Genomic DNA, 54062 nt, shown 5'->3' with positions numbered 1-54062 from the left:
GGCGCGGCGTCGATCACGATCTCGCCCTCGCGGCTGGCGCGCGCCGCGGTCCGCAGCAGGGCCAGGCAGGTCTCGGCCTGGGACTGCGTGACTTCGGCGGGCAGCACGAGCAAGGTCATGGCGGTGCTCAGCTGGCGCTGTTGGTCTTGTTGCGCTCGCTCAGCGTCTGCAGCAGCTTGTCGATGCCCCCGGCGTTGATCTGCTGGGCGAACTGCGGTCGGTAGGTGTCGACCAGCCAGATGCCGAGCACGTTCAGGTCGTAGATCTTCCAGCCGGTGCCCTGGCCGGGCGTTTTGTGCAGACGGTAGTCGAGCTGCACCGGATCGCCGCGGCCCTTGACCAGGGTGCGCACCACCACGTCCTCGTCGCCGGGGGCGGAGCGCATGGGTTGCACCTCGACGGTCTGGTCGCTCACCTGGCGCAGCGCGCCGGCGTAGGTGCGCACCAGCAGGGTCTTGAACTCGTCCTGCAATTGCTTCTGTTGCTCGGGGGTGGCCTGGCGCCAGTAGCGCCCCACCGCAGAGGCGGTCATGCGCGAGAAATTCACGTTGGGCATGATCTTGCTGTCCACCAGCGCGATGATGCGGTTCATGTCACCAGCCTGAATGGCCGGGTCGGCCTTGATGGTAGCCAGCACCTCGGTGGACAGGCGCTTGACCATGGCGTCCGGCGCCTCGTCCTGGGCAAGCGAAGGAAGAGAGGTTAAACCCGCGGCGGCAGACATGAACAGGGCGGCGAGCCAGGAGCGGCGTTTCATCATGTGTTCCTTTCGAGGCCAGGCGGCCTTGCTGCAGACATTGCAGCGTAGTTCATCGGGGCGCCCGGATTGTGAAGGGCGTCCCTATCAATCGTTGCGATTCGTATCTGTGTCGGCGCCGTCGTTACCCAGACCGATGCCCTTGTCGATCAAGTCATCAATCTGGTTTTGCCGGCGGTTCAGGTAGAAATCGCGTGTGAAGCTGTATTTATCCAGCGCGGCGTCCTCCAGCAGGTTGGTGGCCCGCAGCAGTCCGGCGCGGGTGTCGACCACGCGCAGCGCCAGCACGGAATTGCGCGAAGGCACGTGATTCATGCTCGACACAGGATCCCCGGTGGCATCCACCACCAGGCCGGTACCGTCCCGCACCGATGAGGGGCCGAGCAATGGCAACACGAGATAAGGCCCCGAGGGCGCGCCCCAGCGCCCCATGGTCTGGCCAAAATCGAGGCGAGTGCGGGGAATGCCCATCTCACTGGCAATGTCGAGCACGCCGGCGATACCGAACACCGTATTCACGCTGAAACGCATGAGGTTCTCGGTCGCCTCGCGCGGGCGCAGTTGCAGGCCGGCATTGACCGACGACCAGAGGTCACCCAGGTTGCCGAAGAAATTGCTCACACCGGTGCGCACCGGGCTGGGTGTGACCTTCTGGTAGGCAGTGGCCACGGGCTTGAGCACGGCGGTGTCCACCGCATCGTTGAACTGGTACACGCCGCGGTTGAAAGGTTCGAGCGGGTCGCGTGGGTTGGCGTCCGGGCCTGTGGCGCAGCCGGCCATCCATGCGAGCGTCAATGCCAGCGCCGTGCCTTTGCAGACTGCCGCGATGGGGCTGTGGTGGTGTGTCATGTTGTGGTTTCCCCTGGGTTGTGCACCCGGCTGTTGTTTTTGCGAACAGCCTGCATTTTCGGTGCGCCCGGAGTGCCTTCGTGAGGGGCGTTGCAAAGCCCCCACAACGCTATTTCGCCGTTTCGGCGTCCTTGTTGCTGCCATCGGCGGCACGGCTGAAGAGGAACTGGCTGATCAGATTCTCCAGGACGATGGCCGATTGTGTCTGGGTCACCACGTCGCCATCGGCGAAGTTGCGCTCGTCGCCACCTGGTTCGATGCCAATGTACTGCTCCCCAAGCAAGCCGCTGGTCAGGATCTTGAGCGAGCTGTCCTTGGGGAAGGCGTAGCGAGATTGCAGCTCCAGCCGGATGCTGGCCTGGAAGGTCTTGTCGTCGAAGGTGATGGACTCGACTCGACCGACCACCACGCCAGCGCTGCGCACGGCCGCCTTGGGCTTGAGGCCACCGATGTTGTCGAAGCGGCCGACCAGGTGGTAGGTCTTCTCGAAATTCAGGCTGAGCAAGTTGGCCGACTGCAGCGCAAGGAAGAGGATGGCGGCCGCGCCAATCAGCACGAACAGGCCTACCCAGAAATCATTTTTGGAAGTTTGCATGTCCATCCACTCCAATCAGATGCTGAACATCATGGCGGTAAGGACGAAGTCCAGCGCCAGCACGCTCAGCGAAGCCACCACCACGGTGCGGGTGGTGGCGCGAGAAACCCCTTCGGGCGTCGGATGTGCGTCGAAACCCTGCAGCAGGGCCACAAAAGTGACGGCAAAGCCGAACACCACGCTCTTGATGATGCCGTTGCCCACGTCGGCCCACACATCCACCCCACCCTGCATCTGGCTCCAGAAGGCACCACCGTCCAGGCCGATGAGCAGCACGCCGACCACCCAGCCACCGACGATACCGACGGCGCTGAACACCGCGGCAAGCAAAGGCATGGTGATGACCCCGGCCACGAAGCGCGGCGCCAGCACGCGTCGCACCGGATCCACCGCCATCATTTCCATGGCGCTGAGCTGTTCGCCAGCCTTCATGAGACCGATCTCGGCCGTGAGCGACGTGCCGGCACGGCCCGCGAACAGCAACGCAGTGACCACCGGACCAAGCTCGCGCATGAGCGAGAGCGCCACCAGCAGGCCCAGCGCCTCGGTGGCGCCGTAGCGCTGCAGCGTGTAGTAACCCTGCAGGCTGAGCACGAAGCCGACGAAAAGGCCAGAGACGCTGATGATGGCCAGCGAGTGGTTGCCCAGGAAATGGATCTGGTCGCGCACCAGCGAGGGCCGGCGCAGCGCCGCCCCCATGAGCCACACCAAGCGGCCAAACAGGCGGGTGCCATGGCCGATGCCAGCGAGCTGCAGGCGCACCGCACGGCCCACGCGGGCGGGATGCAGGGCGTTCATGGGCGTGCTCCCCGGCGGAGGGGGCCGAAATCCTCGAGGAGTTCCGGGCCCGGGTGGTGGAAACGCACCGGCCCATCGGGCAAGGCGTTGACGAACTGGTGCACCAGCGGGTCCTGGCTGTGCCGCACCTCTTCGGGCGTGCCTTGAGCGGCGATCTTGCCGTTGGCCAGCACGATCACCTGATCGGCGATGTGAAAGGTCTCGTCCAAATCGTGCGACACCACGATGCTGGTCAAGCCCATGGCGTCGTTGAGCTGGCGGATCAGACGAGCGGCGGTGCCCAGCGAAATCGGGTCCAGGCCTGCGAAGGGCTCGTCGTACATCACGAGCTCGGGGTCCAGCGCGATCGCGCGCGCCAGCGCCACGCGCCGGGCCATGCCGCCCGAGAGCTCGCTGGGCATGAGGTCGCGCGCGCCGCGCAAGCCCACCGCGTTGAGCTTCATCAGCACGATGTCGCGCACCAGGGCTTCAGGCAACCGGGTGTGCTCTCGCAGTGGAAAGGCCACGTTGTCGAACACGCTCATGTCGGTGAACAGCGCACCAAACTGGAACAGCATGCCCATGCGTCGGCGCGCCTCGTACAGCGCTTTGGGGCCCATGGTGGTGACATCCTGCCCGTCGAACAGCGTTTGGCCCGATTGGCCCCGGATCTGCCCACCGATCAGCCGCAGGACCGTTGTCTTGCCGCCGCCGGACGCACCCATGAGCGCCGTGACCTTGCCGCGCGGCACGGTCAGCGAAATGTTGTCGAGGATGGCGCGCTCGCCATAACCGAAGGTCAGGTTGCGCAGTTCGACCAGAGAGGAGGAGGAGGAGGAATCGATGGGCATCAAACAAAAACCGGGCAGTTCAGCGCCCGGTTTTTGAATGATACGGGATTCACGGCTGAACCCCTGGCACCGTTATGTTTCCGTCAATGTCAGCGCGGCAAGTCGGAAAAACCCATCAGGAACTCGTCCACTGCACGTGCGGCCTGGCGGCCTTCGCGGATCGCCCATACCACCAGGCTCTGGCCACGGCGCATGTCGCCCGCGGCAAACACCTTGGGCACGTTGGTCGCGTAGCCACCCGTGAAGTCGGTGCTGGCCTTGGCATTGCCGCGCGCATCCTTCTCGACGCCGAAGCCGTCCAGGATGGTGGCAACAGGGTTCACGAACCCCATGGCAAGCAGCACCAAATCGGCCTTGTAGGTTTTCTCCGTCCCGGGAATCTCGACGAGTTTGCCGTCCTTCATCTCGACGTGCACGGTGGTAAGTCCCGTCACCTTGCCCTTTTCGCCGATGAACTCCTTCGTGGAGATGGCGAACTCGCGCACGCAGCCTTCCTCGTGACTGGAGCTGGTGCGCAACTTCAGTGGCCAGTAGGGCCACACCAGGGGCTTGTTTTCCTGTTCCGGCGGCTGCGGCATGACCTCGAACTGCGTGACGCTCAAGGCACCGTGGCGGTTGCTGGTACCCACACAGTCGCTGCCGGTATCGCCGCCGCCGATCACGATGACGTGCTTGCCATCGGCTCGCAGCTGCCCCTTGAGCTTGTCGCCAGCGTTGACCTTGTTCTGTTGCGGCAGGAACTCCATCGCAAAATGGATGCCGTCCAGGTCGCGGCCAGGGACGGGTAGATCGCGGCTCTGCTCGGAGCCACCGGTCAGCAGCACGGCGTCGAAGTCCTTCTGCAACTGCTCAGGAGAAATGGTCTCTTCGGCCCAGTTGGTGACCTTGCTGCCCTTGGGCAGGGCTCCGACCATGACACCGGTGCGAAACACAACGCCTTCCGCCTCCATCTGCTTGACGCGCAAGTCGATGTGGCTCTTCTCCATCTTGAAATCGGGAATGCCGTAGCGCAGAAGGCCGCCGATTCGGTCGTTCTTCTCGAACAAGGTCACATCGTGACCGGCGCGCGCGAGTTGCTGTGCTGCAGCCATGCCGGCCGGGCCCGAACCGACCACAGCGATCTTCTTGCCGGTCTTGTGGCGCGCAGGCTGCGGCTGCACCCAGCCTTCGGCCCAGGCGCGGTCGATGATGGCATGCTCGATCGACTTGATGCCCACAGCGTCGTCGTTCACGTTCAGCGTGCAGGCGGCTTCGCAGGGGGCGGGACAGATGCGTCCGGTGAATTCGGGGAAGTTGTTGGTGCTGTGCAGCACGGTGATGGCGTTTTGCCAATCGCCTTGGTACACGAGGTCGTTGAAGTCAGGAATGATGTTGTTGACCGGGCAGCCGCTGTTGCAGAACGGCGTGCCGCAGTCCATGCAACGCGCGGCCTGGACCTTGGATTGCGCCTCATCGAGGCCAACGACGAATTCCTTGTAGTGCTTCAGACGCTCGGGCACGGGCTTATAGCCCTCTTCGAGACGCTCGTATTCCATGAAGCCGGTGACTTTTCCCATGATGCGATTCCTTCGTGTTCGTGCGTGCGGCGGGCTTACTTGGCAGGCGCCGTGGCCTTCTTCGCCGTGGTCTGGGCCTTGGTGGTGACCACAGCCGCGGCCTTGCGGGCATGGATTTCGCCCAGCGCACGCTTGTATTCGTTCGGGAAGACCTTCACGAACTTGCCGCGCGCCTGCGCCCAGGTGTCGAGCAACTCGCGAGCGCGCTTGCTGCCAGTCCAGCGGTTGTGCTCCTCCAGCAGTTTCTTCAACTGCGCTTCATCGCTCATATCGCGGTGCCAGACGGCGCGGTCCAGCGTGGCCTCCTGCTCGGCGGTGGACAACACCTTTTCCAGGCTGACCATTGCCGTGTTGCAGCGCTTGGCGAAGTCGCCATCTTCGTCGTACACGTAGGCAATGCCGCCGCTCATGCCAGCGGCGAAGTTGCGGCCGGTCTTGCCCAGCACGACCACGGTGCCACCGGTCATGTACTCGCAACCGTGGTCACCCGTTCCTTCCACCACCGCAGTGGCACCCGACAAGCGCACCGCGAAGCGCTCGCCAGCCACGCCGCTGAAGAAGGCTTCGCCGGTGGTGGCACCGTACATCACGGTGTTGCCCACGATGATGTTGCGAGTGGCTTCACCCCGGAAGTCGATGCTGGGACGCACCACCACACGGCCGCCGGAGAGGCCCTTGCCGGTGTAATCGTTGGCATCGCCGATGAGGTAGAGCGTGATCCCGCGTGTAAGGAAGGCGCCAAACGATTGACCGCCTGTGCCTTCGAGCTGGATGCGGATGGTGTCGTCAGGCAGACCTTCGGGGTGCACCTTCGTCACGGCGCCCGAGAGCATGGCGCCCACCGAACGGTTGACGTTGCGCGCCACCTCGATGAACTGCACTCGCTCGCCCTTGTCAATCGCTGCACGCGACTTCTGGATCAGGATGTTGTCGAGCGACTTCTCCAGCCCATGCTCCTGCTCCTGGGTGTGGAAGCGTGGCACGTCGGCAGGCACCACCGGCTGAGCCAGCAGGCGACCGAAGTCCAGACCGCGCGCCTTCCAGTGCTCGATGCCCTGCTTCATATCGAGCAAGTCGGCACGGCCGATCAGGTCGTCGAACTTGCGGATGCCCAGCTGGGCCATGATCTGGCGCGCTTCTTCGGCGATGAAGAAGAAGTAGTTCACCACGTGCTCGGGCTTGCCGCTGAACTTCTTGCGAAGCACCGGATCTTGCGTGGCCACGCCCACCGGGCAGGTATTGAGGTGGCACTTGCGCATCATGATGCAGCCCTCGACCACCAGGGGCGCCGTGGCAAAGCCAAACTCATCGGCACCGAGCAGGGCACCGATCACCACATCGCGGCCGGTCTTCATCTGGCCGTCGGCCTGCACGCGAATGCGGCTGCGCAGGCGGTTGAGCACCAGTGTCTGCTGCGTTTCGGCCAGGCCGATTTCCCAGGGACTGCCGGCATGCTTGATGGACGACCAGGGCGAAGCGCCCGTACCGCCGTCATGGCCGGCGATCACCACGTGATCGGCCTTGCACTTGGCCACGCCTGCGGCGATGGTGCCCACGCCGATCTCGGACACCAGCTTGACGCTGATGCTGGAGTGCGGCGCGACATTCTTCAGGTCGTGGATCAGCTGCGCCAGGTCCTCGATGGAGTAGATGTCGTGGTGCGGCGGTGGGGAGATCAGGCCCACGCCCGGCACGCTGTGGCGCAGCTTGCCGATGTAGTCGCTCACCTTGCCACCGGGCAGTTGCCCGCCCTCGCCAGGCTTGGCACCCTGTGCCATCTTGATCTGGATCTGGTCGGCGCTGTTGAGGTACTCGGCCGTGACACCGAAGCGACCAGAGGCCACCTGCTTGATCTTCGAGCGCATCGAGTCACCCGCCTGCAGCTCGTAATCCACTTCGAAGGTGTCCTTGCCCAGCAAGTCCGACATGGTCTGGCCTTGCTTGATCGGGATGCCCTTGAGCTCGTTGCGGTAACGCAGCGCGTCCTCTCCACCTTCACCGGTGTTGCTCTTGCCACCGATGCGGTTCATGGCGACGGCCAGCGTGGCGTGAGCCTCGGTCGAGATGGAGCCCAGCGACATGGCGCCAGTGGCAAAGCGTTTGACGATTTCGGCCGCTGGCTCGACCTCGTCGATCGAGATCGCGGTACTGGGGTTGATCTTGAACTCGAACAGGCCGCGCAACGTCATGTGGCGGCGGCTCTGATCGTTGATGATCTGGGCGTACTCCTTGTACGTGTTCCAGTTGTTCGCGCGCGTGCTGTGCTGCAGCTTGGCAATGGCGTCGGGCGTCCACATATGCTCTTCGCCCCGGGCGCGCCAGGCGTACTCACCGCCGGTTTCAAGCATCGAGGCCAGCACCGGGTCGTCGCCGAAGGCGGCCTTGTGCATGCGAATGCCTTCTTCGGCGATCTCGAACACCCCGATGCCGCCCACGCGACTGGCGGTGCCGGTGAAGTACTTGTCCACCGTTTCGCTGTTGAGGCCGATCGCTTCGAACAGCTGCGCACCGCAATACGACATGTAGGTCGACACGCCCATCTTGGACATGATCTTGGACAGGCCTTTGCCGATCGCCTTGACGTAGTTGTAAATCGCCTTGTCGGCGCTCAGGTCACCGGGCAGCCCCTGGCTGATCGCGGCCAGGGTTTCCATGGCGAGGTAGGGGTGCACAGCCTCGGCGCCGTAGCCGGCGAGCACGGCAAAGTGGTGCACTTCGCGCGCCGTGCCGGTCTCGACCACCAGGCCAGCGGTGGTCCGAAGGCCTTCGCGCACGAGGTGCTGGTGAATCGCCGACAGCGCCAGCAGCGCGGGAATGGCGATCTGCGTGGCGCTGACAGCGCGGTCGCTGATGATCAGGATGTTCTTGCCACCCTTGATGGCGTCCACCGCGCTTGCGCACAGCGAGGCCAGCTTGGCCTCCACACCTTCCCGGCCCCAGGCCGCAGGGTAGGTGATGTCCAGCGTGTGGCTGCGGAACTTGCCCTGGGTCACGGCGTCGATGTCGCGCAGCTTGGCCATGTCGGCGAAGTCGAGCACCGGCTGGCTCACTTCGAGGCGCATCGGCGGATTGACCTGATTGATGTCCAGCAAGTTGGGCTTGGGACCGATGAAAGACACCAGCGACATCACGATCGCCTCCCGGATCGGGTCGATCGGCGGATTCGTCACTTGCGCGAACAGCTGCTTGAAGTAGTTGTAGAGCGGCTTGTTCTTGTCGGACAGCACGGCCAGCGGGCTGTCGTTGCCCATCGAGCCGATGCCTTCCTCGCCATTGGCGGCCATCGGGCTCATCAGGAACTTGATGTCTTCCTGCGTGTAGCCGAACGCCTGCTGACGGTCCAGCAGTTCGGGCGCCACGCGCTCGACACCTGCGGCCTGGGGTTCGGTGGCGGTGATGCGCTGCTCCTGTGCGGACTCGCCGGCCACGGGCGTTTCCACATCATCAAGCCGGATGCGCAGGTTGTCGATCCACTGCTTGTAAGGCTTGCTGTTTGCAAGATTGGCCTTGAGCTCCTCGTCATCGATCATGCGGCCCTGTTCCAGGTCGATCAGGAACATCTTGCCGGGCTGCAGGCGCCACTTGCGCACAATCTTGTTTTCAGGCACGGGCAGCACGCCCGACTCGGAACCCATGATGACGAAGTCGTCGTCGGTGATGCAGTAGCGCGATGGGCGCAGGCCGTTGCGGTCCAGCGTGGCGCCGATCTGGCGACCGTCGGTGAACACAATGGAAGCCGGGCCGTCCCAGGGCTCCATCATCGCGGCATGGTATTCATAGAAGGCCTTGCGGCGGCTGTCCATGGTGGTGTGCTGCTCCCAGGGCTCTGGAATCATCATCATGACCGCCTGGGCCAGCGGGTAGCCGGCCATCGTGAGCAATTCAAGGCAGTTGTCGAAGGTGGCCGTGTCGGACTGGCTGGCGAAGCTGATCGGATAGAGCTTCTGCAGGTCGGCCCCGAGCACCGGCGAGGACATCACACCCTCGCGCGCCTTCATCCAGTTGTAGTTGCCCTTGACGGTGTTGATCTCGCCGTTGTGGGCCACGTAGCGGTAGGGATGGGCCAACGGCCACTCTGGAAAGGTGTTGGTCGAGAAGCGCTGGTGCACCAGGCCCAGGGCGGAGACGCAGCGCTCATCTTCAAGGTCGCGGAAATAGGTGCCCACCTGGTCGGCCAGCAGCAGGCCTTTGTAGACCACGGTGCGGCTGCTCATGCTGACCACGTAATACTCTTTGCTGTGCGTCAGCTTGAGGCGCTGGATGTTGGCGCTGGCGGTCTTGCGGATCACATAGAGCTTGCGTTCGAGCGCGTCCTGCACGATCACGTCGTTGCCGCGACCGATGAACACCTGGCGGATGATCGGCTCCTTCTCCCGCACGGTGGGCGACATCGGCATGTCGCGGTTGACAGGCACATCGCGCCAGCCCAGCAGCACTTGTCCTTCTGCGGCGATGGCACGCTCCATTTCCTGTTCACAAGCCAGGCGGCTGGCATGCTCCTTGGGCATGAAGATCATGCCCACGCCGTACTCGCCTGCCGGTGGCAGGACCACGCCTTGAGCTGCCATTTCCTCGCGGTACAGCGCGTCCGGCAATTGGATCAGCAGCCCTGCCCCGTCGCCCATGAGTTTGTCGGCGCCGACGGCGCCCCGATGGTCGAGGTTCTCCAGGATCTTCAGGCCCTGCTTCACGATGGCGTGGCTCTTTTCGCCCTTGATATGGGCCACAAAGCCCACGCCACACGCGTCGTGCTCGTGCGAAGGGTCGTACAGACCGTATTGCTGGAGGTGCTGCTGCTCGGCTGCCGTGGTCATGGCGCTTCCTTCTCGGTTCGTGGGGGGCTAAAGCAAAAATCGGGAACGCGAGCATATTGCATTGCAACAACAATGCCAAGGAAATTAAATGGGGTCAGATTCCAATTAAACAGCAATCATCACCGGTAAGATATTAATGGGGACAGATTAAAAATGAGTCAAAAGGCTGTGGAGCCTGGCGGGACGCCTTGGCTCATGGGTCTTCGGGGGGGCGGGACGCGGGACGACCCGGGCGCCCACGAGCGATCCGTCGCGGGGTGCGCTTTTGCAACTCGGCTGCGAATGCCGCATCCCCGAGCGCCCACCCGTGCAGCGTGGCGTCCGTAATGGCACCTTGCTCGGCCGCCGTCTGCCCTGAATGCACCAAGTCGGTGTAGGCAGCTTCACGAGCAAACGGCGTGTTGCCCAGTCCCCAGTACACGGGAGGCGTCGTGATCCGCCGGTCCGATGCCTGGCCGATGTAGTGGCGGTGGCTGGACCAGAGATGGTTCTTGGGGTCGGCCACCAGGCCGGCGCGCACGGGATTGAGGTCCAGGTAGACCATGCAGGCGAGCAGATAGCGTTCGGTCTGAACCAGCGTGGACTTGTAACGCCCTTCCCAGAGCGTACCGCTGCGGTGATAGCGGTCGTTGAAGTAACGCACGTAGCGCCGTCCGACGGCCTGCATCATCAGCGGCACGCCTTGGACCGTTTCCGGTGTGAGCAGCAGGTGGAAATGGTTGTCCATCAACACATAACCGTTGAGCGCGACCTGATGCTGGCGCGCGCTTTCACCCACCAGCTCCAGCAGAAATTCACGATCGGCGTCACTGCGCACAATGTCCTGGCGGTTGTTGCCGCGCTGGATGACGTGGTGCGGGTAGCCGGCGACAGTCAGGCGGGGAAGTCGGGCCATGGTGCGGTCAGGTGGGCGTCACCGCGAAGCGGCGACGGAGAGTCCGGCTTCGATTATGGTCGGGTGCGCCACACTGCCTGCAATCGGCTGGCGAGCAACACCCCCAGCAACGAGGATGCACCGGTCACCGTCCAGGTCCATTGCCAACCGCCGACCAGGGTGGCCACCCAGGCCACCAGCGGCGGCCCGAGAAATTGCCCCAGTGCCGAAAACTGTTGCATCCAGCCCACCGTGGTGGATACCGTCTCGTTGTCGGGAGCGAGTTTGACCGCCAGCCCGAACAGCGTCCCGGGAATCAGCCCGCCTACTCCGGAGAAGATCAGCACGGCAAGGTACTGCGCCACCGCGTGACCCTCTGCGCCAAAGGCCACCCAGGCGCCTGCGCCCATGGCCATGTAGGCCAGCGCGAGCACCGCGCCTGGCCGCGCGCCCCTGGCGAGCCACCACCCCCCGCCGATGTTGCCGACCATGTTGATGCCCGCCGCCAGGGCGCTGAGCATGGCCACCGTGGCCCCCGTGTAGCCGGCCTGGTGGTAGATCGTCGGCAGGAAGCCGACCACGGCCAACCATTGCCCCGAATACAGGAAGAACGCCAGAGCCATCAGCCACGGCCCGGGGGCCTTCAACGTGCGCCGCAGTCGCGGGCCCAGGGCGGTCGCCACCGGCGCCGCACCCGCCTGTGCATCGGGGGGCACCCACTTGGCCAATCCCGCCGCTGCCAGCAAGGAAAGCAGCGCCAGCAGCAACCAGGCCCAGCGCCACCCGACGGCAGACAACAAAGGCACGCCGAGCAACAGGGCCATCGAGGTGCCCAGTGGCATGTAAGCGCCCCACCACCCCAGCGAACGGGACAGCGTGGGAGCATGGTGCACACGCTGCCGCAGCAAGCCGGGTGCCGGCAGAACCGCCGACAGGAATCCCATGCCCTCGATCACGCGCGTGGCAAGCAACACGTGAACGTTGGGGGAAAGGGCACCCAAAGCGCTCCCCACCGCGAGCAGCAACAGCCCCGCCAGCATCACACGGCGCGGTCCCAAGCGATCGGCCATCAGCCCGACCACGAGGCCCAACGTCATGCCGGCGAGTTGCACCAGCGACAGCAGGAAACCAGCCTGGACCAGGCTGAGACCCAGGCTTTCACGCAGCACGGGTATGGCGACCGGCAGCTTGCCCACATGCAAGGCGCAGGTCACGCCCACGCCAACCACCAGGACCGCAAGGGGTCTGGGAGCGAGACCAGTCGGCGCCGTCATGGGAACAGCACCGCGCCATACAGACGCTCGTGTTCGCGGATGGCGAATCGGTCCGTCATGCCTGCAATGTAGTCCGCCACCGCGCGTGCCAGGTGCTGCTTGCGCCCATGCGCTTCGGGCAACTCACCCGGCGCGTTCATGTAGCGATCAAACAGGTCACTGACCACGCGGCGCGCCCTGTCGGTGGTCTCCATCACCTGCGGATGCCGATAGAGGTTGCGGAAGAGAAAACGCTTGAGCACCTGTGAGCGCTCTTTCATCCCATCGGAGAAGGCCACCAGCGGTGCGCCCATGCGCACCGCTTCCACGCTGTCGACCGCAGCCGACGCGAGCCGCTCACGCGTGGTGTCGATGACGTCATAGACTTGGTCGCTGAGCATGAGACGAATGGATTCGAACAACAGACGGCGCCCTTGAAGCTTCGGATGCGCCACCAGGGCCGTGCGACGGTAGTGTTCAAACAGCTCCACGTCGGCCATTTGGTCCAGGGTCAGCAAGCCCGAGCGCACACCGTCGTCGATGTCGTGCGCGTTGTAGGCAATCTCGTCGGCCAGGTTGCACAACTGCGCCTCCAGCGACGGCGACCCTCCCTGGAGAAAGCGCGCTGCCACGCCCCCCGGCTCCTGCTGCTCCAACCGCTGGGCATTGGCCTTCGAACAGTGTTTGAGAATACCTTCACGCGTCTCGAAACAGAGGTTGAGCCCGTCGAATGCGGGGTAACGCTCTTCCAGTTCATCGACCACGCGCAAGCTCTGAAGATTGTGCTCGAACCCCCAGCTGTCCGTGTCACCGGGGGCGGCCTGCGCAGACGCGGCCTTCAGGCAGGCGTTGAGGGCATCCTGTCCGGCGTGGCCGAACGGTGTGTGCCCCAGGTCATGCGCCAGGGCGATCGCTTCAACAAGGTCTTCGTTGAGGCGAAGCGAACGCGCGATGCTGCGGCCCAGTTGAGCGACCTCGAGCGAATGGGTCAGACGGGTGCGGAACAGGTCGCCCTCATGGTTCAGAAACACCTGGGTCTTGTAGACCAGTCGCCTGAACGCGGTTGAGTGGATCACGCGGTCCCGGTCACGCTGGAAAGCCGTGCGGGTCGGCGCCTCGGGTTCGGGATGGCGGCGGCCCCGGCTGCGCGCCGGGTCGCAGGCGAAGTCCGCCAGTCCGGCTGGCAAAGCAGCGTTGGACACGGCCATCAGGCCCGGCAACTGGCTTCGATCACCCGCGCCACCATTGCATCGGGAGCCCCACGCACAACGGCCCTCCCCGGACCATCGATCACCACGAACTTGATCGCCCCACCTTCGGACTTTTTGTCCACCCGCATCAGTTCCAGATAGCGACCTACGTTGTCCCGGGCGTCCAGCACTGGCGCCACTGCAGGCAAGCCCGCGCGAAGCACAAGGGCCGTGAGGCGCTCGACAAAGGCATCGTCTACCAGACCCAGGGCGGCGGACAGGCGCGCAGCCATGACCATGCCGCAACCCACCGCCTCGCCATGCAGCCAGGCGCCATAGCCCATGCCCGCCTCGATGGCGTGCCCGAAAGTGTGGCCAAAATTGAGGATTGCGCGCATGCCCGACTCGCGTTCATCCTGCCCCACCACACCGGCCTTGATCTCACAGCTGCGGCGCACGGCGAAGGCAAGCGCGCCTGGGTCTCGTGCCATGAGGGCGTCCATATTGGCCTCTGTCCAGTCGAGGAACGCCATGTCGGCGATCGGTCCGTACTTGATGACCTCAGCCAGCCCCGCGCTGAGTTCCCGGACCGGCAGGGTCTTGAGGACATCGAGGTCGCACAGCACACGCCGAGGCTGGTAAAAGGCCCCGATCATGTTTTTGCCCAATGGATGGTTGATGGCCGTTTTGCCACCCACGGACGAATCCACTTGCGCAAGCAAGGTCGTCGGCACCTGCACGAACGGGACGCCTCGCATATAGCTTGCAGCGGCGAACCCCGTTACATCGCCCACCACACCGCCACCCAGGGCAAAGAGCACCGTCTTGCGATCGCAACCGTGGGACAGCAAGGCATCAAAAATGAGATTGAGCGATTCCCAGGTCTTGTGCACCTCGCCGTCGGGCAGCACCACGGTGTGGATGACCTTGTATTGCGATGACAACGATTCGACCAGACGGTCCCGGTACAAGGGTCCCACGGTCTGGTTCGTGACGATCATCGCGCTGGCGGCGCTGGGCAGACCGGCGTAACTCTCGGGCGCGTCCAGCAGACCGGCACCGATCACGATGCCATAGCTGCGATCGCCGAGATCAATGTCCACCTGTTGGAAACTTGGGGCCGTGTGCTTTGAGGTCATGGGCGCCAAGTTTATTCGGTTGCGTCCCGCGGGTCGCAACGGCGCTAGGGCGTATCGGGATCCGGTCGAAGCTTGACATTGGGCGGTACCGCCCCATCGAGCTCAAGCTGCATCACGATCATGTTGACCAAGGTCGCCACGGAGGGGCGGCCGGTTTCAATGACGAAATGAGCGGTTTCCCGGTAGAGCGGATCGCGCACGTCGAACAGATCGCGAATGCGCTGCAACGGGTCTTCGACCTGCAGCAAGGGGCGGTTGCGGTCGTAACGCAACCGGCGGTACACCTCTTCCGGCGTGGACTTCAGGTAGAAGACCTTGCCGCGCTTGTGCAGGTGTTCGCGGTTCTCTGGCCGCAACACGGAGCCGCCCCCGGTGGACACGATGGCCACAGGTCCTTGGGTCAACTCATCGATGACTGAGGCTTCGAGGTCACGAAAGCGCGCTTCGCCCTCCCGCTCGAAGAACTCCCGGATCGAACAGCCCAGGCGCTGCTCGATCACGTGATCGGAGTCGAAGAAGGGGAGAGCGAGGCGTCGGGCCAGCTGGCGCCCGACAGTCGACTTGCCGGATCCCGGCAAGCCGATCAAATAGCTCGATGAACCGCTCAATTGATCGCCGAGCGCCCCAAAACACGTGGCGTGATGAAGATCAGGAGTTCGGACTTGTTCGCGATGCGGTTGCGCGACTTGAACAGGTTGCCCACTGCCGGCAAGTCACCCAGCAAAGGCACCTTGTTGACCTCATCCCGTTCGGTCTGCTCGAAGATGCCACCGATCACCACCGTTCCGCCGTTCTCCACCAGCACCTGCGTCTGCACGTGCTTGGTGTTGATCGCGATCCCGTCCGGCGTCGACTCGCCCCGGCTGTCCTTGTTGATGTCCAAGTCCAGAATGATGTTGCCTTCGGGCGTGATCTGAGGTGTCACCTCCAGCTTCAGGTTGGCCTTGCGGAACGCAATCGCCGTGGCACCACTGGAGGTGGCCGTCTGGTACGGGAACTCCGTACCCTGTTCGATCAAGGCCTTGACCTGGTCGGCGGTCACCACCCGCGGGCTGGAGACAATGCGCCCCTTGCCGTCGGATTCGAGCGCCGAAATTTCAAGGCTGAGGAAGCGTGAAGCGCTGGGGTTGAACAGCGACAGCGCAAACGACGCAGCCTGCGCCGTGCTGGGGTTGGCAGGCAAATTGACGAAAGGCGCCGAGGTGAGCGCGGGGCCCGTGAGCGAAGACGCAGCACCGTAGTTGGAACCAAAGTTGCCCTGGATCGGGTTGCCATTGGCCGAACCCACCCCGAAGCCGCGCACACCACCACCCAAGCGCACGCCCAGGGATTTTCCAAAGGTGTCGTCCGCTTCGACAATGCGCGCTTCGATCATCACCTGGCGGATCGGAATGTCGAGCTTGCGGATCAATTCCTGCACTTGCTCGAGGCGCGATGCAATGTCCGTCACGAAAAGCTGGTTGGTCCGGGGTTCGGAAATCACGCTGCCACGATCGGAGATGATGCGGGCGTTGGCCGAACCGCTGCCACCGCTACCTGCTGACGTGAGCTGCGCTGCGATGTCGGCGGCCTTGGCGTAGTTCATCTGGAAACCTTGCGTCCTCAGGGTCTCCAGGCTTTCAATCGATACCTTCGATTCCAGCTCCTGCTTCTCGCGGGCCGCGATTTCATCCTTGGGCGCGATCCACAGCACGTTGCCGGACTTTCGCATGCCCAGGCCCTTGGCCTGCAGAATGATGTCCAGCGCTTGGTCCCAAGGCACGTCCTTGAGTCGCAAAGTGACCGAACCGGTGACCGAATCGGAAGTGACGATGTTGAAATTGGTGAAGTCGGCGATCACCTGCAACAGCGAGCGCACCTCGATGTTCTGGAAATTGAGCGACAACTTCTCGCCGTTGTAACCCGGTCCCTGGGTGAGCTTGGAAGCATCGACCTTTTGCTCACGCACCTCCAGCACGAACTGGTTGTCGCTCTGGTAGGCAGAATGCTCCCAGTTGCCCGTCGGGGTCACCACCATGCGCACGCGATCCCCCGCCTGCGAAGTGGTGACACTTTGAATGGGGGTACCGAAGTCGCTGACATCCAGGCGGCGGCGCAGGCCTTCCGGCAGCGAGGTCTTGAGAAACTCGACGATCAGGTTTTGACCCTGCTGACGAATGTCCACGCCCACTTGGTTGTTGGCCAACTCGACCACCACGCGACCCGCATTGCCCACGCCGCGGCGGAAGTCGATGTCCCGCAACGCGGCCACGTCGCGATTGCGGTTTTCGGCAAAGGCCGACGGTGGCGACGTCGTGGCGCTCACTGGCTGAGAACGCTCCAGCACCACCAGAAGGGTCTTGCCATCAATCTTTGCTTCGTAGGCGGCCGCCTGCTTCAGGTTGATGACCACGCGCGTGCGGTCCCCGGCCTGGACCACGTTGGCTGAGCGAAGATTGCCTTCGTTGATGTCCACCGCGTTGCGGCCGATGGCGTTGGCCACGCCAGGAAAATCCAGTGCGATGCGCGCAGGGGCCTGAATGGTGAAGCCCGTCGGCAAGGCAGCCAGAGGCTGGGTTGTGTTGATGCGAATGACCTCCACGCCCCCCTGGATTCCCCCCGTGATGGACTGGATCGCGTTCTGCGCCTGCGCCCACGCGCTGGTCAACAACACGCAGGCGAGCACGGCCCCTTTGAGCATCCCCCGTCCCAATGCGGCGAATCCCGCTGCCCTGTTTGGCTTGTTCATTTAGAAGCACCCTCTTGTAATTGCAGCGCCGCGGCGCGCTCGATCCATTCCCCCGCCGAATCCTGCACGATCTCGCGCATCACGACTTCGGTCTCGGTGATGCGCGTGACACGCCCGTAGTTCTGCCCCAGGTAGTTGCCGGGCCGGACCTGGTACAGCAGGCTATCCACCTTCACCAGCGCCACCAGTTTTCCATCGCGGTTGAGACTGCCCACCATGGTCATCGCATCCAGCGGATGAGCTTCGAGAGGTTGCTTGCGCCGGTTCAATTCAGGCTCAAGGAGCGCCGCATTGGCCACGGGCGCCGACTGGCTGCCGCGCAGCACACTCGCCAGCTTCTCTTCGCTGAAGGGCTGCATCTGGCGCTCGCCGAGGTAGGCCTGAGGAACAAACTTGGTGGGCTCGGGAATGGGCTGGACAGAGGGCTTGATCGAATTGCGCTCCGTCTGCATCCAGACCTTCAGCTCGTCCTGACCGGACGACGTGCACGCAGCGAGTGTCGATGCCAGCAACATGGTGGCGCCCGTTGAGATCCATCGACGGTGCATCACGGTTTTGCTCCCTTTGGCGCAGCCGACTTTTGCTGCGCAGCGATCTCTTCCTGATCCAGGTAGCGGAACGTCTTTGCCGTGCAATCCAGCGTCAGCACCCCCTCCCGATCTTTGATGGGTGTCAGGGTCAGGTTGTTGAGCGTGACGATGCGGGAAAGGTTGGCGATGTCGGCGGCGAAAAGACCGATGTCATGGTAGGTCCCGGTGACACGCACCGCGATCGGCAACTCCGCGTAGTATTCCTTGACACTCACCTGCCCTGGGCGAAAGAGCTCAAACTGCAAACTGCGGCCCAGTCCGGCCTGGTTGATGTCAGACAGCAGGGCGTCCATTTCGGCCTTGCTGGGCAACTGCTTCTCGAGCTGCGTCACGTACTGCTGCACCTGCTCGAGCTGCTTGCGCAAGGCATCCAGGTTGACGGCTTGCACGAGCTTCTTGCGATAGTCGTCGCGCAATTGCACCTCGCGCGCCTTTTCGGCCATCAGCTCCTCGTCCGAGTTCTTGAGCCAGGCAAACCAGAGTGCGGCGACCACCGCCGCGCACACCGCCACAAACAACAGGTTCCGGGGCAGCCCGGGCCATTGCGAGGGGTCGTTGGGATCGAGTCCCGTGAACTGGGCTTTGAGCTTGTCCTGGATTCCCTTGAAATCCACTGCGATATTGGGCGTTCTTGCCATGTTGCGCGATCCCCAGTTCAGACTTTGCGCTGCGCGGCTGGCGCGGCGGCGGGAGGCGCCGAAGGGCGTTTCAGCGAAACACGGATGGTGAAATTCGAGACTCGGCGCTGGTCACGGTTTCCCGCCACCGGCCTGGCCGCGACGATTTCCACCAGATCCGGCCGGACCAGCCAGGGGCTGTTGTTGGACAGGTTGCGCAGCAGATCGGAAACGCGCTCCTGCGACTGAGCCACACCCACGAGCAACACGTTCTGGTTGTCCTGCTTCATGCTGGTGAGATAAACCCCTTCAGGCAATTGAGCCACCAGCTCATCGAGCAGATGCACGGGCAGGTTGCGGTCGCCCTGCAGGTTTTCCACCGCCGTCTGGCGGGCGCGCAAGGAAGCGATTTCGCGCTGCAGGTTGGCGATGTCCTTGATCTCGGCATCAAGCTTCGTGATTTCACCTTGAAGAAAAGCGTTTCGATCCTGCTGCGCCGAAATCTGCCCTTGATACCAAGTGAAAACCGCACCGCAGATCATCCCACCCAACAGCGCGGACAAGCCGAGCTGGGTGAAGAACTGGTCCTTTTGCCGCTTGCGGGCCGCCTCGCGATGAGGCAACAGGTTGATGAGGATCATTGGTAGAACCTCCGCAGCGCCAGCCCGGTGGACGTCAGATAAGACGGCGCCTCACGGGACATCTTCCGCGCCTGAACGGAGGCCGCCATTTCCATGGCGTCAAAGGGATTGATCACCATGCAGGCGAACGAGGTCTGATGGGTCACGGCCTCGGTCAAACCCGGCAAAGCCGCGCTACCGCCCGCGAGCAGGATGTGATCAACCTTGTTGTAAGGCGTGCTGGTGAAGAAAAACTGAAGGGCGCGGCCAACTTCCTGCGCCATGCTCTCGATGAAAGGGTCGAGCACCGCAGAACGGTAGTCGTCGGGAAGGTCGCCCGAGCGCTTCTTCGCCTCGGCCTCGTCCGACGAAAACCCGTATTGGCGCACGATGAGCTGCGTCAGCTGCGCGCCCCCGAAGGCCTGGTCGCGCTCGTACAGCACGTCTTCGTTGCGCATCACCTGCATGCTGGTGGTCAAGGCCCCCACCTCGAACAAAGCCACCAGCGAGTCCACGCCCTGGTTGGGCAAGGTTTCAATCACCCGTCCCGCAGCCATGCGGGAGGCGTAGGACTCCACGTCCATCACCACCGGCTTGAGCCCGGCCGCCTCGGCCAGCCCCTGTCGGTCGGAGACTTTTTCCTTGCGCGAGGCTGCGATCAGCACCTCCACATCGCCCACCGAATTGGCGCTGGGACCGATCACGCAGAAGTCAAGGCTGACCTCATCCAGGGAGAACGGAATGTATTGATTGGCTTCGGATTCGACTTGGGCCTCGAGTTCCTTGTCTGAGAGGCCGCCCGGCAGAATGATTTTCTTGGTGATCACGGCCGACGCGGGCAAGGCGAGCGCCACGTTCTTGGTCTTGCTGCCGCTCTTGCGGACCACGCGGCGCACCGCTTCGGCGACCTCATCGAACTTCTCGATGTTGCCGTCGGTAATCCAACCTCGCTCCAGGGGTTCCATAGCGCAACGCTCCAGCACCAGGTCGCCCGAACGGTTGCGGCTCAGCTCCACCAATTTGACGCTGGATGAGCTGACATCGATGCCCAACAAGGGCGCCGGTTCACGGCTGAATAACGACCCCAATGAGATCAAGGTGGCCCCCAAAAATGATGGCGACAGGCGTCGCCAAACTTAATAATTCACTTGAATGCTAGCAGTAAGCCCCTTGTCCAGCAAAGATTTTTTGCCTTTGAGACAAACGGAAACGTTGTCAAAAGCATACGCATTCTGGACCCGGTTTCACCGCTTCATCGGCCATCTGGCCGAGAAATACACAACAACTCACAATATGCCGGTTGAGCCTCACCGGGCGCGACATCCCGATTTTTATAATCACGGGCTCCGGCTCCGAACGACTGCATGCCCAAGAACGACACTTCCTCGACTCGCCCCTCCGACACGTCAGTATTGACTGGGCGCACTGCACTCATCTGGGCTGGTCGCTTGGTGGTGGGTCTGGCCGGACTGGCGGTGGCGGGTGTTGCGTGCGTGTTGATGGCAGTGGGCATCGCGCTTGCGGTGGCCTACCCCAATCTGCCGGAGGTCGCTGGCTTGGCCGACTACCGGCCCAAGTTGCCTCTGCGCGTGATCTCTTCCGACGGGGCCCTGATCGGCGAGTTCGGTGAAGAGCGGCGCAACCTGCTCACCATCAACGAAATCCCCGCCGTGATGAAAAACGCGGTGCTGGCCATCGAAGACGCGCGCTTCTTTGAACACAATGGCGTCGACTACCGCGGCATGTTGCGTGCGGCGCTGGCCAACTTGCGGCAGGCCAAGAGCCAGGGCGCCTCCACCATCACCATGCAGGTGGCGCGCAATGTGTACCTGTCCGCCGAAAAGAGCTACACGCGAAAAATCTACGAGGTGCTGCTGACGTTCAAGCTCGAGCACATGCTGACCAAGGAGCAGATCCTCGAGATCTATATGAACCAGATCTTCCTGGGGCAGCGCGCCTACGGCTTCTCCGCGGCGTCGCAGATCTATTTCGGCAAGTCTCTGAAGGATGTGACGATCGCAGAAGCGGCCATGCTCGCTGGCCTGCCCCAGGCCCCTTCCGCCTACAACCCCGTCAAGAATCCGCGCCGCGCACGCGCGCGCCAGTTGCACATCATCGACCGGATGGTGGAAAACGGCTTCATCACCCCCGAAGAGGCCGAGGTGGCCAAGGCAGAGCAGCTCCAGTTGCGGGCATTGAACCCGTCGAACCGGCCACACGCCGAGTTCGTGGCCGAGATGGTGCGCCAGTCCATCGTTTCCCAGTATGGCGAGGAAGCCTACACGCGAGGCCTGGTCGTGACGACCACCATCAAGGCGAACGAGCAGCTCGCGGCCTACCGCGCCGTGCGCCAAGGGGTGCTCGACTACGAGCGGCGCCAGTTCTACCGAGGCCCGGAACTGTTCATCGACTTGCCGCAGGACAAGGCGGCGCGCGACGATGCCATCGACGAGGCGCTCACCGATCGTCCGGACAACGACGACTTGTTGTCGGCGGTCGTGCTGGAAGCCAATGCCAAGCGCGTGGTGGCCGTGCGCCAGGACGGTGAACCGTTCGAGATCACAGGCGAAGGCCTCAAACCCGTGCAATCGGGCCTGTCTGACAAGGCGGGCCCCAACGTCAAGATACGGCCTGGCGCAGTGATCCGGGTCGTCCAGACCGCCCCGAAGGTCTGGCGCATCACGCAACTGCCCGAGGTCGAATCGGCCTTCGTGGCAATGGACCCGCGATCCGGCAAGGTGATTGCCTTGGTCGGCGGGTTTGACTTCCAGAAGAGCAAGTTCAACCATGTCACGCAGGCTTGGCGCCAACCCGGTTCGAGCTTCAAGCCCTTCATTTACTCTGCAGCACTGGAGAAGGGCGTGACGCCCATGACGGTGGTCAACGACGCCCCGCTCTTCTACTCCGCAGGCGAGACGGGAGGCAAGCCGTGGGAGCCCAAGAACTATGACGGTCAGTTCGAGGGGCCCATGTCGGTGCGGCGCGCGCTGGCCAAATCAAAAAACATGGTGTCCATCCGCGTGCTGCAGTTGGTCGGCACGCAGAGTGCGCAGCAGTGGGTGTCGCGCTTTGGCTTCGATGCCGACAAGCACCCGCCCTACCTCACGATGGCGCTGGGCGCGGGTTCGGTCACGCCCATGCAGATGGCCACCGGCTACGCGGTGTTTGCCAATGGTGGCTACCGCATTTCGCCCACCCTCATCCTTCGGGTGAGCGACCACAAAGGCAAGCTGCTGTACGAGGCGCCCGAGGTGAGCCCCACCGAAGAGCAGCGCGCGATCGAGCCTCGCAATGCCTTCATCATGAACAGCCTGCTGCAGGAGATCACCCGATCCGGCACGGCAGCGCGAGCGCAGTCCACCCTCAAGCGGACCGACCTGTACGGCAAGACCGGCACCACCAACGATTCGGTCGATGCCTGGTTCGTTGGGTACCAGCCCACGCTGGTGGCTGCGGCGTGGGTGGGCTACGACTCCCCGCGCAACCTCGGCAGCCGCGAAACCGGCGGCGGCCTGAGCCTGCCGATCTGGATTTCCTTCATGTCCGAGGCCCTCAAAGGCGTTCCCGTCGCGTCTTACACACCACCCTCCGGTGTGATCAACGTGGGCGGCGAGTGGTATTACGAGGAGTTCGGTCCGGGCCGCGGTGTGCACAGCCTGGGATTGCAGGATCCCTTGCCGGGCGCTGCCGGGGCTCCTGCCGAACTGGATGCCCACGGTGTTCCCATCAACAAGCCACCCGCAGGGCCCACCGAGGAACGCCGCAGCATCCTGGATCTGTTCAGGAACTGAAGTTCAGCGGCTGTCCCGCCTGCTCTGAGGCACAGCGCGAAAGATGGGCGAAGAACTCGCCCTGACCCTTGGTATCCATCCAGGCGTTGCCGTCGTGCTTGTAGTGAAAGCCCCCGGCACGGGCCGCCATCCAGACCTCGTGCAGTGGCTTCTGGAGGTTGACAATGATCTGGCTGCCGTTGGCAAACGACAGGGTGACCATGCCGCCCACCCTCTGGTTGTCGACGTCGGCATCGGTGTCGTCGTTGATGCGGTCGCAGGCCAGCTCAATCGCCCGCAGCAGGGCTTCTGCGCGGTCCTGGTACTCGGTGTCGGTCATTACAGTATGCGAACCCTCGCAAGGGCCTTCTCAAGCTCCGCTTTCGCCTTCTTTCCGGCGAGCGTAGTGGTGTCGATTCCATCGATTACCGCTTCTAGCGCGGCAATCGTCGCGTTCTCTCCTACGGCGGCTGCAAGCTCGGCTCTGTCCGGTGCTGTGCAGCTTCGCTTGCCCTTCCTCCACATCGATATGTGAGTGTCCGGCTTGCCTAGCTGGCGGGCCAGTTCCTTCTGGCTTCCGTATATCGAATTACCTTTATCGATAAGAATATCCAATTGGCTCATGTTTACCTCTTTTGGTAAAGTGCGTTACCGAATTCGATAACTATCGATTTCGGGAATTCATCTTAACAGGAGCCCGCAATGCCCTTCCCATTTCTTCAGTCAGCGTGCATCGGTGGCAGTGTGTTGCCATCGTGCGTGCTTGGTCTGGCTCTGGGTTTGGCGACGGTCCGTTCTCCCAGTCGTGATTCGTTGATGCCGTCTCTGACTGCTGCTCGAACCACGAAGTACAGAACGACAAAGCCCACCACCCAGGCGATCAGTTCCAACACTGCTGTCTGGACGATGAGGCGGTTGAGTTCTATCTGGAAGTTCGGCATGTCGGCTCCTTTCTCGCCACTGTAAAGGAGCCCGCAATGCACCAACTCTCGTTCTCGGCCTTCGCTGCTTCGCAGCAAGCGCCAGTCCCCTTCCTCCCTGCACGCGTCGGTTGCCCCATCAACCTCCAGCGCATCCGCTCTATGGGCGAGGAGCGCGACAACTGGTGGTGCTTCGATGACGACGGCTACAGCCTCGATGCCACCGACTATGTGCCCACTGGCGGCCATGAGGGCGTGAAGTTCGATGACGTTGACTACGTCTACGTGACGGCGCACGTGTCTCGTCCCGGGCGCTGGTCATGATCCGCGCCACCACTGGAAAGCCTGGCGAAGGCATGCGCTTCGTCACTCACTGCCCGCGTTGCGGTGCTCCGACCTCGGTCGCTGATGAGGCTTACTGCGCCAACAGCGATTGCCGTTGGAACAACGACGATGACAGCACTCCAGTTCGGCCCTCTGCGTCACAAGAATCGGCCCCGCGACCTTTGCGGGCTCCCCGGGCTGTGAAGGCGCAGAGGGCCACCCAGAGCCGCCCGAATTGGGCACAGATGGCCCTGGACCTTCCTTCCCCTGCGGCTCGCTCATGAACACCGCTAACTGCTTCACGCGTGGGACAGCTAGCGGTGCTCATGCCGCTCAAACCTGAAAAAGGAAACCACCATGTCTTTCTCCAGCACCATCCAAGTCATCAAGGTCGAAAAAGAAGAGCGCACCGCTCGCAGCGGCGACGCCTACGAACATTTCGCAGCGCGCTGCATCCTGTTGGACGACAACGGCAACGTCGAAACGGTCGGCATGCTGTCCTCGCGTGTCATCACCCCCGAACTGCGTGACAAGGTCACGCTGGGCACCTTCCGTGCCACGTTCGCGCTCCTTGTGCCCGACTGGGGTAAGGAAGCTGGGAAGATCACCGCGATGCTCACGGGCCTTGTGCCTGCCCCGCCCGCTGGCAAGCAACCGCAGCAACCCGCGCCTGCTAAGGCTTGAGCATGAGCCGCCTGCACGCGGTGTGCATCGTCGCGCTCCTGCTCGGGGCGTGCGGCACCTACACCTACCAAAACACGCATGCGCCTCAAACGCTCATGCCCGCCTACCCGGCCTCGGCCTGGGATGAGTACGTTCGTCACGGTGGCGCCTTCAGGGGTCGGTGATGGAGTGGCTTCTCCTATGCGCAAGCATCGGCGTCGTGTATCTCGCCTTGTTGGGATTCTTTGCTGCGCTCATTCCGGTTTCGGCTGCACTTCGTCGGTTTTTCAGGGGTCACTCATGAGCGGTGAAGTCTTCGACCTCTGCGGCCCGTTGATCGAGCGTTCCATCGCGCTGTGCGTCATCTCAGGTTTCGTTGGCTTTCTCGTCGGTGCTCTTTTCCGCGAGTGCCTTTATCGCAGGCGAAAGTGATGGACTGGTCAAACACCGCTCATGTCATGCAAGCCATCTTCTGGTGCATCCCTTTCATCGCCTTTTCCATGGGCTTTAACTCGGGGAACCGGCTGTGATTGAGCTCTCCATGATTTTGAAGATTGTTTCTGCCACTGCTGGCCTTTGGGCCATCGGCTACAGCGCTGGTAAGACCACTGCGTACATCCGGGCTATCAAGTCCGTGGCTTGAAAAGAATGCCGCCTCGGCATACCGCTGCCAGTCGTTCCACTGGTGTTTTTGAAAGGGGCACAACATGCTCTCGAAACTGAAAAACAAGGCTCTGGCCTTGGTCGTGCTGGCAACCGCCAGCGTTTCCGCCTTCGCGCAGGGCACTGACCCGTTCGACGCCGTTGTGACCAACGTCACGACGAAGGTCACCGACTACTCGGGCGAGCTGGTGATCCTGGCGGGCGTTGGCGTTGTTTTCATGATCGCCATCAAGTACGTCAAGAAGATCCGCGGCGCAGCGTGATCCCTGAGGGCCGCAACATGCTTCGATACATCATCGGGCTGTTCGCGGCCCTCGCCGCTTCTGCCTCATTTGCTGCCACTCAGCATGAGGTCTGGTACCCAAACCAAACCGGTTGGTCAACCGTGTTCCACAAGACCGCAGCCGAGTCGTGTCAGTACTATCTCGCGAACTATTGGGGCGTTCCTTACGGCTCGACCACCATCAGCGGCCCCGATACCGCGCAATGTTTTCAGTCTGGCGGGACTGCTCGCGGCACCGTTTTTCGGACCTTCCAGACCTTGAGCTGTACTGGTGGTCAAGTCCCAAAATTCAGCGGCTCCGGTGCTGCTGCGGGCAACTGGCAATGTGTTAGCACGCAATGCGTTGTCGGCCAGGGCCGCACCTTCAATCGCACCGAGGGCTGGGGTCGTAGCTCCAACCCTGACGCTAACGACCTTGTGCATGACTACCTCATGCAGCCGTCCGACCTCTACGACTACAACGATGGTGTGTGTGTTGGCAACATCGCTACGGTCCAGTCTTGCTATCGCTCGCAGGAGCCTAGTTCACAGGGTCTCTATCGGCTTAGCTGTGACTACTCCATGGTCATCACGGGTGAGTCATCTACTTCCGGGGACACTGCCGCATCGCCGCTAACGCCGAATGCCTCCTGTCCTGGCTTCGTTGGTGAGGTGAACGGTAAGACGGTGTGCGTCGGTACGGCTGCCAGTCCATTGCCTTCCGTTGCTGCTCCAGACAAGCCCACTCTTGCCGGCAATCCATCCGCAGGGCTCAAACCGTCGTCCGGTGAGGGCTCGGGCTCAACCGGTGCAGGTAGGACGCCTACAGCCGGTTCTGGAGGCAATGCGGGCGGGCCTGCTTCGGCGTCGGTAGGTCGTGGCGGTACTGGCGCGCGTGGTGAGCCCGGCGCTCCCGGTGAGGATGCCAGCGCGGTGTGTGGCGCACCTCCCTTGCCTGCCTGTGCTGTCAAGGTCGATGAAACCGGCACACCTGCTGCCGCCGATGCCGACTCGCGTTTCGCGCAAGCAAATACCGACCTCGGCAAAGTGCAAACGGATGCAAATGATGCCTTTGGCGACCATCGCGATATCTCGCTTCCTGGTTGGTCGTGGACGTTCTCTTTCCCTACGGGCTGTACCGCCCTGGTGCTCCCTGCCTTCGGTGATCTTGAGATTGATGTTTGTCAGTTTCAACCCGTCATCCACGACCTCATGAGCCTCCTGTGGGTGATCGCCGGGATATGGGGCCTCATCGACCTTTTCATGCGCACTACGGGGGTTTGACATGCCACTGTTCGCTGCCTTTTTTGGCGCTCTGTTCTCAAGTCTTGGTGTCTTCCTGGCGAAGCTCTTTGCCGCGAAGCTCGCCATTCGTATTGCCGGTGTTGCGGTCCTCGTCGCTCTCGCCAGTGGCCTTGTCACCGCCTTCAACGGCTGGATCGTGCCCTTGCTGTCGTTGCTTTTCAACACGCAGTACGGGCAGTTTTTGGGTCTGGCCTTCCCTCCTGTTGCTGGCACCGTCATGACCACCTACATGACAGCTGTCCTCGCTGTGGCGACCTACAAACTCCAAGCTCATGCCGTCACTGTGACGGCTAACCTCTGATGGCTGTCTACGCTGTTCAGGGCAAGCTCGGCACCGGCAAATCGAAGTTTTGCGTGTGGATGGCCAAACAAGCCATGTGGGCCGGTCGTCGCGTTGCGGGCAATCTCGATATCCGCGTGGAAAAGCTCAACCCCAAGAAGCCGGGGCGCTATGTGCGCATTCCCGACAAGCCAACGGCGTTCGACCTCGATGCGATCGGCCATGGCAACCCCGACAGCTACGACGAGAGTTTGAATGGCGTGCTCATTCTTGACGAGTTGGGCACTTGGCTGAACAGTCGCAGCTTTCAGGACAAGGGCCGCGCCGATCTGCTGGACTGGCTGATCCATGCCCGCAAAAAGGGGTGGGATGTGTACTTGATCGTGCAGGACGTGGTGATGATCGACAAGCAGGTGCGTGAAGCCCTGGTCGAGTACTCCTGCAACTGCATCCGCATGGATAAGGTCAAGATTCCATTCATCGGCTGGATCATCGCGCAGGCCGGTGAAGCGCTCGGCGCGATTTTCGACACGAACCGTTTTCGCAAGTGGGGCTACCTGCCCTTCTTTCACCTTGTGGTCGCTCGCATAGGCCAGGGTGCCAACAGCGTGATCGCGGACCGATGGACTTATACCGGGAGGGACTTGCATGATGCCTACGACACCCGCCAAATCTTCCGCGGCGACTATGAGCACGGCGCGTTTTCGGTTCTTCCGCCTTGGGACCACTGCGCCCCTGTTGGGTGGCTTTCTCGTCGGCTTGCTGCTCTCCGAGCTCGCCGATTACCTCGTGCTCAGCAACGCGCCAACCTGGGCACTCCTCGCCCTGTGCCAGCGGCTCTAAGGCTTATTGCGTCTCTGCCTGATCCTGATGAGCGGGTTCGGCTCGCCATTCGTTGGCTTGCTGCCTATTCAGTGCATCAGATGTGGGAACAGTCTCGGCGTCGTCGTGTTCTTTAGCTCTGACCCGTTGGCTTTCCTTCTCTGGGGACAACAAGGGGCCCCGAACCGCCCCCCTGTGGGGCACCCCGTAGGGGTTCGGGGTCTGGGGTATGGGGGCGAAGCGCCCCATGTCAACGTAGGTTTACCAATGGCCCTTACTTCAACGCCAACAAGGCAGTTGCGCCCATGCCGGTTGCCCTGGCGGCGCTCACGTAGACACGTCGGACATGAAGACACGCAGGACATGAAGACACGCCGGACACGTAGACACGAAGGACACGCCGGACACGCCGGACACGTAGACATGGGACATAGCGCACGCAGTGGCGTCCCTTGCGAGTGCCAGAGTGCCAGAGTGCCGCAGTGCGAGTGCCTAGTGCGAATGCCGAAGTGCGAATGCCAGAGTGCGAGGGGGCATAGCCAGCGCCTCCGGCATGGGCGCAACTGCCGCCCTTCCGAGCAAGCATTCCCCGGCGCGCGTGGCGTGCCGCCCGCCATGCGCAGCGTGGCGGCGGCGCGCAGCGCCGCCGTAATTCATTCTTAGATCACTTTAGGAAATAGGCCCCGTAGGGGCCAAAAAAAAGCCCTGGCGTGACTGTCATCACCCAGGGCAGATCGACAACATAGGAGGTTGCCAATGGACAGAATTCTACGCCTACCCGATGGTTCTCACATCCGCCTGGAAGGCCGGATTCTTGAGGACCAGTGGGAAGTCACCGAATGGCGCAAAAACGGGGTTCTAGAGCGCTCAGCGCGCCCCGTAGTGGCATGGGAAGAGGTCGGCACCTGTGACGCCCCCATGACCTATGAGGAGCGTGCTGCGTACATCGTCCATGAGTTCGAAGGCGCGGACCGCGCCAAGCGTCTGGCGGAACTCAACGAGGAGATCGAAGAGAAGCGCATGCGCTCTCTCAGATCGAACGCTAGGCGTGCGAAAACGATGTGCCGCAGGGTCATCATCACCGAAGGCTTTGATGAGCTGCTGACGCTCACGTATCGGGAGAATCAAGAGGATCGAGCGTTGTGTAAGCAACACTTCAACATCTGGTTTAAGCGCATGAAGCGAGCCCTTGGCTCGTTTCGGTTTTGCGCCTCGTTCGAACGCCAGGAGCGTGGTGCCATGCACGTCCACGTGGCTACGCACAAGCTCCCCCAGCACGCAGTGCACAAGGGCGTGAAGATCAAGGCTTGGGAGTTGGGCACGCGCATCTGGCGCGACATTGTTGGGGCCGACAACGGAATGTGTTTCGTTGGTGGGCGCAAGAAATGGGGCGGTGACAAGCGTCATAAGAAGATGCGCCTGGCGAAGATGGCCGCCTATGTGTCGAAGTACATCATGAAGGACTTTGAGGACTCGCCTAGCGAGTCCAACCGCTATAGCCGAAGCAACGGCACGGAGATTGGCTCAGTGCACAAGATGCGGCTGCATTGCACCTTCCGCGAGCTGATCGAAGTCACCTTCGAACAGGGCGACGGTGACGTAGTCATCTCACATCGGGTGTCCAAGTGGGGCGATGGTGTGTGGTTGGTCACGGAAGCAAAACCCGATACTTTGCTATGTTCGGGATAGCAACAAAACAGGGGGGCAAGCCATGTTCATAGGCTATGCACGGGTGTCTACGTCCGAGCAGGAAACCAGTTTGCAGCTTGATGCTTTCGGCGCTGCTGGCGTCGATACGGTCTATCAGGACAAGGCCAGCGGCGTCGGCAAGCGTCCGCAGTTGCAGCGTGCATTGCGTGCGCTCAAGCCCGGCGATACGTTGGTCGTCTGGAAGATCGATAGGCTCGCTCGAAGCCTCTCCGATCTGCTTTCCCTGCTCGCGCAGATCGAGGCCCGTGGCGCTCGCTTTCGCTCGCTCACTGAGCCTATAGATACGTCGAGTTCGATGGGGACATTTGTGCTCCAGATTCTGGGCGCTGTGGCTCAGTTGGAACGCTCCATCATTCGTGAGCGTGTGATGGCTGGTCAGGCTGCTGCGCGTGCTCGTGGGAAGACTTGGGGGCCTGTGCGTACCCTGTCGCCTGAGCGTGAGAGGCGGCTTGTCGCTTGGTTTCTAGAGGGTGGCCGCACGTACCGTCAAGCTGCGGAAAAATTCGAGGTTTCTCTTGGCATTGCCAAGTGCGCGATTTATCGGGTTGTGCGTCCCGACGCGCCTTATCTGAGTCGTCGCAGGCAGTGTCGATAAGTACAATGCGTCGATGTTTGGTTTGAAACGCATTCTAGGTCGGGCCATCGGCCCCTCGCGGGTCATGGCCATCGCCTTGGCCGCCCTGGTTCTCTCGGCTTGTGGCCAACGGGGGCCGCTGTACCTTCCCGGCCCCGAGGCAGCCAAGCCTCGGAAGTCCCCACCGGCTTCCACCGTTCCCGCCGAAACACCGGCCACTCCCACCGAGCGCTGATGCGCCTGGCCGCCCCTGCCCTCCTTGCCTCGAACCGCATGACCACATTCGCCGGCCTGCCCGCCACTTCGCTGCCGCCATTCGTCACCTACCACGACCAGCAACTGATGGTCGAAGGCGTGCCTGTGGCTGCGCTGGCCCGCGAGCATGGCACACCATTGTTTGTTTACAGCCGCGCCGCCATGTTGCGGGCACTGGCCGCGTACCAGCGTGGGCTGGCAGGACGCCGGCATCTGATCTGCTACGCCATGAAGGCCAACTCGTCGCTGGCCATCCTCCAAACGCTGGTGCAGGCCGGATGTGGGCTGGATATCGTCTCCGGTGGAGAGCTTGAACGCGCCCTGACAGTGGGTGTGGAGCCAGCCAAGGTGATCTTCTCCGGTGTGGGCAAGACGCGCGCTGAGATGCAGCAGGCACTCGCCGCAGGCATCGGTTGTTTCAACGTGGAAAGCCGCGCCGAGCTTGATGTTCTGGATGAAGTGGCCCGGGGCATGGGCCTGCGCGCGCCAGTGAGCATCCGCGTCAATCCGAACGTGGACGCTCAAACCCACCCCTATATCTCCACCGGCCTCAAGGGCAACAAGTTCGGCATCGCGCACGAGGAGGTGCTGTCAACCTACCAGCATGCCGCAGCGTGCCAAGGCCTGCGCGTGGTCGGTATCGACTGCCACATCGGCTCCCAGATCACTCAGACCGGGCCCTACCTCGATGCCATGGACCGCGTGCTCGACCTCGTGGAACAGATCGAAGCAGCCGGCGTGCCGATCGAACACATCGACTTCGGCGGTGGTCTGGGCATCGACTACCAGGGCGACAACCCGCCCGAAGCCGACGAGCTCTGGCGCGCCCTGCTGCAACGCCTGGACGCACGAGGCTTTGGCGAACGCCAGATCTGCATCGAGCCCGGCCGCTCGCTGGTCGGCAATGCCGGCGTGTGCCTCACGGAGGTGCTGTACCTCAAGCCTGGCGAGCAGAAGAACTTCCTGATCGTGGACGCCGCGATGAACGATCTGCCACGCCCCGCGATGTACCAGGCGTTTCACCGCATCGTGCCGGTCGCGCCACGCGCCTCGGCAGAGGCCCTCACGTGGGACGTGGTCGGGCCGGTGTGCGAGAGCGGTGACTGGATCGGGCGCGACCGAGCCCTGGCAGTGCAGGCCGGCGACGTGCTGGCCGTTCTGTCGGCAGGTGCGTATTGCATGAGCATGGCCAGCAACTACAACACCCGAGGCCGTGCGGCGGAGGTGCTGGTGGATGGCACACGCGCTCACCTGATCCGGGCACGCGAATCCCTGGCCGACCAGATCCGGCTCGAACGCCTGCTCTGAGCGCTCGCGCCGTCTCGCGCGCGACACTCCTGTGTGCATGCACGCGATGGCAAGCCGCATGCCCTCGACGGTGCAGCGTGCCTCTGTGCGCCCCTCGGTGTTTGCACCTATAGGCCGGTCAGGGACCGTCCTCCAGAATCCGTCCACATTGTGCACAGCAACATGGCCCGACAGCCTTCTGGAAGCGCCCCCAACCCATGCACGACAAGACCGCCGACACCATTCTGGAAACGCGCCAGCTCACCAAGTCCTTCAAGGGTTTCACCGCCGTCAATGACGTCAATCTGCGCGTGAAGCGGGGTGCTATCCACGCCCTGATCGGACCCAACGGCGCGGGCAAGACCACGTGCTTCAACCTGCTGACCAAGTTCCTGGAGCCGACGCAGGGTCAGATTCTGTTCAACGGACAGGACATCACGCGCGAGCAGCCCGCCCAGATCGCACGCCGCGGCATCATCCGCTCCTTCCAGATCTCGGCGGTGTTCCCTCACCTCAGCGTGCTCGAGAACGTGCGCGTCGGCCTGCAACGCCAACTGGGCACGGCCTATCATTTTTGGAAGAGCGAGCGTTCGCTGAACCAGCTCAATGAGCGGGCCCACCACCTGCTGACCGAAGTGGGCCTGCAGGACTTCGCCCGCGAGACCACGGTCAATCTGCCGTATGGCCGCAAGCGCGCGCTGGAGATCGCCACCACACTGGCGATGGAGCCCGAGCTGATGCTGCTGGATGAGCCCACGCAGGGCATGGGGCACGAGGACGTGGACCGCGTCACCCAACTCATCAAGAAGGTCGCCACCGGGCGCACCATCCTGATGGTGGAGCACAACATGGGCGTGGTATCGAACATCGCCGACACCATCACGGTGCTGCAACGCGGCGCCGTGCTGGCCGAGGGCTCGTATGCCCAGGTCTCCGGCAACCCTGCCGTGATGGAGGCCTATATGGGCACCACCGACGGCCAGCTCCAGGGAGCTCACTGATGACCGCACCGGCGCTGGAAATCAAGAACCTGCAGGCCTGGTACGGCGAATCCCATGTGCTGCATGGAGTGGACATGGTTGTGCAACCGGGCGAGGTCGTCACCCTGCTGGGACGCAATGGCGCAGGACGCACCTCCACGCTGCGCGCCATTCTGGGCTTGACAGGTTCGCGCAAGGGCTCGATCCAGAGCAACGGACAGGAACTCATCCACCTGCCCACCCACCGCATCGCCCGCCACGGCATCGGCTATTGCCCCGAAGAGCGCGGGATTTTCGCCAGCCTGTCGTGCGAAGAAAACCTGCTGCTGCCCCCGACGCTCAAGGGCTCCGGCAAGGGCATGTCAGTGGACGACATCTACGAGATGTTTCCCAACCTGGCCGAGCGTCGCCACAGCCAGGGTACGCGACTGTCCGGCGGCGAACAGCAGATGCTGGCCGTGGCCCGCATTCTGCGCACGGGTGCCCACCTGCTGCTGCTCGACGAGATCTCCGAAGGCCTCGCCCCTGTGATCGTGCAGGCCTTGGCCCGCATGATCACGATGCTCAAAAGCAAGGGCTACACCGTGGTCATGGTGGAGCAGAACTTCCGCTTTGCCGCGCCACTGGCCGACCGCTTCTACGTGATGGAGCACGGTCGCATGGTCGAGCACTTCAACGCCTCGCAGCTGACCGAAAAGATGCCCGTTCTTCATGAGCTGCTGGGCGTCTGAGCGCCCTCGCCTCGTTCCCCGATCACCGTTTTCCCCAACCGCCACCTCAACGGAGACTGACAGCATGAAACACACCGTCAAACTGCTCACCCTGGCACTGGGTGCCGCGGGGCTGCTCACCGCCGCCCACGCACAGGACAAAGTGCGCATCGGCTTCACCACCGACATGTCGAGCCTGTACTCCGACGTGGACGGCAAGAACGGCGCCATGGCAATCCAGATGGCCATTGACGACTTCGGCGGCAAGGTGCTGGGCAAACCCATTGAGCTGCTGAGCGCCGACCACCAGAACAAGGCCGACATCGCGGCATCCAAGGCCCGCGAATGGATCGACACGCAAGGCCTGGACGTGATGATCGGCGGCACCAACTCCGGCACGGCCCTGGCCACCGCCAAGGTGGCGGAAGAAAAGAAGAAGCTGTACATCGTCAACGGTGCGGGTTCCTCGGCGCTGACCAACGACGCCTGCTCACCCTACACGGTGCACTACGCCTACGATACCGTGGCCCTGGCCAAGGGCACCGGCAGCGCGATCGTCAAACAAGGCGGCAAGGACTGGTTCTTCCTGACGGCCGACTACGCATTCGGCCACGCGCTGGAGACCGACACCGGCAACGTCGTGAAGGCGGCCGGTGGCACTGTGAAGGGTGCGGTGCGGGCGCCACTCAACACCTCGGACTTCTCCTCCTTCCTGCTCCAGGCGCAAAGCTCCGGCGCCAAGATCCTCGGTCTGGCCAATGCTGGCGGCGACACCATTGCATCGATCAAGGCCGCGAGCGAATTCGGCATCACCAAGACGATGAAGCTTGCAGGCCTGCTGATGTTCATCACCGACGTACACAGCCTGGGCCTGAAAGACACGCAGGGGATGTACCTGACCGACAGCTGGTATTGGGACAAGGACGACGCGAGCCGTGCGTTCGCCAAGAAGTTCTTCGACAAGGCCAAACGCATGCCCACCAGCATCCAGGCAGCCAACTACTCGGCCACCACCACGTACTTGAAAGCGGTGACGGCGGCCAAGACCACCGACAGCGACAAGGTGATGGAGCAGCTCAAGAAGATGCCGATCAACGACTTCTTCGGCAAGGGCAACATCCGCCCCGATGGCCGCTATGTGCACGACATGTACCTGCTGGAGGTGAAGAAGCCTGCCGAATCCACCAAGCCATGGGACTACATGAAGGTCGCCGCCACGCTGCCGGGCGATTCGGTCTTCACCACCAAGGCCGATTCCAAGTGCAAGCTCTGGAAGTGATCTGATCTGGGCACCGCAGGCCACGGCCTGCGGTGTCACTGTCCACACGGCCTGACCTCCTCCAACCCCAACCCACGCACCGCCGATGGACTTCTTCGGAATACCCTTGTCCGCCCTGCTGGGCCAGTTGTTGCTGGGCCTGGTCAACGGCTCTTTCTACGCCATCCTGAGCCTGGGGCTGGCGGTCATCTTCGGCCTGCTCAATGTCATCAACTTCGCGCATGGTGCGCTGTTCATGCTGGGGGCGGTGCTGACTTGGATGGGCATGAACTACCTGGAGTTGAACTTCTGGGTGATGATCGTGCTCGCCCCACTGGCCGTGGGCATGCTGGGCATCGTCATCGAACGTCTTTTCCTGCGCTGGATCTACCGGCTCGATCACCTCTACGGCCTGCTGCTCACGCTGGGCCTCACGCTGATGCTCGAAGGTGTGCTGCGCTCGGCTTATGGCGTCTCGGGCCTGCCTTACAGCGCGCCCATCGCCGGAGCCACCAACCTGGGCTTTATGGTGATGCCGAACTACCGTGGCTTCGTGGTTCTGGCTTCCCTGGTGGTGTGCTTCGCCACCTGGTACGTGATCGAGAAGACAAAGCTGGGTGCCTACCTGCGTGCTGGCACCGAGAACCCCCGGCTGGTGGAGGCTTTCGGCATCAACGTGCCGCTGATGGTCACGCTGACCTACGGCTTCGGCGTGGCGCTGGCGGGCTTGGCCGGCGTGCTTGCCGCGCCGATCATGCAGGTCTCGCCGCTCATGGGGCAGAACCTCATCATCATTGTCTTTGCCGTGGTCGTGATCGGTGGCATGGGCTCCATCCTCGGCACCATCCTCACCGGGCTGGGCCTGGGCGTCATCGAGGGACTGACCAAGGTTTTCTACCCCGAGGCCTCGTCCACCGTGGTCTTCGTCATCATGGCCATCGTGCTGCTGATCCGGCCGGCAGGCCTGTTCGGCAAGGAAAAGTGAAGCCAGCCGCATGAACACGACCTCCAAGAACATTCTCTACGGCCTGCTGCTGCTGGCGCTGCTGGCCGTTCCCTTCATTGGCATCTACCCGGTGCTGGTGATGAAGCTGCTGTGCTTCGCGCTGTTTGCATCCGCCTTCAACCTGCTGCTGGGTTACACGGGCCTGCTCTCTTTCGGTCACGCGGCCTTTCTCGGCGGCTCGGCCTATGTCACCGGCCACGCTCTGAAGGTCTGGGGCGCACCACCTGAGCTGGGCCTGGTGATCGGCACCCTGGCGGGTGCGGTGCTGGGCTGGCTGGTGGGGTCGCTCGCGATTCGCCGCCAGGGCATCTACTTCACCATGATCACCCTGGCCCTGGCGCAGATGCTGTTTTTCTTCTGCCTGCAGATGCCCTTCACGGGAGGCGAAGACGGCTTGCAAGGTGTGCCACGCGGACGGTTGCTGGGCTTCATCGAGCTCGGCAACGACATGACCATGTACTACTTCACCTTGTTGATCACGGTGGCTGCGTTCCTGCTCATCATGCGCATCGTGCACTCGCCCTTCGGCCAGATTCTCAAAGCGATCAAGGAAAACGAGCCGCGAGCCATCTCGCTGGGCTACGACACCCAGCGTTTCAAGCTCCTGGTGTTCGTGCTCTCGGCCGCGCTGTCCGGTCTGGCAGGCTCGCTCAAGACCTTGGCCATGGGCTTTGCCACGCTCACCGACGTGCACTGGACCATGTCGGGCTCGGTGGTGCTGATGACACTGGTGGGGGGCCTGGGCACCCTGTCCGGCCCGCTGGTTGGCGCCACCGTGGTGATCGCCCTGGAAAACAAGCTCGGCGAGATCGGCCATTTCCTGGCTGGCGTGACCGGCATCGACTGGTTCAATGGCCTGGGCGAGTCGGTGACGATGGTCATCGGCTTCATCTTCGTGGTGTGCGTGCTGGCCTTCCGCCGCGGCATCATGGGCGAGGCCATTGCGCTGGTGGAGCGCTGGCGCGGCAAGCAGGCGTGAACAGGCTCAGTTCTTGAGCCGGCGCCACAGGCGCCAGGCCAGCAAGCTGCCGAGGATCGCGGCGTACACCGCCACCTCGGCAAAGTTGTTCTTGCCGGCGCGCATCCAGAAAAAATGCAGCACCGCCAAGCCCGCGATCACATACACCGCGCGGTGCAGCAATTGCCAGCGCCGCGCTCCCAGGGTGCGGATGGCACGGTTGAACGAGGTGGCCGCCAGCGGCAGCAACAGCAGCCAGGAGAGGAAACCCACCAGAATGAACGGGCGCTTGATCACGTCGGCCGCGATGCCTGCCACGTCAAACTCCATGTCGAACCAGGCGTAGGCCAGCAGGTGCATGCAGGCGTAGAAGAACACAAACAACCCCACCATGCGCCGCAGCCGCAGCAACGCAGGCCAGCCCAGGCTCACGCGCAACGGCGTGATCGCCAGCACCAGCACCAGGAAGCGCAGGGTCCAGTCACCCAGCGAACGGATCAGGGCTTCGGCCGGGTTGGCCCCCAGGCGATCGGCAAAGGCCGCGAACACCAGCCAGGCAAATGGCAGGCAGGCCAGCACAAACGCCACCGGCTTGGCGGCACCGTGGCTGAGCGCGCGATTGGCCGGCCCTCCGGCAGGCGGGCGGCGCTGCATGCTGATCAGTACAGCTTGCGAAGGTCCATGCCGGCGTAGAGCTGGCCGACCTGGGGAGCGTAGCCGTTGAACATCTGCGTCTGGCGCCGTTTGGCAAACAGGCCGCCGCCTTCACCGATGCGGCGCTCGGTGGCCTGGCTCCAGCGTGGGTGCGAGACCTCCGGGTTCACGTTGGAGTAGAAGCCGTACTCCTGAGGTGCGGCCACGTTCCACGCGGTGCGCGGCTCCTTGTCGGTGAAGCGGATCTTCACCAGCGACTTGCCGCTCTTGAAGCCGTACTTCCACGGCACCACCAGGCGCAGCGGCGCCCCGTTCTGATTGGGCAACACCTCCCCGTACATGCCGAACGCCAGCAGCGTCAGCGGGTGCATGGCTTCGTCCAGCCGCAGACCCTCCACGTACGGCCAGCCCAGCACGTTGGAGCGCAAGCCAGGCATCTGTTTGGGGTCTGCGAGCGTCACGAATTCGACGTACTTGGCACTGCCCTGCGGCTGCACCTGCTTGATGAGCTCGCTCAGCGAGTACCCCACCCAGGGAATCACCATGGACCACCCCTCGACGCAACGCAGCCGATAAATGCGCTCCTCCATCGGGCTGAGCTTGAGAAGGGCATCGAGATCGAAGGTGCCGGGCTTGTTCACCAGCCCCTCGACGGCCACCGTCCATGGCCGAGGCTTGAGGGTCTTGGCCTGGGCCACAGGATCGGACTTGTCGGTGCCGAACTCGTAGAAGTTGTTGTAGGAGCTGACGTCGTCGTAGGAGGTCAACGCTTCCATGGTCGCCGCGCCATCGACTGCGGAGCGCTTGCCAGGCAGAGCAGCAAGCTTGCCGGGCTTGGGGGTGGCCGAAGCGGCCTGGGCCCAGGCATCGCGCGCGGCCCAAGACCCCAAACCGCCCACCGCCGCCGCTGTCAACAGCCATTGGCGTCGGTTTCGGTAGGCCGAGGGCGGCGTGATCTCGCTGGAGAGAGGGTGATTGAAGCCGTTGTCGTGCGTGCGAATGAGCATGAGGCCATCCTTGCTGGAGACCACCGGCAGCGGAAGATGCCGCGTGGGTGGTTTGTCGATCCTAGGACCGAAGCGCTGCCGACAAGTTCCGGCGCCACCGCGCGCGCCGCGAACTTCCCTCGCGTCAGAGTTCGCCGTAGCTGTGCAGACCCGAGAGGAACATGTTGACGCCGATGAAGGCGAACGTCGTGATCGCCAGGCCCACCAGTGCCCACCAAGCCGAGACCGTGCCTCGCAGACCCTTCATAAGGCGCATGTGCAGCCAAGCAGCGTAGTTGAGCCAGACGATCAATGCCCAGGTTTCCTTCGGATCCCAGCTCCAGTACCCGCCCCACGCCTCGGCCGCCCACAAAGCGCCCAGGACCGTGGCAATGGTGAAGAACGCAAAACCGACCGCGATGGCCTTGTACATCACGTCGTCAAGCACCTCGAAGCTGGGCAGCCGTTCGGCGATGCGGCGGCGACCAAACAAGATGGCCCCCACGATCAGCGCCGACACGCCGAAGTACACAAACCAGTAGCTGCTGCCGTTCTCGGCCGCGGACTGGCGGAACACGATGGGCTCGAAGCACAGCACCACGCCCAGCAGCCACAATGGCGCGAGCTTGTACCAGCGGCTCTCGGTGGCGCTCTGCTTGATCAGGTAGGCAAAGGCCAGCATCGCGGCAATGGCAAAGGTGCCGTAACCGATGAAGTTGGCCGGCACGTGCAGCTTCATCCACCAGCTCTTGAGGGCGGGCACCAGCGGCTGGATGGCATGCGCCTCGCGCACGAGGGTGTACCAGAGCAGGAAGCCCACCGCCGCGCTCACCACGAGCATCGCAAAGGCACCCATGCGACGTGTCTTGTACTGGTCTTCGTAGTAAAGATAGAAGGCCGTCGTCATCCAGCAGAACAGCACGAACACTTCGTACAGGTTGCTCACCGGAATGTGCCCGATGTCGGGACCGATCTGGTGGCTCTCGTACCAGCGCACCATGGTGCCGATCAGGGCCAGGGTGACCGCCACCCAGGCCAGGCGGGAGCCAAGCAATTCAAAGGTGTCGCCCGCGCGTTTGAACATGCCGACCCAGTAAAACGCGGTGCTCATGAAGAACAGCACGCTCATCCAGAGGATGGCAGATTGGCTGGAGATGAAGTACTTCAACAAGAAAACCTGGTCGGCGCGCGCGAGATCGGCCGTTCCGGCGGGCGTCTGGTACAGCCAGATCGCGAGCAGCGCCATGGCGGCCACCACCACGGTGAGCGCACGCAATGGCCGCCAGAACCAGCCCAGCCAGATCATGCTGGGCACGGCACCCACGAGGATGGCCTTCTCATAGCCATCCATGGCGGCGTTGTAGCGCATGAACGCCCAGGCAGCCCCTGCCGTGACGAACACGGCGAAAAGCCAGTCCCAGACATTGCGGCGCGCGAAGTACCCGGGCTCCAGGCCCTGCCCTTGGTGACCCTTCTTCAGTTCGATGGTCTGCGTGGCGGCGGCGGTATTCATGGATGCACCTTCAACAATTGGGTCTTCAACAGCTCGAATTCACGGTCGGCGTCCATCGTCTTGCGATTCGACGACAGCGCCATGCGGGCCTGCGCGGATTGCGCCCCCGAGGGCGAGAGCCAGACCCAGAGCCGACGCTCGCGGACATAGAGCATGGCAAAAACGCCCAGGATGAGCAACAGGCAGCCCAGATAGACGATGTTCTGGCCGGGCGCGCGCGCCACCTGGAACACGCTGGCCTGCACATGTGTGAAGTCCTTGAGCTGGAACGTCATGGGCGCAGGGTAGAAGAAGGTGTCGCTCAGGCTGATCACCGACTGCGACATGAATTGCTGAGTGGCCTCACTGCGCTCCAGCGGAGGCAGGCCGGCGCGCTCGCGGCTGATCTGCATCAGCTCGAACAACGTGCCGTTGAGGATGCGCACCAGCACGTCGCTCGCGCGCTCGCGCTCGGCGGCGGGCACGTTGTTCTCAAGGAAGGCCGAGACAGCCTGCAGGCCTCCGCGAACAGGCTTGTCGGCGCCGCCGTTGGCGGCCGCCGGCTGCAGGCCGGGCGCATTGACCGACTCCGCACCGGCAAACAAGCCCAGTGCTCGGGTGGCCGAGGCGGCCAGGGCTTCAGCCAGCTCGGGGCGGCCGTCTTCCACCGCCGAGGCCGCGTAACGGCGCACCGCCAGATCGCGCATCTGGGGGTCGCCCAAGGCAGCGCGCAGGCGCACGAAGCCATCAAGACCGTCTTTGTCGTCCACCGGGATCCGGAGGTATCGGAACGGCTCGGCCGGCGTCTCGCGCAAGCCCAACAGGTACACGCGCGCGCCGTCGATCTCCACCGGCAGCATGTAGTTGTGGTATTCCACCGCCTGGCCGGCCGCGTCGCGCAGCTTGTAGGACACGCTCGGCCCCACGTTGCGCAGCGTCTTCTCCGTCGCCGTCTTGTGGCCCGAGCCCAGGCGGCTCTCGATCGATCCCCGCAGGTCCACCTTCCGCACATCGACGCCTTCGGCGGCATTGCTGGTGGCGAAATTCTCCACGTTGATCACGCGCAGGCCGGTGTACTCCAGGGTGAGCTTGTCATCGCCATTGCTCAACGCGGTCGAACTGCCGATGGTGCCTTCAATCTCGAACGGCCGCGTGGGCCCATTCAACGGCACGGCCTGCAGCTTCACGCGCGAACCGCCGTCGTCGAAGCTGGACTGGTAGATGTTGATGCCACGGTGGCTGGCAGGGTGGTTCACCTCCACGCGGGCTTCCTTGCTCTCCCCGGTCTCGTTGTCGTGGATCACGATCTCGCTGGCGAACAGCTTGGGCATGCCAGTCTCGTAGTACTCGACGATGAACTTTTTGAGTTCGACCGAGAATGGCAGGTCCTGCAGCAGCACACCCTGAGGCTGGGCGAGGATGGCCGTGCCCGCCGTCGTGCCTTCCGTCACCAGCAGGTTGCCGCGGAAAGTCGGGTTGCTGGCCGAGAGCCGGTGCTGGGCCGGCACATCGGCGATCAGCCCCCCGCCCATGAACGGCGTCTTGCCGTTGAACCAGGTCTGTGCGCGCACCATCAGGTCGCCGTCGAGCAGGCCGCCGATGCACACCAGAACAATGGCGCTGTGCGCCGCAAGGTAGCCAATCTTGTTGGCGGCTCCTGCTTTGGCCGCCACCATCCACCCAGTGCCCGCGGCGGTGGTTCGCGACTGCAGCTTGACCTTCCAACCCGAGCTCAACAGGACTTGGCCGATGCGGTTCGCCGCAGCTTCAGGCGTTTCACCCAGCTCACCCTCGGCCCGATGCGCAAACGCCTTGAGGCTCTGCTCGCGGATATTCTCCTTGTAGGCCTTGAGGTCGGCAAAGATCTTGGGTGTGTTGCGGGCAATGCACAGGCTGGTGCTGACGACCAGGAAAGCCAGAATCAGCAGGAACCACCACGCGCTGTAAACCGAGTAAAGGTTCGCGCTCCCAAACACGTCGGCCCAGAACGGGCCGAACTGGTTGACGTAGTTGATGAAAGGTTCGTGCTGTTTGACCACCGTCCCGATCACCGACGCAATGCAGATCACGGTGAGCAGCGAAATGGCAAACCGCATCGAAGACAGCAACTCGACCAGCTCGCCGACGATGCGCGAGCCAGTGCGGATTTGCAGGCCTTGGGTGGAGACGGTCATGGAGGGATGGGTGCAGGACGGTGCAGCAAAAAGGGCGGTTCCGGAAGTCCCGGAACGCGCCCTGATGTGATGTGTTTTTTGGCTGGCGGTTCAACGCCCGGCGGGGTTTATGGCATTGTGCCGGCAAATATTATTGATCGCTTATATCCCAGTCAGGCACGAGGGGCTTGAGCCGCCCTGGCAGGCGGTCAGCGCAGGCCGGCGATGTAGTCCGACACCGCCTGGATTTCGCGGTCGTTCATCTTGGCGGCCACACCGGCCATCTGCGCATTGTTCTTGCGGGTGCCGTCCCGGAAGTGCTTGAGCTGCGTGGCGGTGTACTCCGCCTGCTGGCCTGACAGGCGCGGGTACTGGGAGGGGATGCCAGCACCGTTGGGGCTGTGGCAACCGGCACAGGCAGCGATCTGGCGGTCGGCGATGCCGCCGCGGTAGATGCGCTCACCCAGGCGCACCAGGTCCTTGTCGGTGGCGGCGCCGCCCTTGGCCTTCTGGTCGGCCAGCCAGTAGGCGATGTTGCGCATGTCGGCGTCGGACAGGGCCGAGGCGAAGCCCTTCATGATGGCGTTGTCGCGCTTGCCCGACTTGTAATCCTGCAACTGCTTGACGAGGTACTCGGGGTGCTGTTGCGCCAGCTTCGGATTGGCCGGCGTCGTCGAGTTGCCGTCCGCCGCGTGGCAGGCCACACACACCTGACCGTACATGGCGCTGCCCTTGGCCAGATCGGGCTTGGCCGATTGCGCCTGGGCGCTGAACGACAGGGCTGCGGCGGCAGCGGCGCAAAGGAAGGAAACAGGCAATTTCATGACGGGGCGGGCGTCGGTTGCGACGGGTTCGGTTTGTGGGAATTCTCGGTTTGTCTGGACAAAGCCAATCGATTTTACAATGTCCCACCGGGAAAACCCCCAAATGACCCACCGCCCCACTCCAGCCCCCCAGACCGCCTCGCCGTCTCACGACGCCCCGGACCTCAAAGCCCCGATAACCCGCGCTGGAAAAACCATCGATCCCCTCAAGCCCGATCCCAAGATCGCGCACGGCTGGCTGCACACCGCCCGCTTTCTCACCACCGCCCCGCAACTCGAACACCTGCCGCCGCTGGAGGTGCCCGAGATCGCCTTCGTCGGCCGCTCCAACGCTGGCAAGTCCACCTGCATCAACACCCTGACGCAGCAGAAGCGCCTGGCTTTCGCGTCCAAGACGCCGGGCCGCACGCAAAGCATCAACTTGTTCTCGCTCGGCAAGCAGGGCGTGACCGACGCGGTGCTGGCCGACCTGCCAGGCTATGGCTATGCCGCGGTGCCACGCGAAGCCAAGCTGCGCTGGCAGCGCGTGATGGGCAACTACCTGCTCACGCGCGAAAACCTCAAGGGCGTGGTGCTGCTGATCGACCCGCGCCTGGGCCTGACCGAGCTCGATGAAATCCTGCTGGAGGTGATCCGGCCTCGCGTCGAGGAAGGCCTGAAGTTCCTGGTGCTGCTCACCAAGGCCGACAAACTGAACCACGCCGAGGCGCAAAAGGCGCTGTCGATTGCGCGACTGCAGTCCGGCGGCGGCGAGGCGAGACTCTTCTCGGCCCTGAAGAAAAAGGGACTGGACGAAGTGGCGCTGTTGCTCTGGCAATGGACCCATGGCGCCCACGCACCCGCCAAGGTGGCCGACCCCGCACCCGAAGACGAGCCGCCCTCGCTGGACTGAACCGTGCGGGCAACCGGAGAGCCCGCATGATCCAGACCTTCCAACAAGCGCTTTCCCACGGCATCACGCTCAGTTGCCGCGCCGCCGGCGAGCCCGGCCGCCCCGTGCTGCTGTTTCTGCACGGTTTCCCCGAAGCCGCCTTTGTGTGGGATGAGCTGCTTGTGCATTTCGCTCAAGCCGAGCACGGCGGCTACCGCTGCGTGGCACCCAACTTGCGCGGATACGGAGACTCGAGCGCTCCCTCCGACCTATCGGCTTACCGAGCCAAGCCCCTGCTGCAAGACCTGGGCGCGCTGGTCACGGCCATCACGGCCGACAGCCCCACGCCGGGCCAGCTGGCCGGCCTCATTGCGCACGATTGGGGCGGTGCGCTGGCCTGGGGCCTTGCCGCGCAACAGCCAGGCTTGCTTCGGCAACTGGTCATCATCAACGCGCCGCACCCCGCCACCTTCCAGCGCGAACTCGCTCATTCACCGGCGCAGCAGGCGGCCAGCGCGTACATGAACTTTCTCGTCCGTCCCGACGCACCGGCCTTGCTGGCCGAGAACGACTTCGCCCGGCTCTGGCCCTTCTTTACGCAGATGGCCGCAGGCACTGGGTCAATGGCCTGGCTCGACGAACCCATGCGCGACCGCTATCGGGCGATCTGGCGCCAGGGGCTGGCGGGTCCTTGCGCCTACTACGCCGCGTCGCCCCTTCGCCCACCCACGCCGGACGACGCCGGGGCAACGGCCGTGCAAGTGCCGCGCGAAAAGGCCACGGTGACACGGCCAACCCTGGTGATCTGGGGGCTGAACGACACGGCCTTGCCAGAATCCTTGCTGGAGGGGCTGGAGATGTATGTGCCCGATCTGCGGATTGAGCGCGTCGCCGGCGCCACGCACTGGATCGTGCACGAACAGCCCGCGCGCGCGGCCGCCTTGATCGGCGGCTTTCTGGACACCCCCGCCGATCAAAGATCGGCGTAGAAAGAACGCTCGTTGCCCGGCCGGGTCTTGAACCGCTTATGCACCCAGTAATACTGCTCGGGCGCCTGGCGGATGTAGCCCTCCAGATAGCGGTTCATGACCGCCGTGTCGGCCTCGGCATCCGCCGTCGGGTAATCGGGCCACGGTGACATCACCTTGACCTCGTAACCGTCTCGGGTGAGGCGGCTCACCACGGGCACCACGCAGGCGCGCCCCAGGCGGGCCAGGCGGGAGAGGGACATGAGGGTGGCGGTCTGTATGCCAAAGAAGGGCACGAACGCCGCGTCGCGCATGCCATGGTCCATGTCAGGCAACAGGTAGAGCGGCAGGCCCTGGCGCATGGCCGCGACCAGGGGCTTGATCCCCTGGCGCTTGCCCACGACGTGGGGGTTGCCAAACCGTTGGCGACCCTGCGCCATCCACCGATCGACGTCGGCGTTGAGCTGCTCTGCATACAAGCCGCAGAAGCGGCGCTCCAGGTGGGCGGTGAGTCCGATCCAGCCGGCGTCCATGCCCACGAAATGCGGGGCAAAGATCACGGTGGGCTCGTTTCCGGCCAGGGCTTGCAGATCGCCCGTGAGCTTCAGGCGCTTTTGCACCGTGGCCAGCGGCGCCTCCCACAGCCAGCTGCGGTCCAGCCAGGCCTGTGCGAAGTACACGAAGTGCTGGCGCACCGCCCGGTCGCGCTCGGCCTCGCTGCTCTCCGGAAAGCACAGTGCCCAGTTGATGCGCGCGATGCGCCGGCGCCGCACCGCCGCCAGATGGAGAACCTGCCCGAGCAACCAGCCCATGCCACGCACCCAGGAAAGCGGCAGCGCGGCGAGCACGCGCATGAAGGCCACCCCCAGGCGGTTGCCGAAGTTGCCAGGCGGCAGAGGTGCGTCGGAAGTGGGCGGCGATGAAGACATCAGGGCGACGGCGGTGTCGACCGGGGTGGCGACTTGTAGCGGTTGTAGGACCAGAGGTACTGGGCCGGGCATTCTCGCACCAGCGCCTCCATGGCCCGGTTGATCTGCGTCGCGGCCTCCAGGGGGTCGCGCGACAGCGGCCCACCATTGAGCGGCTCGAACGGGCGCACGTGCACACGGTAGCCACGGCCCCAACTCAAACGCTCACCCCAGCTCAGCAGGATCTGCACTTGGCCGGCATGGGCCAGACGGCCCGACAGTGTCATGGTGTAGGCATCGCGGCCAAAAAACGGCGCCCAGATGCCCTGCCCTTCGGGCGGCACCTGATCCGGCAACAGGCCCACCGCCTGACCGCCCTTGAGCGCCTTGATGAGCTGTTTCACGCCGGCCAGGTTGGTGGGGGCGGCGAACAGGCCTGGGCGCTGGCGTGCGTTGGCCACCAGATCGCGCAACCAGGGCTGGCGCGCCGGACGGAAAAGCACCGTCATGGGATGCGCCCCGCCAAAGCGCTGCGCATAGGCCTGTGCCGTGATCTCGAAGCAGCCCAGGTGGGGGGTCAGGAACAGCACGCCAGTGCCCTGCTGCTGCGTGGCTTCAATGTGCTCGGCGCCTGACCAGGCCACAGGCACGGGCCGCCCCAGCCACAGGCGCGGCAACTCGGCCACCAGCTTGCCCGACTCGCCGACCGTGGCCAGCGCCACGTGGCGGGCGTACCCCGCCTGGGCGGCATGCGAAAACAGCCGGTGCCGATACCGCGACGAGAGCACAAAACTCAGCCAGCCCAGCAACCAGCCCAACGCGTGCAGCACGGGCAGCGGCAGCCAGCTCAGCGCGCGGAAAAGGCCATGGATCAACGGGGTCACGAAGGTGGAAACGAAGGGGTGGGACGCGGACTTGGTCTAGAATTCCGCCATCGCCGAGTTATGGAACTAATTGCGGGGCGATTCACAAATTCCGCTAAAGCGTTCGCCGAACTCTGACAGACCGGCAACGCCGGTCAACCAATGTGGAGTTTATAGATATGGCGAACGATTTCCTTTTCACTTCCGAATCCGTCTCTGAAGGCCACCCCGACAAGGTCGCCGACCAGATTTCCGACGCAATCCTCGACGCGATCTTTGCGCAGGATCCACGCAGCCGCGTGGCCGCTGAAACCCTCTGCAACACGGGCCTGGTGGTGCTGGCGGGTGAAATTACCACCAACGCACACGTCGATTACATCCAGGTCGCGCGCGACACGCTCAAGCGCATCGGCTACGACAACACCGAATACGGCATCGACTACAAGGGCTGCGCGGTCATGGTCTGCTACGACAAGCAGTCCAACGACATCGCCCAGGGCGTGGACCACGCTTCCGACGATCACCTGAACACCGGCGCCGGCGACCAGGGCCTGATGTTCGGCTACGCCTGCGACGAGACGCCCGAGCTGATGCCCGCGCCGATCTACTATGCCCACCGCCTCGTGGAGCGCCAGGCGCAACTGCGCAAGGATGGCCGCCTGCCGTTCCTGCGTCCCGACGCCAAGAGCCAGGTGACCATGCGGTATGTCGATGGCAAGCCGCACAGCATCGACACGGTGGTGCTCTCGACCCAGCATTCGCCCGACCAGAGCGAGTCGCCCACCAAGATGAAGGCCTCATTCAACGAAGCCATCATCGAAGAGATCATCAAGCCCGTGCTGCCCAAGGAATGGCTCAAGGACACCAAGTACCTGATCAACCCGACCGGCCGTTTCGTCATCGGCGGTCCGCAGGGTGACTGCGGCCTGACCGGCCGCAAGATCATCGTCGACACCTACGGCGGTGCCTGCCCGCACGGCGGTGGCGCGTTTTCGGGCAAGGACCCCTCGAAGGTGGACCGCTCGGCTGCCTACGCCGCCCGCTATGTTGCCAAGAACATCGTGGCCGCCGGTCTGGCCAAACAATGCCAGATCCAGGTGGCCTATGCCATCGGCGTGGCCCGCCCGATGAACGTCACCGTCTACACCGAAGGCACCGGGGTCATCCCGGACGAGAAGATCGCGGCACTGGTGCAGGAACACTTCGACCTTCGCCCCAAGGGCATCATCCAGATGCTTGACCTGCTGCGCCCGATTTACACGAAGACGGCCGCCTACGGCCACTTCGGCCGCGAAGAGCCCGAGTTCGCCTGGGAGCGGACCGACAAGGCCGCCGCACTGCGCAAGGCCGCCGGACTGTAAGCATTCACCAGACGGACCGAGAAGCCCTGGGGCGTGAGCCTCAGGGCTTTTTTTCGTACTTTTTTCGGACAGCAGGGAAAACCATCGGTCGTAACAATTTGAATTTTCTGCGGCGGTGTCCGATATGGGAGTACAAGCCACCTTTCTGGCTTGAACAGCAACGACCCGGGAGCCTTGAACCATGGACAACTCTATCTGCCCAGACGGGATGGAAACGCCAGAGCAACAGCTCGAACGGCTGGTGGCTCTGCGCACGCAAGAACTCCAGACCGCCCTGGACAGCGCTCGTTCCCTCGTTGACCAGGCGCCTTGTGGCCTGATCACCTTCGATGACGCGCAGCGTTGCGTCCACCTCAACCAAGCCCTGTCGGGCTGGCTGGGCCATGGCTCGCCGGGCATGCCCTTGAATGAGCTGGTTGCTCCGCGATCGCGCGATGCGTTGACCACCCACGTGGAATCCCTGCGACAGAGTGGACAGAGCGAACCGGTCGATCTGGACTGGCTGCGTGTCGACGGCAGCCTGCTGCGCGCCCGCCTCGCCTCGACGCCGGTGTTCGATGCCGAAGGTCATTTTCTGCACGGCAGCGGTGTGGTCACACAGCTCGATGCGAACCAGACCAGCTCCGCCCAGGACAGCTTGCTGCGCAGCATCACCGACCGCATCCCGGCACGGCTGGCTTACTACGACAAGAACCTGATCTGCCGCTTTGCCAACCAGGCCCACGCGGCGCGCTACGGCAAACTGCCCGCCGAGATGGTGGGCTCGCCGCTGAGCCAGGTGGTGCGGCCCGACATCCTGCCGGACATCCTGCCGCGCGTGGCGCAGGCCCTCTCTGGCCAGACGCAGACCTTCGAAGCGGCGCGCACGGCCGCCGATGGCTCGATCAATTACTTCGAGATCCACTACATCCCCGACTTCCAGAACGGCACGGTCGAGGGCATCTTCATCGAATTGCACGACATCACGGAACGCCGCCGCACGGAAGAGTTCGTGCTGCATGCCAACCAGGATCTGGAAGAGCGCGTGCGCTCGCGCTCCGCCGAGCTGTTTGCCAGCGAGCAGCGCTACCGGCTCATGGTGGATGCGATCCAGGACTATTGCATCTACTTCGTCGACGAGAACGGCGGAATCACCGAGTGGACCGAGAGCGCCCAGCGCCTGCACGGCCACACCCGCTCGCAAATCATGGGCCGCTCTTACGAGGCGCTGCTGTCCAGCGACAACGCGGGCGAGGACGAGGTCGACCCCGGCCAGGTGCTGCGCCTGGCCAAGGCTCACGGTCAATGGGAAACCCGCGGCTGGCGCCTGCGCGAGGACGGCTCGCGCTTCTGGGCCCACACCGTGCTCACCGCGTTGCGCAACGAAGCCGGCGAACTGCAGGGCTTGTCGAGCATCACGCGCGACATGACCGCCGCCAAAAGCCTTGAGGACGTGATGAACGACCTCAACCGCGAGCTGGAAAAACGCGTCGCCGAGCGCACTCAACAGCTGGTGGCGGCCAACAAGGATCTGGACGTGTTCTCGCACATGGTTTCGCACGACCTGCGTGCACCGCTGCGCCACATCGCCAGCTTCGTGAGCCTCTTGCAGGAGCAGATGGGCGACTCCGCCGACACGCTGGCCTTGCAGTACCAGAACTCGATCGCCAAGGCAGCCAAACGCATGAGCCTGATGATCGAAGGTCTGCTGGAGTACGCCCGCCTGGGCCGCGTCGCCATCGACACACAACCGGTGCCGATCGCTCAACTCGTGGAAGGTGTGATCGCGCACCTCAAACAGGAAAACCCCGACCGCCGCATCGAGTGGGTGATCGAAAACGACCTGCCCGTCGTGCGGGGCGACGCGATGCTGCTCGCCCAGGCCCTGGGCAATCTGCTCGGCAACTCCGTGAAGTACACCCGTCCCCGTGACTTGGCCCGCATCGAGATTGGCTGGAAGGTCAGCCCGGTGGGTGGCCGCACCTTCTACATCGCCGACAACGGCGTGGGCTTCGACCTGGAGAAGGCGCACAACCTGTTCGTGATGTTCCAGCGCCAGCACCATTCCATGGACTTTGAGGGCACGGGCACCGGCCTGGCGCTGTCACAGCGCATCATCGAACGCCACGGCGGGCGCATCTGGTCGGAGACCGCACCCGGTGAAGGCTGCACCTTCTACTTCACATTGCCATTTGACGGCATGGAACCGGAAATGGCCTTCCCCGAGTCGTCGCTGGCCGAACTGCCGGCCTGATGCCGGAGGCGGGCCGATAATCGCGCGGTGAGCCCTGCCACCGCCCCGATTCCGTCCGCCTTGTTCTCCCTGCATAGCCGCGTCGCTTTGGTCACCGGCGCGGCCCGTGGCCTTGGCCTGTGCATGGCCAAGGCACTCGCCGCCCATGGCACCACCGTCTGGCTCAACGGCCGCGATCCCGCCGGCCTGCGCGACGCGGTGCGCCAAGTGCACGAGGCGGGCCAACCCGCAGGCGGCACGGCGCATGCGCTGCCCTTCGACGTGACCGACGAAGCCGCCGCCAGCGCGGCCGTGGCCCAGATCCTGGCCGGCAGTGGGCGGCTCGACATCCTGGTCAACAACGTGGGACAACGCCGGCGCCAGCCCCTGGACGAATTGCCCGCCCAGGCCCTGCGCGAAATGCTGGAGGCGAACCTTGTCTCTGCCTGGCACCTCTGCCGTGAGGCGGCGCGGCCGATGCGCGCCCAGGGCTTTGGCCGCATCATCAACGTCACCTCCATCGCCGGGCCGATCGCCCGCGCCGGGGACGCGGCCTACACCACGAGCAAGGGCGCGCTCGAAGCCCTCACCCGCGCGCTCGCTGCCGAACTGGGCCCGCAAGGCATCAACGTGAACGCGATTGCACCGGGCTATTTCGCCACCGACACCAACGCCACCATGGTGCAAGACGCCGACGTGGCGGCCTGGCTCGATCGACGCAGCTCGCTGGGCCGCTGGGGCCAGCCCGAAGAGATCGGCGGCGCGGCCGTGTTCCTCGCTTCGCCCGCCGCCAGCTACGTCACGGGCCAGGTGCTGATCGTGGACGGCGGCTACCTGGCCCACTTCTGAGCCGCGCGGGCTTCAGCCCGCGTGCCGGCGCACCCAGGCTTCGTAGGTGGACACCCACTTTTGAAGGAACTCGCGGCTGTCGGCACCGATGCCCCCATCTTTGTCAAACAGGCCCTCCTTGGCCTGAACAAAGGCCTCAGGCTGCCCGAGCGTGGGCACATCGAGGTAGGCCAGGACGTTGCGCAGGTGCTGCTGGGCGAGCGCCGTTCCGATGGCCCCCACCGACACGCCGATCACCCCGGCGGGCTTGCCGGCCCAGGCACTCTGGCCATAGGGGCGCGAGGCGTGGTCGATGGCATTCTTCAACACCCCGGGAATGGAACGGTTGTACTCGGCGGTCACGAACAGCAGGCCCTGCGACGCAGCGATCTCGGCCTTGAGGCGCTTCACCTGGGCGGCCTGGTTCGCGTCATCGTCCTGGTTGTACAGGGGCAGGTCGCCAATCTCGAGCTGCTTGAAGGTGAACTCCTTGGAAGCGAGCTGGGCGAGGGCCGTCGCCAGCCGACGGTTGAAGGAGTCGCGGCGCAGGCTACCGACGATGACACCGATCTGAAATCCACTCATGGCAAATCCTCTTATGGAACAGGTTGGAACAACAAAGGGCGAACGCCAGAGACTACAGGCTCAAGACCAACACTCAAGACGGTGTGGGTACCGGCCAGCGTGTCGGCAGGTGCAGCACCACCTTGCGCGGATCGTCGGCCATCTGGTCCAGCGCAGCGTGAAGCCGATCGAGGAGGCTCGTGTCGTCCGCCACCCTCTCTTCGCCAGGCAGCGACAGAGATGCCAGGCGAAAGCGCAGCGACAGGCCCGCCGGCAAAGAGGGCACCTGCTCAAGTCCCTTGGCCACGATGTGTTGCGCCATCAGCATCAGGTCGTCGGACTGCAGCGGTCCTTCGACCAGCACGGCAAACCGGGCATCGGCCACACGGCAGACGGTGTCCACATCGCGCGCCACATGTGAAAGGCGTGATGCGGCCACCACGAGCGCCCGGTCGGCCACCTCCCGGCCATGGCGGGAGACGATGTCCGCATGGTTGAGCAACTCCACCATCAGCAGGCCGCTCTGGTGCCCATAACGCCGGGATCGGCGCGCGGCATCGCGCAGGCGCAGATGAAGCACAGGCTCGATGGTCAGACCGGTCAACGGGTCTGTGCTCTCGATCGCGCGCAGGCGGGCATGGTTCTCGTTGAACTCCTTGGCGCGTCGATGCAGGATATAGAGCAGCAACGGGATCTCGATGGCAGAGCCGATGAGCACGGCGTACTGCGTGAGCCAGCCGTCCGGCAGCACGCCCGCGGCGCGCAGCGCAGGAAACGGGTAGCTCAGGTGCACGGGCAGGAAACCCAGCGCCAGCCAGCCCGCGTATTTCTCGCCCAGGCGCCAGGCCCAGATGCACAGCGCAAAGCTCAACACCACCGACAACAGGCCGTACACATTGAGCACCACATAGGCGAAGTGGTTCTGGAGCGTCAGATACACCGCAGGAAACAGCAGCCCGAACCACGACCACGCTCTCACGAAACGGTCCACCTGGCGATGGTGGCGCGACACCGCGCAGGCCTCGCGCACAAACCAGATGCCCGCCGCGGTGAGCCACAGCATGAACACCGCCGGTGCCGCGTCGTTCCACCAAGCCCAGTCGCGCCAGAAGAACACGCCGCCCACGCCTGTAAAAGCCGCCTGAAAGCCCAGCATGCTGGCGACATAGCTGCAGTAAGCGATGAAAGCCCGGTCTCCATACAGCCGCGCATGGACCCAACCCCAGAACAACACGAGCAGGCCAAAACCGAGGTAGCCCCCGATCATCAGGAAATTCCAGTAACGCGTTTCCTGCAGCGTGTTTTCCTCCAGCAGCATCAGGCGCGGGCTCAGCGGCGCTGGCCGGTTTTCCAGGCGCAGCCAGACCGGGCCCGTTGACGCGGCTGGCAAGGCAAACACCGGTGTCTGGTCCGGGTGGCTCCATTGCGACACCGGCAGATGGTCGCCGGCCTGTTGCGACGTCCATGTGCCCGAGGAGCCGGCCGTGTACAGGGTTGCCCGGTTGGTGAAGGCCGCCGCGCTCAGCACGAGGTACCAGCGCCGGCTCGCGTCCCATTCAGGCAACTCCAGTCGCAGCCACAAGGCGGCTTCGCCCAGGTCAAAGGACCGGTAGCCGCCCATCGGCTGGAAATCCCCAGCCGGTTGGCGCATGGCGTCCTCGAGGGAGGCCTGACCGGAGGCGTCGATCCAAAAATGCGCCCGCTGCGTGACGTCGACAGCAGGCAAAGCTGCCACGGCCTGGGCGGAACTCGGATTGGTTCCAAGGCCGCAGAGCGCAGCCAGAACGGCGAGCACGCGAAAAATGGGGTGCCAAGCCAAACCAGGGAAGGAGAACGTGCAATCCATGCCGGCATCGTAAATGTTTGTGTCTGCCGGGCGCCTCGTGGGACGGGCATCCAGCCCCCTCGTACCAGAAATAAACCCGAGTGCGCTTGAAATAGGGGGACGCCGCCCTTATGATTAGCACTCGCTGGCGTTGAGTGCTAACACCCAAAGCCAAGTCGACCAGCGGTATTCGCTGGCCCGCCCGGGCTGGCACCGCCGTTCTGAACAAACCCTATCCGTTCCATACCAGGAGATGCAATGAACCTTCGTCCTCTCGCCGATCGCGTGATCGTCAAGCGCATTGACAGCGAAACCAAGACCGCCTCCGGCATCGTCATCCCCGACGCCGCCGCCGAAAAACCCGACCAGGGCGAAGTCCTGGCGGTGGGTCCCGGCAAGAAAAACGACAAAGGCGAACTGTCCGCCATGAACGTCAAGGTCGGTGACCGCGTTCTGTTCGGCAAGTACAGCGGCCAGACCGTCAAGGTCGCTGGCGACGAACTGCTGGTCATGAAGGAAGACGACCTGTTCGCGGTCGTCGAGAAGTAATCCTTCGCCGTCATCCCCCCTCTTTTTACTGAATTCGGAGAAACAAC

At 63.5% G+C, this 54062-nt stretch carries 53 protein-coding genes; 24 read left to right on the top strand and 29 right to left on the bottom strand.

The window, feature by feature from the left end; all coding sequences use genetic code 11:
- Positions 1–127: 127 nt before the first annotated feature.
- The 17 genes from KIT86_RS10140 to KIT86_RS10060 form a co-directional block, all read right to left on the bottom strand.
- Complete coding sequence (locus tag KIT86_RS10140) at positions 128–757, bottom strand: phospholipid-binding protein MlaC (RefSeq protein ID WP_297397881.1); 630 nt, start codon at positions 755–757, stop codon at positions 128–130.
- 87 nt (positions 758–844) lie between these two features.
- Entirely contained in the window at positions 845–1606 is a 762-nt protein-coding gene (locus tag KIT86_RS10135) for a VacJ family lipoprotein (RefSeq protein ID WP_297397879.1), read from the bottom strand.
- 109 nt (positions 1607–1715) lie between these two features.
- A complete protein-coding gene (gene mlaD, locus KIT86_RS10130; RefSeq protein WP_297397877.1) occupies positions 1716–2201 on the bottom strand; it encodes an outer membrane lipid asymmetry maintenance protein MlaD in 486 nt (161 codons plus the stop codon).
- A 15-nt stretch (positions 2202–2216) separates the two neighbouring features.
- Entirely contained in the window at positions 2217–2999 is a 783-nt protein-coding gene (mlaE, locus tag KIT86_RS10125; RefSeq protein ID WP_297397875.1) for a lipid asymmetry maintenance ABC transporter permease subunit MlaE, read from the bottom strand.
- Positions 2996–3829, bottom strand: coding sequence for an ABC transporter ATP-binding protein (locus KIT86_RS10120; protein ID WP_297397873.1), 834 nt, complete (start codon positions 3827–3829; stop codon positions 2996–2998). The genes mlaE and KIT86_RS10120 overlap by 4 nt, the downstream gene beginning before the upstream one ends.
- Positions 3830–3918: 89 nt before the next feature.
- Complete coding sequence (locus KIT86_RS10115; protein WP_297397871.1) at positions 3919–5385, bottom strand: glutamate synthase subunit beta; 1467 nt, start codon at positions 5383–5385, stop codon at positions 3919–3921.
- Between the two features lie 35 nt (positions 5386–5420).
- Positions 5421–10199 carry a glutamate synthase-related protein gene (locus KIT86_RS10110; RefSeq protein WP_297397869.1) on the bottom strand — a complete coding sequence of 1593 codons (4779 nt, stop codon included), beginning with the start codon at positions 10197–10199 and terminating at the stop codon, positions 5421–5423.
- A 193-nt stretch (positions 10200–10392) separates the two neighbouring features.
- The gene (locus KIT86_RS10105) at positions 10393–11094 is read right to left on the bottom strand and encodes a transposase (protein WP_297397867.1); all 702 of its coding nucleotides are present in this window, start codon (positions 11092–11094) and stop codon (positions 10393–10395) included.
- A gap of 53 nt (positions 11095–11147) precedes the next feature.
- Complete coding sequence (locus KIT86_RS10100) at positions 11148–12347, bottom strand: CynX/NimT family MFS transporter (protein ID WP_297397865.1); 1200 nt, start codon at positions 12345–12347, stop codon at positions 11148–11150.
- Positions 12344–13534 carry a deoxyguanosinetriphosphate triphosphohydrolase gene (locus tag KIT86_RS10095; RefSeq protein WP_297397863.1) on the bottom strand — a complete coding sequence of 397 codons (1191 nt, stop codon included), beginning with the start codon at positions 13532–13534 and terminating at the stop codon, positions 12344–12346. The genes KIT86_RS10100 and KIT86_RS10095 overlap by 4 nt, the downstream gene beginning before the upstream one ends.
- Positions 13534–14655 (bottom strand): 3-dehydroquinate synthase, encoded by a 1122-nt coding sequence (gene aroB, locus KIT86_RS10090; RefSeq protein WP_297397861.1) that lies wholly within the window; start codon positions 14653–14655, stop codon positions 13534–13536. Before aroB ends, KIT86_RS10095 begins: the two co-directional genes overlap by 1 nt.
- 44 nt (positions 14656–14699) lie before the next feature.
- A complete protein-coding gene (locus tag KIT86_RS10085; RefSeq protein ID WP_297397859.1) occupies positions 14700–15263 on the bottom strand; it encodes a shikimate kinase in 564 nt (187 codons plus the stop codon).
- Positions 15260–17335, bottom strand: coding sequence for a type IV pilus secretin PilQ (pilQ, locus tag KIT86_RS10080; protein ID WP_297397889.1), 2076 nt, complete (start codon positions 17333–17335; stop codon positions 15260–15262). Before pilQ ends, KIT86_RS10085 begins: the two co-directional genes overlap by 4 nt.
- Positions 17336–17379: 44 nt before the next feature.
- Positions 17380–17931, bottom strand: a complete 552-nt coding sequence (locus KIT86_RS10075; protein WP_297397887.1) for a pilus assembly protein PilP — start codon at positions 17929–17931, stop codon at positions 17380–17382.
- Complete coding sequence (locus KIT86_RS10070) at positions 17931–18611, bottom strand: type 4a pilus biogenesis protein PilO (RefSeq protein WP_297397857.1); 681 nt, start codon at positions 18609–18611, stop codon at positions 17931–17933. Before KIT86_RS10070 ends, KIT86_RS10075 begins: the two co-directional genes overlap by 1 nt.
- Before the next feature lie 17 nt (positions 18612–18628).
- Positions 18629–19231: a PilN domain-containing protein gene (locus tag KIT86_RS10065; RefSeq protein ID WP_297397855.1), complete on the bottom strand. Its 603-nt coding sequence runs from the start codon at positions 19229–19231 to the stop codon at positions 18629–18631.
- Positions 19228–20307, bottom strand: coding sequence for a pilus assembly protein PilM (locus KIT86_RS10060; RefSeq protein WP_297397853.1), 1080 nt, complete (start codon positions 20305–20307; stop codon positions 19228–19230). Before KIT86_RS10060 ends, KIT86_RS10065 begins: the two co-directional genes overlap by 4 nt.
- Before the next feature lie 402 nt (positions 20308–20709).
- Between KIT86_RS10060 and KIT86_RS10055 the strand changes: the two genes are divergently transcribed.
- Positions 20710–23001, top strand: a complete 2292-nt coding sequence (locus tag KIT86_RS10055; RefSeq protein ID WP_297397851.1) for a penicillin-binding protein 1A — start codon at positions 20710–20712, stop codon at positions 22999–23001.
- Here KIT86_RS10055 and cyaY read toward each other — a convergent pair.
- From cyaY to KIT86_RS10040, 3 genes are all read right to left on the bottom strand, one after another.
- The gene (cyaY, locus tag KIT86_RS10050; protein ID WP_297397848.1) at positions 22991–23320 is read right to left on the bottom strand and encodes an iron donor protein CyaY; all 330 of its coding nucleotides are present in this window, start codon (positions 23318–23320) and stop codon (positions 22991–22993) included. The two genes, KIT86_RS10055 and cyaY, sit on opposite strands and share 11 nt — an antisense overlap.
- Positions 23320–23604 (bottom strand): hypothetical protein, encoded by a 285-nt coding sequence (locus KIT86_RS10045; protein ID WP_297397847.1) that lies wholly within the window; start codon positions 23602–23604, stop codon positions 23320–23322. Before KIT86_RS10045 ends, cyaY begins: the two co-directional genes overlap by 1 nt.
- 95 nt (positions 23605–23699) lie before the next feature.
- Positions 23700–23921 carry a hypothetical protein gene (locus KIT86_RS10040; RefSeq protein WP_297397845.1) on the bottom strand — a complete coding sequence of 74 codons (222 nt, stop codon included), beginning with the start codon at positions 23919–23921 and terminating at the stop codon, positions 23700–23702.
- A 36-nt stretch (positions 23922–23957) separates the two neighbouring features.
- Between KIT86_RS10040 and KIT86_RS10035 the strand changes: the two genes are divergently transcribed.
- The 17 genes from KIT86_RS10035 (at position 23958) to KIT86_RS09955 (ending at position 36978) form a co-directional block, all read left to right on the top strand.
- A complete protein-coding gene (locus KIT86_RS10035) occupies positions 23958–24224 on the top strand; it encodes a hypothetical protein (RefSeq protein ID WP_297397843.1) in 267 nt (88 codons plus the stop codon).
- A gap of 357 nt (positions 24225–24581) precedes the next feature.
- Positions 24582–24908 carry a hypothetical protein gene (locus KIT86_RS10030; RefSeq protein ID WP_297397841.1) on the top strand — a complete coding sequence of 109 codons (327 nt, stop codon included), beginning with the start codon at positions 24582–24584 and terminating at the stop codon, positions 24906–24908.
- Positions 24909–24910: 2 nt separating this feature from the next.
- Positions 24911–25072: a hypothetical protein gene (locus KIT86_RS10025; protein WP_297397839.1), complete on the top strand. Its 162-nt coding sequence runs from the start codon at positions 24911–24913 to the stop codon at positions 25070–25072.
- 115 nt (positions 25073–25187) lie between these two features.
- Entirely contained in the window at positions 25188–25319 is a 132-nt protein-coding gene (locus KIT86_RS10020; RefSeq protein ID WP_297397837.1) for a hypothetical protein, read from the top strand.
- A gap of 275 nt (positions 25320–25594) precedes the next feature.
- The gene (locus KIT86_RS10015) at positions 25595–25813 is read left to right on the top strand and encodes a hypothetical protein (RefSeq protein WP_297397835.1); all 219 of its coding nucleotides are present in this window, start codon (positions 25595–25597) and stop codon (positions 25811–25813) included.
- Positions 25814–25830: 17 nt separating this feature from the next.
- Entirely contained in the window at positions 25831–27096 is a 1266-nt protein-coding gene (locus tag KIT86_RS10010) for a hypothetical protein (RefSeq protein WP_297397833.1), read from the top strand.
- A 1-nt stretch (position 27097) separates the two neighbouring features.
- Positions 27098–27418 (top strand): DUF5455 family protein, encoded by a 321-nt coding sequence (locus KIT86_RS10005; protein WP_297397831.1) that lies wholly within the window; start codon positions 27098–27100, stop codon positions 27416–27418.
- Positions 27418–28356 (top strand): zonular occludens toxin domain-containing protein, encoded by a 939-nt coding sequence (locus KIT86_RS10000; protein ID WP_297397829.1) that lies wholly within the window; start codon positions 27418–27420, stop codon positions 28354–28356. Before KIT86_RS10005 ends, KIT86_RS10000 begins: the two co-directional genes overlap by 1 nt.
- A gap of 619 nt (positions 28357–28975) precedes the next feature.
- On the top strand, positions 28976–29908 hold the full coding sequence (locus tag KIT86_RS09995; protein ID WP_297397827.1) for a hypothetical protein: 933 nt from the start codon (positions 28976–28978) through the stop codon (positions 29906–29908).
- A gap of 22 nt (positions 29909–29930) precedes the next feature.
- Positions 29931–30524, top strand: a complete 594-nt coding sequence (locus KIT86_RS09990) for a recombinase family protein (protein ID WP_297397825.1) — start codon at positions 29931–29933, stop codon at positions 30522–30524.
- Positions 30525–30537: 13 nt separating this feature from the next.
- Positions 30538–30738 (top strand): lipoprotein, encoded by a 201-nt coding sequence (locus KIT86_RS09985; RefSeq protein WP_367185437.1) that lies wholly within the window; start codon positions 30538–30540, stop codon positions 30736–30738.
- A gap of 38 nt (positions 30739–30776) precedes the next feature.
- Entirely contained in the window at positions 30777–32066 is a 1290-nt protein-coding gene (gene lysA / locus KIT86_RS09980) for a diaminopimelate decarboxylase (RefSeq protein ID WP_297397823.1), read from the top strand.
- 197 nt (positions 32067–32263) lie between these two features.
- Positions 32264–33046 (top strand): ABC transporter ATP-binding protein, encoded by a 783-nt coding sequence (locus KIT86_RS09975; RefSeq protein ID WP_297397821.1) that lies wholly within the window; start codon positions 32264–32266, stop codon positions 33044–33046.
- Positions 33046–33756 (top strand): ABC transporter ATP-binding protein, encoded by a 711-nt coding sequence (locus KIT86_RS09970; RefSeq protein WP_297397819.1) that lies wholly within the window; start codon positions 33046–33048, stop codon positions 33754–33756. Before KIT86_RS09975 ends, KIT86_RS09970 begins: the two co-directional genes overlap by 1 nt.
- Before the next feature lie 64 nt (positions 33757–33820).
- Positions 33821–35014: an ABC transporter substrate-binding protein gene (locus KIT86_RS09965; protein WP_297397817.1), complete on the top strand. Its 1194-nt coding sequence runs from the start codon at positions 33821–33823 to the stop codon at positions 35012–35014.
- 85 nt (positions 35015–35099) lie between these two features.
- The gene (locus tag KIT86_RS09960; protein WP_297397815.1) at positions 35100–35978 is read left to right on the top strand and encodes a branched-chain amino acid ABC transporter permease; all 879 of its coding nucleotides are present in this window, start codon (positions 35100–35102) and stop codon (positions 35976–35978) included.
- 10 nt (positions 35979–35988) lie between these two features.
- Positions 35989–36978: a branched-chain amino acid ABC transporter permease gene (locus tag KIT86_RS09955; RefSeq protein ID WP_297397813.1), complete on the top strand. Its 990-nt coding sequence runs from the start codon at positions 35989–35991 to the stop codon at positions 36976–36978.
- 6 nt (positions 36979–36984) lie between these two features.
- Here the strand turns inward: KIT86_RS09955 and KIT86_RS09950 are convergent, their stop codons facing one another.
- The 5 genes from KIT86_RS09950 to KIT86_RS09930 all read right to left on the bottom strand — a co-directional run bounded on the left by KIT86_RS09950 (position 36985) and on the right by KIT86_RS09930 (position 43066).
- On the bottom strand, positions 36985–37611 hold the full coding sequence (locus tag KIT86_RS09950; protein ID WP_297397811.1) for a sulfite oxidase heme-binding subunit YedZ: 627 nt from the start codon (positions 37609–37611) through the stop codon (positions 36985–36987).
- 5 nt (positions 37612–37616) lie between these two features.
- Positions 37617–38618: a protein-methionine-sulfoxide reductase catalytic subunit MsrP gene (gene msrP, locus KIT86_RS09945; RefSeq protein ID WP_297397809.1), complete on the bottom strand. Its 1002-nt coding sequence runs from the start codon at positions 38616–38618 to the stop codon at positions 37617–37619.
- Between the two features lie 124 nt (positions 38619–38742).
- On the bottom strand, positions 38743–40110 hold the full coding sequence (gene ccsB / locus KIT86_RS09940; protein ID WP_297397807.1) for a c-type cytochrome biogenesis protein CcsB: 1368 nt from the start codon (positions 40108–40110) through the stop codon (positions 38743–38745).
- The gene (locus tag KIT86_RS09935) at positions 40107–42263 is read right to left on the bottom strand and encodes a cytochrome c biogenesis protein ResB (protein ID WP_297397805.1); all 2157 of its coding nucleotides are present in this window, start codon (positions 42261–42263) and stop codon (positions 40107–40109) included. The genes ccsB and KIT86_RS09935 overlap by 4 nt, the downstream gene beginning before the upstream one ends.
- A gap of 188 nt (positions 42264–42451) precedes the next feature.
- Positions 42452–43066 (bottom strand): c-type cytochrome, encoded by a 615-nt coding sequence (locus tag KIT86_RS09930; RefSeq protein WP_297397803.1) that lies wholly within the window; start codon positions 43064–43066, stop codon positions 42452–42454.
- A 103-nt stretch (positions 43067–43169) separates the two neighbouring features.
- Here KIT86_RS09930 and yihA point away from each other — a divergent pair, with 103 nt between their 5' ends.
- Positions 43170–43958 carry a ribosome biogenesis GTP-binding protein YihA/YsxC gene (gene yihA, locus KIT86_RS09925; RefSeq protein ID WP_297397801.1) on the top strand — a complete coding sequence of 263 codons (789 nt, stop codon included), beginning with the start codon at positions 43170–43172 and terminating at the stop codon, positions 43956–43958.
- A 26-nt stretch (positions 43959–43984) separates the two neighbouring features.
- Positions 43985–44926 (top strand): alpha/beta fold hydrolase, encoded by a 942-nt coding sequence (locus KIT86_RS09920; protein ID WP_297397799.1) that lies wholly within the window; start codon positions 43985–43987, stop codon positions 44924–44926.
- Here KIT86_RS09920 and KIT86_RS09915 read toward each other — a convergent pair.
- Both KIT86_RS09915 and KIT86_RS09910 read right to left on the bottom strand, forming a co-directional pair.
- Positions 44911–45834 (bottom strand): lipid A biosynthesis acyltransferase, encoded by a 924-nt coding sequence (locus tag KIT86_RS09915; RefSeq protein ID WP_297397797.1) that lies wholly within the window; start codon positions 45832–45834, stop codon positions 44911–44913. The two genes, KIT86_RS09920 and KIT86_RS09915, sit on opposite strands and share 16 nt — an antisense overlap.
- Positions 45834–46685, bottom strand: coding sequence for a lysophospholipid acyltransferase family protein (locus KIT86_RS09910; protein WP_297397883.1), 852 nt, complete (start codon positions 46683–46685; stop codon positions 45834–45836). The genes KIT86_RS09915 and KIT86_RS09910 overlap by 1 nt, the downstream gene beginning before the upstream one ends.
- A 170-nt stretch (positions 46686–46855) precedes the next feature.
- Between KIT86_RS09910 and metK the strand changes: the two genes are divergently transcribed.
- The 3 genes from metK (at position 46856) to KIT86_RS09895 (ending at position 51098) form a co-directional block, all read left to right on the top strand.
- A complete protein-coding gene (gene metK, locus KIT86_RS09905; protein ID WP_297397795.1) occupies positions 46856–48037 on the top strand; it encodes a methionine adenosyltransferase in 1182 nt (393 codons plus the stop codon).
- Positions 48038–48218: 181 nt separating this feature from the next.
- The gene (locus KIT86_RS09900) at positions 48219–50270 is read left to right on the top strand and encodes a PAS domain S-box protein (RefSeq protein ID WP_297397793.1); all 2052 of its coding nucleotides are present in this window, start codon (positions 48219–48221) and stop codon (positions 50268–50270) included.
- Positions 50271–50297: 27 nt separating this feature from the next.
- Positions 50298–51098, top strand: coding sequence for an SDR family oxidoreductase (locus KIT86_RS09895; RefSeq protein WP_297397791.1), 801 nt, complete (start codon positions 50298–50300; stop codon positions 51096–51098).
- Positions 51099–51110: 12 nt separating this feature from the next.
- Here the strand turns inward: KIT86_RS09895 and KIT86_RS09890 are convergent, their stop codons facing one another.
- The gene (locus KIT86_RS09890) at positions 51111–51662 is read right to left on the bottom strand and encodes an NADPH-dependent FMN reductase (RefSeq protein ID WP_297397790.1); all 552 of its coding nucleotides are present in this window, start codon (positions 51660–51662) and stop codon (positions 51111–51113) included.
- A 73-nt stretch (positions 51663–51735) separates the two neighbouring features.
- Positions 51736–53487, bottom strand: a complete 1752-nt coding sequence (locus tag KIT86_RS09885) for a 7TM diverse intracellular signaling domain-containing protein (protein WP_297397789.1) — start codon at positions 53485–53487, stop codon at positions 51736–51738.
- A 237-nt stretch (positions 53488–53724) separates the two neighbouring features.
- Here KIT86_RS09885 and KIT86_RS09880 point away from each other — a divergent pair, with 237 nt between their 5' ends.
- Positions 53725–54015: a co-chaperone GroES gene (locus KIT86_RS09880; RefSeq protein WP_204733408.1), complete on the top strand. Its 291-nt coding sequence runs from the start codon at positions 53725–53727 to the stop codon at positions 54013–54015.
- The last annotated feature ends 47 nt before the right edge of the window (positions 54016–54062 follow it).

This window comes from Hydrogenophaga sp. (assembly GCF_026125825.1).
Taxonomy (GTDB): Bacteria; Pseudomonadota; Gammaproteobacteria; order Burkholderiales; family Burkholderiaceae_C; genus Hydrogenophaga.
The sequence above is the reverse complement of the archived record's forward strand: the minus strand, read 5'-3'. Positions and strand labels throughout refer to the sequence as shown.

What these genes read in the sequence shown, in the direction of transcription:
- KIT86_RS10135 (WP_297397879.1), bottom strand. Translation starts at nt 1,606, where the DNA reads ATGACACACCACCACAGCCCCATCGCGGCAGTCTGCAAAGGCACGGCG.
- KIT86_RS09965 (WP_297397817.1), top strand. Translation starts at nt 33,821, where the DNA reads ATGAAACACACCGTCAAACTGCTCACCCTGGCACTGGGTGCCGCGGGG.
- KIT86_RS10110 (WP_297397869.1), bottom strand. Translation starts at nt 10,199, where the DNA reads ATGACCACGGCAGCCGAGCAGCAGCACCTCCAGCAATACGGTCTGTAC.
- KIT86_RS10055 (WP_297397851.1), top strand. Translation starts at nt 20,710, where the DNA reads ATGGCAGTGGGCATCGCGCTTGCGGTGGCCTACCCCAATCTGCCGGAG.
- KIT86_RS10045 (WP_297397847.1), bottom strand. Translation starts at nt 23,604, where the DNA reads ATGAGCCAATTGGATATTCTTATCGATAAAGGTAATTCGATATACGGA.
- mlaE (WP_297397875.1), bottom strand. Translation starts at nt 2,999, where the DNA reads ATGAACGCCCTGCATCCCGCCCGCGTGGGCCGTGCGGTGCGCCTGCAG.
- KIT86_RS09950 (WP_297397811.1), bottom strand. Translation starts at nt 37,611, where the DNA reads ATGCAGCGCCGCCCGCCTGCCGGAGGGCCGGCCAATCGCGCGCTCAGC.
- KIT86_RS10035 (WP_297397843.1), top strand. Translation starts at nt 23,958, where the DNA reads ATGCACCAACTCTCGTTCTCGGCCTTCGCTGCTTCGCAGCAAGCGCCA.
- KIT86_RS10020 (WP_297397837.1), top strand. Translation starts at nt 25,188, where the DNA reads ATGAGCGGTGAAGTCTTCGACCTCTGCGGCCCGTTGATCGAGCGTTCC.
- pilQ (WP_297397889.1), bottom strand. Translation starts at nt 17,335, where the DNA reads ATGCTCAAAGGGGCCGTGCTCGCCTGCGTGTTGTTGACCAGCGCGTGG.
- lysA (WP_297397823.1), top strand. Translation starts at nt 30,777, where the DNA reads ATGACCACATTCGCCGGCCTGCCCGCCACTTCGCTGCCGCCATTCGTC.
- KIT86_RS10115 (WP_297397871.1), bottom strand. Translation starts at nt 5,385, where the DNA reads ATGGGAAAAGTCACCGGCTTCATGGAATACGAGCGTCTCGAAGAGGGC.
- KIT86_RS09900 (WP_297397793.1), top strand. Translation starts at nt 48,219, where the DNA reads ATGGACAACTCTATCTGCCCAGACGGGATGGAAACGCCAGAGCAACAG.
- KIT86_RS09915 (WP_297397797.1), bottom strand. Translation starts at nt 45,834, where the DNA reads ATGTCTTCATCGCCGCCCACTTCCGACGCACCTCTGCCGCCTGGCAAC.
- KIT86_RS10000 (WP_297397829.1), top strand. Translation starts at nt 27,418, where the DNA reads ATGGCTGTCTACGCTGTTCAGGGCAAGCTCGGCACCGGCAAATCGAAG.
- KIT86_RS10025 (WP_297397839.1), top strand. Translation starts at nt 24,911, where the DNA reads ATGAGCCGCCTGCACGCGGTGTGCATCGTCGCGCTCCTGCTCGGGGCG.
- KIT86_RS09880 (WP_204733408.1), top strand. Translation starts at nt 53,725, where the DNA reads ATGAACCTTCGTCCTCTCGCCGATCGCGTGATCGTCAAGCGCATTGAC.
- KIT86_RS10070 (WP_297397857.1), bottom strand. Translation starts at nt 18,611, where the DNA reads ATGGCAAGAACGCCCAATATCGCAGTGGATTTCAAGGGAATCCAGGAC.
- ccsB (WP_297397807.1), bottom strand. Translation starts at nt 40,110, where the DNA reads ATGAATACCGCCGCCGCCACGCAGACCATCGAACTGAAGAAGGGTCAC.
- cyaY (WP_297397848.1), bottom strand. Translation starts at nt 23,320, where the DNA reads ATGACCGACACCGAGTACCAGGACCGCGCAGAAGCCCTGCTGCGGGCG.
- KIT86_RS10140 (WP_297397881.1), bottom strand. Translation starts at nt 757, where the DNA reads ATGAAACGCCGCTCCTGGCTCGCCGCCCTGTTCATGTCTGCCGCCGCG.
- KIT86_RS10075 (WP_297397887.1), bottom strand. Translation starts at nt 17,931, where the DNA reads ATGCACCGTCGATGGATCTCAACGGGCGCCACCATGTTGCTGGCATCG.
- KIT86_RS10005 (WP_297397831.1), top strand. Translation starts at nt 27,098, where the DNA reads ATGCCACTGTTCGCTGCCTTTTTTGGCGCTCTGTTCTCAAGTCTTGGT.
- KIT86_RS09990 (WP_297397825.1), top strand. Translation starts at nt 29,931, where the DNA reads ATGTTCATAGGCTATGCACGGGTGTCTACGTCCGAGCAGGAAACCAGT.
- KIT86_RS10015 (WP_297397835.1), top strand. Translation starts at nt 25,595, where the DNA reads ATGCTCTCGAAACTGAAAAACAAGGCTCTGGCCTTGGTCGTGCTGGCA.
- KIT86_RS09975 (WP_297397821.1), top strand. Translation starts at nt 32,264, where the DNA reads ATGCACGACAAGACCGCCGACACCATTCTGGAAACGCGCCAGCTCACC.
- msrP (WP_297397809.1), bottom strand. Translation starts at nt 38,618, where the DNA reads ATGCTCATTCGCACGCACGACAACGGCTTCAATCACCCTCTCTCCAGC.
- KIT86_RS09985 (WP_367185437.1), top strand. Translation starts at nt 30,538, where the DNA reads ATGTTTGGTTTGAAACGCATTCTAGGTCGGGCCATCGGCCCCTCGCGG.
- KIT86_RS09960 (WP_297397815.1), top strand. Translation starts at nt 35,100, where the DNA reads ATGGACTTCTTCGGAATACCCTTGTCCGCCCTGCTGGGCCAGTTGTTG.
- metK (WP_297397795.1), top strand. Translation starts at nt 46,856, where the DNA reads ATGGCGAACGATTTCCTTTTCACTTCCGAATCCGTCTCTGAAGGCCAC.
- KIT86_RS09890 (WP_297397790.1), bottom strand. Translation starts at nt 51,662, where the DNA reads ATGAGTGGATTTCAGATCGGTGTCATCGTCGGTAGCCTGCGCCGCGAC.
- KIT86_RS09920 (WP_297397799.1), top strand. Translation starts at nt 43,985, where the DNA reads ATGATCCAGACCTTCCAACAAGCGCTTTCCCACGGCATCACGCTCAGT.
- KIT86_RS10010 (WP_297397833.1), top strand. Translation starts at nt 25,831, where the DNA reads ATGCTTCGATACATCATCGGGCTGTTCGCGGCCCTCGCCGCTTCTGCC.
- KIT86_RS09935 (WP_297397805.1), bottom strand. Translation starts at nt 42,263, where the DNA reads ATGACCGTCTCCACCCAAGGCCTGCAAATCCGCACTGGCTCGCGCATC.
- KIT86_RS09885 (WP_297397789.1), bottom strand. Translation starts at nt 53,487, where the DNA reads ATGGATTGCACGTTCTCCTTCCCTGGTTTGGCTTGGCACCCCATTTTT.
- aroB (WP_297397861.1), bottom strand. Translation starts at nt 14,655, where the DNA reads ATGACCTCAAAGCACACGGCCCCAAGTTTCCAACAGGTGGACATTGAT.
- KIT86_RS10120 (WP_297397873.1), bottom strand. Translation starts at nt 3,829, where the DNA reads ATGCCCATCGATTCCTCCTCCTCCTCCTCTCTGGTCGAACTGCGCAAC.
- KIT86_RS09995 (WP_297397827.1), top strand. Translation starts at nt 28,976, where the DNA reads ATGGACAGAATTCTACGCCTACCCGATGGTTCTCACATCCGCCTGGAA.
- KIT86_RS09970 (WP_297397819.1), top strand. Translation starts at nt 33,046, where the DNA reads ATGACCGCACCGGCGCTGGAAATCAAGAACCTGCAGGCCTGGTACGGC.
- KIT86_RS10065 (WP_297397855.1), bottom strand. Translation starts at nt 19,231, where the DNA reads ATGATCCTCATCAACCTGTTGCCTCATCGCGAGGCGGCCCGCAAGCGG.
- mlaD (WP_297397877.1), bottom strand. Translation starts at nt 2,201, where the DNA reads ATGCAAACTTCCAAAAATGATTTCTGGGTAGGCCTGTTCGTGCTGATT.
- KIT86_RS10095 (WP_297397863.1), bottom strand. Translation starts at nt 13,534, where the DNA reads ATGGCCGTGTCCAACGCTGCTTTGCCAGCCGGACTGGCGGACTTCGCC.
- KIT86_RS10100 (WP_297397865.1), bottom strand. Translation starts at nt 12,347, where the DNA reads ATGACGGCGCCGACTGGTCTCGCTCCCAGACCCCTTGCGGTCCTGGTG.
- KIT86_RS10030 (WP_297397841.1), top strand. Translation starts at nt 24,582, where the DNA reads ATGTCTTTCTCCAGCACCATCCAAGTCATCAAGGTCGAAAAAGAAGAG.
- yihA (WP_297397801.1), top strand. Translation starts at nt 43,170, where the DNA reads ATGACCCACCGCCCCACTCCAGCCCCCCAGACCGCCTCGCCGTCTCAC.
- KIT86_RS09930 (WP_297397803.1), bottom strand. Translation starts at nt 43,066, where the DNA reads ATGAAATTGCCTGTTTCCTTCCTTTGCGCCGCTGCCGCCGCAGCCCTG.
- KIT86_RS09955 (WP_297397813.1), top strand. Translation starts at nt 35,989, where the DNA reads ATGAACACGACCTCCAAGAACATTCTCTACGGCCTGCTGCTGCTGGCG.
- KIT86_RS10040 (WP_297397845.1), bottom strand. Translation starts at nt 23,921, where the DNA reads ATGCCGAACTTCCAGATAGAACTCAACCGCCTCATCGTCCAGACAGCA.
- KIT86_RS10105 (WP_297397867.1), bottom strand. Translation starts at nt 11,094, where the DNA reads ATGGCCCGACTTCCCCGCCTGACTGTCGCCGGCTACCCGCACCACGTC.